We start from the raw sequence: 57,671 nt of genomic DNA, 5'->3' as shown, positions 1-57,671 counted from the left end.
CGACAGCCATGCGCATTCCGGCGAAGACCGGCACGGAGGGCGGCATCCACTGGACGACGCAGTTCTGCGAGAAGGGCCAGGGCTATGCGTTCGCCTGCGGCACGAAAAAACTGAGCAGCGGGCGCTATCTCTGCGCCTATAGCATCGACGCGCTCGCCAAGGGAGACGACCGCCACGACACCGTGGTGCAACGGGTTAACGAAGCCTTGCAACAGGGCTACGAAACGATTGCCAAAGAGCATTACCAATGGTGGGATGCCTACTACCAACGTACCTTCGTCTCTTTTCCCGACAACAAGATCGCCCGCTACTACTGGATCCAATTGTATAAAATCGCCTGTGCCACCCGCCCCGACGGCGTGGTGCTCGATGAAATGGGCCCGTGGGTGCGCCCGACCATGTGGGACCGCGTGTGGTGGAACCTCAATATCCAGATTGCCTACAACAGCATTATCTCCTGCAACCGACTGGATTATTGCGAACCCTTCATCCGGATTCTTAATGAAAACATGGAAAGCTGGCGCGGCAGCGCGGCCCCGATCACCGATGCCCCGGGCGCGTTGAATGTCGGCCGCACCACCGATATCTATGGCAACACCTCGGCCGCCGCGAAGGAGTTCTCCAACTTCACCTTTGCGATCTACTACTACTGGATGTATTGCCGCTCGCTCGGCGACGATCAGCAGCTCAAGGAAAAGGTCTTTCCGTTCATGAAAGGCGCGGCGACCTACATGATGGAGATGCTGGAAAAGGATTCCGATGGGATCTACCACGTCAAACGGGATATTTCACCCGAATACATGAAGTGCAAAACTGATTACCTCAGCACCAACTATGACCTCGGCCCGCTCGTCTGGAACCTGAATGCGCTGCTCTACCTCAACAAAGAGCATCAGCTCAACGATCCGGACGCCGCCGTCTGGCAGGAGGTGCTCGATAATTTGATCCCCTTCCCCGCAGACGAAACCGGCCTGCTGCTCGGCGAAGGAAGCCGCTTCGAGGAATCGCACCGCCACTATTCGCATCTGCTTCCGTTCTACCCCTTCCGCGTGATCGATATGAGCACGCAGGAAAACTTTGATCTCTGTAAAAAATCCTTCGAGCGGTGGGCGGCCCCGAAACCCGATGGAAAGCGGTCATGGAATGCCTTTGCTTTTTTTGGCGCGGCGCCGATGTCGGCCTGGCTGGGCGATGGCGACAAGGCGGTGGAATACCTTCACGGCGGTATAGACTGGACGGCGGAAAACACCTTTTTCAAACCGGCTCCGCCGGCGATTGAAAGCGTGCTCTGCCAGACCATCGGCGTGCATGAAATGTTCCTGCAGAGCAAAACCACCCATCCGGAAGACACCCTGTTGCGCATTTTCCCGGCGATGCCATCCACCTGGAAAAACGCCTCATTCAATCGGCTGCTCGCAGAAGGCGCCTTTGAAGTGGCCGGCAAATGGAAAGATGGAAAAATCGTCTTTGCGGAGATCACCAGCAAGGCCGGGAAACCCTGCCATGTAATCGCCCCCTTCGACCAGAAGCCCCAGGCACTCGGCAAGCGCGACTTCACCGTCACCGAAAGCAAAAACCCCAAAGGCGAAACCATCTATGCGATCGACCTGAAAAAGGGCGAAAGCGTCTTGCTGGTTCCTTTGAAATCCGCGCCTGTCGCGACCTACCGTATTGCGAACGACTCGTGAAATAATTTAAGCAATAAGGCAATTCAAACGGAGACGACCCCACATGAAAAAAAAATTATCCCTCACCATCATCGCCCTGCTGTTGCTCGGCAGTCTAGTTGTTCGGGCTAGAAAACAGCCGAACATTGTTTTTCTCCTCGCCGACGATCTCGGCTGGCCCAATCTCGGATGCTTCGGCAGCGAATTCTACGAAACGCCGAACATTGACAAATTAGCCGGCCAGGGGATGCGCTTCGTCAACGGCTATGCCACGGCGGTCAACTGCGCCCCCTCGCGCGCCTGCATCATGAGCGGTCAGTATGTCGGCCGGCACGGCATCTACAGCGTCAGCCACTATCAGGACAAGCAGCTGAAAGCCAAAGGAAATCTGGACCGCTTTCAACTCTTGCAGCCAAAGCTTCCCCATACACTGAACAACGAGGTGCTCACCTTGGCTGAAACGCTCAAAAAGGCGGGCTACACCACCGGCATGTTCGGAAAATGGCACTTGGGCAAAGCCGATCAGAGCCCATCGAATCGCGGATTTGACCAGGCCATTGAGAGCGCCGGCAAACACTACAACTTCACAACCACCCCGCCCATGGAACACGACCCCGATCAATACCTCAGCGACTTCCTTTGCGACAACGCCGTCAAATTCATCAAAGAAAGCCACCGGTCCGGGAAACCCTTTTTCCTCTACTATCCCGACTTCCTCGTCCACGGCCCGTTTGAAACCAAACCTGAATACCTGAAATATTTCCAAAACAAGCCCAAGGGAGAGCACCAGAAAAGCCCCATCGCGGCGGCGATGACGAAAGCGCTCGACGACTCCATCGGCCGCATCTTGGACACCCTTGAAAAACTGGGCATCGAAGACGAAACCTTTGTGGTCTTCACCTCCGACAACGGAGGTCTCGGCTATCCCGAGGACGGCAAGCGCGATGAAAACACCAGCAACTATCCGCTGCGAGGCACCAAGGGCATGGAGTTTGAAGGCGGCATGCGCGTGCCCTACATCTTCCGCTGGCCGGGCAAAATTCCGGCAAACACCGTCAGCAAGCAGAACATTATCAACGTCGATCTCTACGAAACCTTACGCGCGCTGGCCGGCGCGCCGAAGCCCCCGCAGCCGCTCGACGGCCTTAATCTCCTGCCGCTGCTTGAAAAGCCCTCCGACGACGCCGGCGAGCGCGACCTCTTCTGGTATCTGCCGTTTTACTCCGCCTTTAACCGCCCCTGTGTCGTGACCCGTCGCGGCGACTGGAAGTTTATCTACCTGATCGAAACCGAAACCAGCGAGCTCTACAACACCGCCGACGATATCGGCGAACGCAAGGATCTGGCGGCACAGCATCCGGAGATGGTTCAGGATTTCACCGTCCGCGCCCTCAAATGGCTCGACGACACCGATGCCCCCCGCATGATCCCCAATCCGGATTATGATCCAACGTCCGCCAGAAAAAAGAAATAGTCCCCAAAAGGGAAAAACACACGCACCGGAAACGGCCTCGTGCGCGCGCTCAAAACCATACGAACCACCATTAGGAGTAAAATATGAATCCATTTCGATATCACCTTATCCTCGCACTGACCACCCTGTTGTTCGGATTCCAACGTGGAGCCGAAGCAAAAGGATATGAACTCATTATTGTGGCCGGCCAGTCCAACGCACAGGGATGGAAAGGCAATGCGGCAGAGCTCGTCGCCAACCCGAAGGTCGATTCCAACATTCCGTTTTATTATGTCTACCCCGAAGGCAAAGGTGAGAATGCCATAGAAAATAAATCGAACGACTGGGAAACCCTCGGCCCGCAAAAGGGCCGCTTCCCCGCCGGCCACTTTGGTCCGGAAATCCAGCTTGCTCGCGAGGTCTATAAAGCCAAGCATCACCCCGCAGTCTTCAAATATAGCAGAGGCGCCACCAGCCTGTGCGGCGCCTGGCAGAGCGAAGGCGACGGCAAACTGACCGATGGAATGCTAAAGCACCTGGGTCGCGCCCTTCAGCTGATGAAAGACAACGGCGACACCGTGCACGTCGGCGCCTTTGTCTGGATTCAAGGCGAGTCCGATTCCCGCAACGGCGACCGGGGGAAATATGCCGCAGCGTTTAATGCCCTAATTAAATCTGTTGAAAAGGCGACCGGCGAAACCGGCTTCCCGATCATTCTCGGCATCGATGAACAACATAAGGCAACGGCGGCAAACACGGCCATTCTTGAACATCACAAGGACTATGCCGCCACCCATGCCAACGCAGAATTCACCTCGATGCTCGGACTCGAAAAAGCGGACGCCACCCACCTGACGCCCCCCGCCCTGCTCGAGCACGGCAAGGTTTTATTCGTCGCGTACCAAAAGCTGAACCCATAAAAGCGTGCTCCGACCCGCAGCGAATCAGACAGGATAATTTGGTGGCAGACACGAATGTGAGGCTGGCGTGTACTGGAGGAGCTGTGCTTGGGCCTGACAGTCGATTCATCCGCCCATCATTGCCCCAAAACCAAAAAAGGCTCCTGACCAACAAGTAATCAAAAGCCTTAAAAATGGAGCCGGCGGTCAGAGTCGAACTGACGACCAACGGATTACAAACCCAGATATATTCTTACGTTAATCATTAACTGTCAATCTTTTACAGGGGTTTCACAATGTGCTGTTACAGGCAGATACATAAAGAGACAAAGGGAGACGCAACAAAAACCGTAACAAAATATGGTTGAGCCAGTAGAAGTTCGGAAAACATTCTACAATTTAAAATAACTTCTTTTCTCGGAGGCATACCAGCCGATTATTCTGCAACAGGAATCAGTATCTTCTGCCGCCTAATATCAGTTCTCCCTCCCCTAGACCATTTAGTTTCCGAATGCTTTCAACCAACATACCATTACTGTCGGGAGCGCCGTCCCTGTTTGGCCAAATGCAGCAAGCATTGCCCCAAGGCGATTGACTTGCCATGCCCGTTATAGTCGTGAACAATCGTCAACTCGCTCGAACGCAAACGAAATTTGCCAATCGGCCACGGCAACTCGTCGCCGGCAAGCTCCTGGCCGTCCGGCGGATAAAACCGCTCCCACACGTGATCCCTGAATTCGCCGGCCCGCCGTAATTCTTCCGGATCAAGTTTCCGGGCATGCTCGATGCACCAGTCCAGTCCGTGGCCGTTCAGCATGCAGTCGTTGGCATCCTTGCATCCGGCGGGACAATCAACCGCATACACCCGTTCTCTGCCTAGGCGTGGAACCAAGAGCCGGCTGGCAGCCTCTCCCGGTTCATCGGCATCCATCGCCTGGAACACCGAAACAAATTGCTGCAACCAATCATAATCATTTCGGATATTCTCCTTTCCAAAGTGACAACCTATATCAGTACCGGACTGCACTCCCTGCTTTCGCACCCCTCTGCCCGGCTTCGGGATTTCAACCCGCTGCACCGGTTGCGGCTGATACATCCCATCCAGCAGACGCTTTTTGATCTCTTTCCAATGTTGCTGGAGCAGGCTTGCCGTTTCGTCGATGGTTCAACCATCCACTCCCGGCGTATGTTGTCATGGGTTGCCTCATATGCGATTTCTGTTCGTCAGGCCAGTGCTTTGCCTGCATCTTCCTCCCCACGCAACCTCGCGATTACGCAGTTGATGTTAAGCTAACGGTTCCCCCTGTCGGGTCCGTAAGGGACTTTCACCCCCAAATGAATGCGCCCTGCCGGGCGCACCAAAGAAAAAGGCTCCCCCGCAGGAGAGCCTTTGAACAACAACTGCTGGTGAATGATCAGCTGTCGCTTACTGTGCCTTGATAGAACTCTACACCGCGATAGCTGACGGCATAGCTTGAGCCCGTGCGAATCACGTCGAACGTGGCGGAATCGCCATTTTCGAAATCAATGTAGAGATTCGCAGTGGTATCGGTCAGGCGTTCAACCCGTGCACAATCCACCTGATGGAGTCCCAGCTTTTGGACTTCCGACTTCGGCATATCAACAACCGGGCTTTTGCCGTTCAAGTTGTTTTCCCCCGACCAGAATTCGATCGAGTTAAAGACAAGCAGGTCGAGAACAGCGCAGACCGGATAAACCAGCGTAATCCACAAGCCAACGAAGATTCCTTCCCGGCCCCAGCGGCTTTCCGCGGTCTCAAGGTTCCACTTAATCACTTTTTGGGTCAGCGCATTATGCCCCATGCAGCCACTGAACATCATTGCAGCCAACACTCCTGATATCGTTTTAATTTTCATGGTTTACACCTCTTCCTTTACCAAACCGGCGGCATCGTTGATTTGACCCGTATAGAACTCCCGTCCCTGATAGCTCACGGTGTATACGGCATCCGAACGGACAACATCAAACGTCATCTTGTCGCCATTGGAGAAAGCCATGTACATTTTCGCCTCGGTCTCGTTGATGCGCTCAATCTGGGCCATGTCGACCGACTTTTCTCCAAACACCTTATCCAGCGTTTCTTGTGAGATGTTCACCAGTGCGGGCTGGTCAGTCAGCGGGTTATCCCCCGACCAGAACTCGATCGAGTTGAAGACGATCAAGTCAAGCAGCGTGGAAACTCGGTAAACCCAGAATATCTGGAAACCGAGAAAGACACCTTCGCGTCCCCACCGGTTTTCCGTGACGCTCAAGTTTCCCTTTTTCACCTTTTGAGTGAGGCCCATATGGCCCATGCAACCCGTACTCATAAGAATACTGGCCGTCACCGCCGCCATCACTGGGACGGTAAAACGTTTCAGTCGGTCATTATTATTCATGTATCTGATCTCCTTTCAGAAGCCACTGCTTCCGGGTTTTTCATTTCCATGCTCATCCTTCATTTACCTGCACATCATCCTCTAAAATTCTTTTTGATGCCCAAATGACGCGTTCAACCTGAATACATCGAACAAAAGCAGTCTTAACATGAGATCAATGATGCAGCGCTTCGATCATATCGCCTTCGCAATCGGACAGAATATTCACCAGCGCCTTGTTGTAGGCGCGGATCAAATCCCCCGCAGCGCCTTCGCCAACCGTGACCTGCTGAATATATTCCTTCGAAAACAGTACCCGCAGGCCTTTCGCTTCTTCGTCGAACAAGGTGGCTTTGATAGCCAGCACGGCTTTTTCATCTGCTATCGACCGGTCTGAATAAAACTTCACCACCGAGACCGTCAGGCGATGGGTCATGCCGCTTCGGTTCACGATGGAAACATTCTCGAACACGCCGCTATCCGAAAACCACAGAAACAAAGCGTTGCGGAAATTTTCAGAGGGCGAAAGCAGCAGCTCGCTGTAATAGCTGTGGCCAAACTGCACATCACTCTCCCGCAGCACAAAATTGCGCACATTGTACGGAGGCAGCACACTGACGGAATCAATCCACAACTTGCCGGCCAGCGGCTTTTCCTGAAGTTGCAGCTCGCGCGGCGCTTCGAGCATATAGGTTTTCACATCGATCGACTTCTGCCACAGCTTCATGCACCCGGATGTGGCCAGCATGGCCCCGAAGGCGACCACCAAAACAACTCTGTTTCCTGTCTTCATACGTCTACCCTCTTAGTGGTTGAATTTATCTTCCGGCGGTTTGGTGAACAGCATGCCCGGCGAGCGCTTAAGCATGCGGATCAACTCACGGGTTTCTTCGGTGATGTAGCGCACATTGGCCATGATCTGCTCAACCTCGCCCCCCGAACCCTCCACAACTTTCTGCATATCAGAAACCATGGCCGTAAGATTTGAAGCGGCTACTGGGAGCTGTGACGAGGCGGCTCGGGCATTTTCCATCACTTCATCAGAGACCCCCGCCACATCGAGGGCCACGCGTCCAATGTGCTCGACGGCCAAATTCAGGTTGCTGGTAATTGTTTCAACATTATCGCCGATCCCAACGATATCGAGCGAGTTAATCTGCGCGGTTATACGCTCCAGCGATCGGCTGATCAGGGACATCATCGAAGGCACAGAAGGAATGTAGGTATACTGAGGCGTCCAATCGACGGGCAACGTATCAGCCAGTCCCTCTTCAACAAAATCAGCCTCAAGAAAAGAGAGTCCGGTGATCCCTTGAGGCACCAGCTTGACCCGGAGGCCCTGTGTCACCTGCATGGCTATTCCGTCAACCAATATCTGCGGATCGCTTCTCACCGCCGCCTCATCGATTGCAACGCGGATCATTACATACAAATGCTCAGTCTCATACACCTCGGACGTCAGCTTAATCTCGTGGACATTGCCGATCTTCACCCCGCGAAACTTAAACGGGGTACCCACGTCAACCCCCTGAATCGATTCGTCCAGGTAGGTTTCCAGAAAACAGGTCGGTGCCCGAAGTGCGTCCGAGCTGAATGCAACGATGCCCAGAACGCCCAGTGCCAAACCGGCTAGAACGAAAAGCCCGATTGCAAAATAATGCGGTTTGCTACTCATAGTTTTCTCCCATCAGCGATGCAGAAGGTGCATGTCTCATTCATCCGTCCCCGCCGCTTGGCCCTTCCGGTTAAAAAAATTGCGCACCCAGGGATTGTCCGAGGTGTCTCTCAGCTCCGCCGGTTTCCCGTCGGCAATGATCTTCTTGGTCTTCGCATCCAGCATAATTACGCGGTCGGCGATTTTATAGATGCTCGGAAGCTCATGCGTAACGATGACAAAAGTAATATTCAAGGTACGCGAGAGATCGATGATCAGCTCATCGAGTTCGTCCGCGGTGATCGGATCGAGCCCCGCCGACGGCTCGTCCAAAAACAGGATTTGCGGTTCCAGCGCCATGGCCCGTGCAATCGCCGCGCGCTTCATCATGCCCCCGCTGATTTCAGCCGGCATGTGGTGCGTGTAATCGGCCAACCCCACCAGGCTCAGCTTCATGCGGGCAATCAATTCGCGGGCATCTTCCTTGAGATCGGTGAACTCCTCCAAAGGCAGGCAGACGTTTTCCAGCAAGTTCATCGAACCAAACAACGCCCCGCTCTGGTACATAACGCCGAAACGGCGAATCACCTCGTCGCGCTCTGCGCCATGCGAATTCACTACGCTGGAACCGCCGATCTTAATGTCGCCGGACGCCGGAGGGTAAAGCCCGATCATATGTTTCAGCAACGTCGATTTCCCGCAGCCGGATCCGCCCAGAATCACAAAAATCTCGCCGCGCTCCACGTTGAAAGTAAGCGAATCAAGCACCAGCCGATCGCCATAGCGCGCCGTCATGTTTTCAACTTTAATGATGGGATCGGATTCAGACATTTAAATTCCAAGAAAGTAAAAGAGCACGGCAAACAGACCGTCCGCCAAAATAATCAGAAGAATCGAACTGACCACCGCGCGGGTGGCCGAGTTGCCGACCGCACTGGCCCCCTGCCCGGTTCGGAGCCCGCACAAGCACCCCGACGCCGCCACGATCAATCCGAATGCGAGCGACTTGGCCAGCCCCCCAATAACATCCATCGAGGTCACCACGCTGGTCAGGCGGTTCACATACGTCACCAACGGATAGCCGATGCCCGTCATCACGATGGCCCCGCCCGCGATGCCGGCCAGATTCGCGTAGATCGTCAGCAGCGGCGTCATCAACGTTGCGGCAATAACGCGCGGCACCACGAGGAAGCGAACGGGGTCGAGCCCCATGGTCGTAAACGCATCAATCTCTTCGTTGACTTTCATCGTGCCCAATTCCGCTGCAAATGCGGAACCGGTGCGGCCCGCCACAAGGATCGCCGTAATCAAAGGCCCCAGCTCGCGGGTCACCGACTTACCCACAAAATCGGCGATGTAGATTTCAGCACCGAACTGCGCCATCAGCACCGCGCCCTGAAAGGCCATGATCAGCCCCACCAGCACCCCCATGATTCCAATGATCGGAAGCGCACGCACGCCGCTGGCGTCGGCGGTGATCAGCAGATCCTTGATCCGCAGGGTTTTCGGATGCAGGAGCGTCTTGAATAAAACGAAGCTCAGTTCGCCAATGAAAGCAATCTGGTCGCGAAGCATCCCAAAAAAATTCGAGGTCGCCTTGCCGACCTCTTCCACAAAGACGCGGCTACTTTTAGGAAGGGCAGGTTCTGCATCGGCCAGCTTTTCCAACGGATAGAGCGCCAGCAGTTTTTCATAGTCGCGGGCCAAACCGGCCAACTCAAAATGAATATTTAAACGGGCAGCCACACGCTTGAGGTTGAGTAGAATCGAAATGCCCGCCCCGTCGCAATAGGACAGGCCTTCTGCATCAATCTTAATGGAACGAGGCGCAGCGGATTTAAACACCGCATTGGTTTTTTTCCAGACACCCGGCGCCGATGCCAGATCCAGGCGCCCACACAGCACAACGTCAACCTGCCCGGCGGTCTGAGCAATGGAAACATCAGCTGGCTGTTCGGAGTCGCCCCTTTTCATACTGGGGATTCTAAGATGTCGCGACTCTTTCACAAGCGAAAAAGGCAAAAGATCGCGATGGGTTTCTTCAAGCCAGACTTTGCGCTCTTTGCGCTCTTCTGTTCAAAATCTGTGTTAAGAACACCAATTTCCTGATTGAGTATTAGGTATGTTCGTGGCTGGAAATGTGCTTTTCGCAGAAGCATTGGGCGCAAGTGGAGCAGTAGCGGAAGTCTAAGGCCGGATCGCTCTTGTCGGTTGCGCCGCACTCGGCGCAAACATGGCGGGGCTGATCCGCCTCCACCGCCTGCTCGCTCTGAAAGGCTTTGCGCCGTTTCCCGGCCTTGAAGCTGTTGACAAGGGCCTTGCCGAAGAAGAGGCCATAGTTAATGAAAGCCGCCAACACGCATAAACGGCTTCCCGCATCCCCCGAAAAGAGAGTCAAAACATAAGCCCCTACCGTCAACCACCCCAGCCACTTCACTTTGACAGGGAGAATAAAAAAGAGGCGGAACTCCACATTTGGAAAAAGCGTGGCAAAGGCCATAAAAACGCAACCGAGGAAATAGGTGTTGGTGATGATGGCTCCAGGACTGATGAAGGCCATGAGAACGGTCAGCAGATAGCCGCACAAAATGAACAGGTTGAAGTGGAAGGCGCCCCAGCGCTCTTCCAATGCATGGCCCATGAGATAAAAAATATAAAAAGCGAAAAACAGCCAGATCGGACTCAGCGTTTTGGGCATCATCATGAATGACAGCAACCGCCACCATTCGCCGCGGTCCACCACCGAGCTTCCATGAAGAATGAGATCGACCTCCTTGGCATAGCCCCCCATCAGCAGCACGACGCCGATCGCCTGAATGGCAATTAGATAGATGGCTAGGTTCGGGATCGCCCAAGAGCCGAAGCGTTTTTCAAGTTTATCGATAATGTTCATGGGAGCAGAAGGTAGTCCAAACGTCCAAGAGTTGGAAGGTTGGAATCCTTCAAATCAACAATTCACCGAAACGATCACTTGCAACCGCACGCTTCCGATCCGCATCCGGCCGTTTCGGGCCCCTTGGCCAGCTCGCGGATGGTGGAGTACGGGAAGAAGCCGGTGTTGTGCCCGTCCGACCAATCAACCATGATCGCATAGTTGCCGATGATGCCGACCTTTTCCGCATGGATGTCCATCGGTATGCTCTTCGGATCGAGGAGCGGCGCACGGGTCATTTCGTCCACGCACAGCGCGCAGCTGCAGGCGCGGCGAAGCGCCGTGTTGGAAACGGTCGAGGTTTCGCCGTCCGGCCAAGTCAGCGTGATGGTCTTGGCATCATGCACAACCTCCGGCCGTTCTACCTTTTCGAGCACCTTTTTGCCGAGCGTGCGGATAATGATGTCAGTCGTCTCGTTGGCAATTTCGCTGCCATCCAACGCGTCCAACGAGCCGCTCAGGCTTCCCGTCATCGGAAGTTCCGCGATCGTCTCCAGCCCGAAACGTTCTTCCAGCGTCTTTCCACCGGCCTCGCCGAAGATGTAGTGCTTCTTGTCGCATCCGTCGCAAATAAAGTAGGCCATGTTTTCCACGACGCCGAGGACGGGCACATTCACCTTGTCGAACATCATGATGCCCTTGCGCACATCCGTCAGCGAAAGCTGGTGCGGCGTGGTCACAATAACGGAAGCGTCGATCTGCACCGACTGGGAAATGGTCAACTGAATATCGCCCGTGCCGGGAGGCATGTCGATGATCAGATAGTCCAGCTCGCCCCAAACGACGCCGTGCAACAGCTGCTGCGTGTATTGCGCAACCATCGGTCCGCGCAGCACCGCCGGGCCATCGCCCATCAGAAACCCGAACGACATCAGCTTTACGCCTTCGGCTTCCTGGGGAATAAATTGGTTCTCAGCGGTCGCACGCACGCCCGGTTCATGGAGATTGAACAGCGTGGGGATCGACGGGCCGTAGATGTCCGCGTCCAGCAGACCCACCTTGACGCCGCGTGCGCCTAGCGTCTTGGCCAGCATGGCCGCTACAGTGGACTTGCCCACCCCGCCCTTGCACGAGCTGACTGCCAAAATATATTTTACATCCTTCAGTCCGCTGTCCTCGGCCGTCAGCTGGCGGTCTTCGCGCTTGCGGGCGGTCATATTGACCAGCACCGTTTCAACGCCGTCAATATCGCCGACCAGATCAATCGCCTGCTTTTGAAAAACCGGGCTCAGCGGGCAGGCCGGCGTGGTGAGCTCGATCGTGAACGAAACCGTTGCGCCATCGATGACCATGTCCTGCACAAACCCGAGCGAGACAATGTCTCGCTGAAAGTCGGGGTCGATGATTTTGCTTAGTTCTTTTAAAATAATTTCTTCAGTAACCATGTTTTCCTCTCAAACCTATTTGTTGGGCAGAATGATTTTCGTGCCGACTGGATGGAAAAATCATTCTGCCACTCAATTATTCTGCCTAAATCAATCCCAGCGCCAACAGCGCGGCGGTGGACATGCTTTCGCGACTCCAAGGCGGATCAAAAACGAGTTCGATATCAACATCCTCAACGCCTTCGGTTTCCTGCACAGCGCGCTGGATGTTGCCCGGAATCCGCTCGGCCTCAGGACAGTTCGGCGTGGTCAACGTGATTTGCAGATAGACCTTGTTGTCTTCGTCGATCTCAATTTTATAGATCAAGCCGAGGTCGTAGACATTCACCGGAATCTCCGGGTCGAACACCATCCGCAGCGAACGGACCACCTTCAAAAACAGTTCTTCATTCGCTTCTTTCAGCGGGGTGCGTTCTTTTTTCTTTTTTCCAAACATAGGTCGTGATCCGTTAGTCGTGAGTCGTGAAAATTATTCTGCCACTAAATTATTCTGCCTATATCATTCCGTAGAAATGTTGCCTTGCAGTTTTTTCAGTGCGGCGTCGAAGGTGTGCCAGGCGAGGGTCGCGCATTTGACGCGCACCGGATAATCCTTCACACCGGCGAGCACCTTCAACTTACCCAGCGGGACGTCTTCCGGGTACGGCTTGTCTTCGGTCAACGCATGGTGGAAGCTGTCAAACAGCGCAGTGGCCTCTGCCTCAGTCTTGCCCTTGAGCGCGATGGTCATCATCGAAGCCGAGGCAGTGCAGATGGCGCAGCCGTTTCCGTCGAACGACACATCGTCCACCACTCCGTCTTTCACAACCAGATAGACATCGATCTGGTCGCCGCACAGCGGGTTGTCGCCGTGGGCAAACCCGTCGGGGGCTTCCATCTTCCGGAAGTTGCGGGGGTTTTTGTTATGGTCGAGAATGACCTCTTGATACAGCTCGCGTAGATTTTCCATTAAGCAAACATTCCTATGGTTTTATCGATGGCCTTGGCCAACACGTCGATTTCCTGAAAAGTATTGTACATCCCAAACGAGGCGCGTGCAGTGGCCGGAATCTTGTAGCGCTCCATGACCGGCTGCGCGCAGTGGTGTCCGGTGCGGATGGCGACGCCTTCGGCATCGAGCATCGTGCCGATGTCGTGCGGATGCACCGTATCAAGGACGAACGAAACCAGACCGGCCTTTTGGTCGGCCTCGCCGATGATCCGCAAGCCGTCAATTTGCTTCAGCTCCATTGTTGCATATTCAAGCAAGCCGTGCTCATGCGCCGCAATGGCGCTGAGCCCGATCTTCTGCACATATTCAATGGCGGCGCCGAGTCCGATTGCTCCGGCAATGTTCGGCGTGCCTGCTTCAAACTTATACGGCAGCGTGTTGTAGGTTGTGCCCTCGAAGCTGACCGACAGAATCATGTCGCCCCCGCCCCGGTAAGGCGGCATGGCATTGAGCAATTTTTCTTTCCCGTAAAGCACGCCGATGCCGGTCGGGCCATAAAGTTTGTGGCCAGAAAAAGCATAGAAGTCGCAATCCAATGCCTGGACGTCAACCGGAATGTGCGGCACGGACTGCGCGCCGTCAACCAGCACAGGAACGCCCTTGGCGTGCGCGGCATCAATGATCGTCTTGATCGGATTCACCGAACCGAGCGCATTGGAAACATGCACCACCGAAACCAGCTTGGTGCGCTCGCTCAGCAGTTCGGCAAAGCGGTCCATCTCCAACTCGCCCTTGTCCGAGATCGGAACCACCTTCAACTCGGCGCCGGTCTGCTCGCAAACCATCTGCCACGGAACGATGTTGGAGTGGTGCTCCATGTGGGTGATTAAAATTTCATCGCCCTTTTGCAGCAACGGCCGTGCATAGCTCTGCGCCACGAGGTTGATCGCGTCGGTGGTGCCGCTGGTAAAGAGCACTTCATGCATGCAGTCGGCATTGATGAAGCCGCGCACGGAAGCGCGCGCGTCCTCATAAGCCTTGGTTGCATCCTGGCTCAACTGATGCACACCCCGGTGAATGTTGGAGTAGCCCGATTCGTAGAGCTCTTTTATGGCATCAATCACTTGAACCGGATGCTGGCTCGAGGCCGCATTGTCCAGATAAACGAGCGGCTTTCCATGAATCTGCTTTCCCAGAATGGGAAAGTCGTTCCGGATCGACACTACGTCATACTGTGCAGTGTTGTTCATGCAGAAACTTTCTCCAGCCAGGCATGCACCAAATCCTCGATCTTGATCTTGACCACTTTGCACTTCACTTCATCAAGCACCTCGTTGGCAAAAGCAAAGGTCAGCATGGCGTGGCCCTTCACAGGGTCGATGCCGCGCGTCTGCAAATAATACAGCTCAACGTCATCCAGCTCGCCAATCGTAGCGCCGTGGGTGCATTTAACATCGTCGGCATAAATTTCGAGCTGCGGCAGCGTATTCACCTTCGCTCCGCGGCTCAGCAGCAGGTTGCCGTTAAACTGGATGGCATCCGTTTCCTGCGCATCCTTCTGAACCAGAATGCGACCGCAGAACACCGCGCGCGCCTTGTCGTCGAGAATGCCTTTATACATCTCGTGGCTGTTGCACTTCGGCACAGCATGATCCATGAACATGTGCGTATCAAAATGCTGCTTGTCCTTGAGCAAGTAGATGCCGTTGCAGATGGCTTCGCCGCCCTCGCCCGTCAGCTTGCCGCGAATATCGTTGCGCCCCAGCGCGGAGCCAAACGTCACCGCATGGTTGCTGAACACGGCATCGGCGCCGACATGCGCTTCCAAGGTTTGGAAATGAAACGAGGCCGCGCTCTCGCGCTGCACCTTGTAGTGGTCGACCGAACCGCGGTCCGCCACAAACACTTCCGTGACCGCATTGGTCCAATAGTTTTTTTCAGTCTCGCCGATGTATTCCTCCACCACAGTGACCTTTGAACCCACGCCAGCAGAAATAAAGTTGCGCATATGGAACGCCGCGCCATCGGCGTCGGCCAGATAAACCAGGTGAATCGGCGTATCCACTTCAACGCCGTCAGTCACTTCGATAAATGCCCCGTCAGTAAAGTACGCGGTGTTCGCCGAAACAAACGCGCTTTGCGCATCCGCCAAACTTCCAATCCTTGGATCAACCAGATCCATGATGGAGCCGATGCAAACGCCCTTCGGCAAATCGCCAAAATTTGATTTTTCGCGCGACAGCTTTCCGTTTTCAAAAACCACCACGATTTTATCCAGCGGCTGGAAGTCGACCGAAGCCTCTTTCCACTCATTGGAAAACTCGGCATTCGCCACCCGCGAAACATCGGTGAAGCGCCACAGCTCTTCCTTGGTGCTCGGAAAGCCGTTCGCCTTAAAGTCGGCTTCGGCCTTTTTTCTCAATTCCTTCAGCATTCGGATTTCCTTGTTCGATATTCGAAATTCACTAGGGACCTTATTCGCTATCCCAAGAGGTGTAGCCTTCGTCTTCGAGTTCAAGCGCCAGTTCTTTCCCACCGGACTTAACGATCTGCCCGTCAACCAGCACATGAACATGGTCGGGAACAATATAGTCGAGCAGGCGCTGATAGTGCGTGATCACCAGGAAACCGCGCTCTTCGTTGCGCAGCGCATTCACGCCGTCTGCAACAACCCGCAATGCGTCGATGTCGAGGCCGGAGTCGGTTTCGTCGAGAATGCCCAGCTTCGGCTCCAGCATCGCCATCTGGAAAATTTCGTTGCGCTTTTTTTCGCCGCCCGAAAAACCGGAGTTAACCGCACGCTCCAAGAGGTCGTCGCGAATGGTGACCACCTTTTTCTTTTCCTCAATCAGATCGAGGAAATCCATAGCATCCAGCTGATCCCTGCCTTGGTATTTGCGGACGGCGTTGACCGCCGCCTTCAGGAAATACATGTTGCTGATGCCGGCGATTTCCACCGGATACTGGAACGCAAGGAACATGCCGGCGCAAGCGCGCTCATGTGCGGCTAGATCGTCGATGTCCACTCCGTTGAACAGCACCTGCCCCCTCGTCTTCACGTAGGCTTCGTTGCCTGCCAAAACATTGGAAAGCGTGCTCTTGCCGGAACCGTTGGGACCCATGAGGGCATGCACTTCGCCGGGTTTGATGGTCAGGTTGATCCCCTTCAGGATCGGCTTATCCGCCACACTCGCGTGCAGGTCTTTGATTTCTAGTAATGCCATATTTTTTCTCCAAATTCATTTTACAGAATAATTAGGACAGAATGATTGCTTCCACTATCCGCATGATCAGAAAATTATTCTGTCATAATCATTCTGTTACTTCATTATCCAACCGATCCTTCCAGACTGATTCCGAGCAGCTTTTGCGCTTCCACCGCAAACTCCATCGGCAACTCGCGGAAGACTTCCTTGCAGAAGCCGTTCACGATCATCGTGACCGCCTCTTCCGTATCCAGCCCGCGCTGGTTGCAGTAAAAAATCTGGTCCTCGCCAATCTTCGTGGTGGTCGCTTCGTGCTCCACCTGTGCGGTCGGGTTGCTGACGTCGATGTACGGGAACGTATGCGCTCCGCATTGATCGCCGATGAGCATCGAGTCGCACTGCGAAAAGTTGCGCGCGTTTTCGGCGGTCTCCACCACCTTCACCATCCCGCGGTAGCTGTTCTGCGCCTTGCCGGCCGAAATGCCCTTGCTGATGATCGTGCTCGAGGTGTTTTTCCCGATGTGAATCATCTTGGTGCCGGTGTCGGCCTGCTGCATGTTGTTGGTGACGGCCACGGAATAAAACTCGCCGACCGAGTTGTCGCCCTTGAGGATGCAGCTCGGATATTTCCAGGTGATCGCGGAGCCGGTCTCAACCTGCGTCCACGAAATCTTGGAGTTGTCGCCGCGGCAATGTCCGCGCTTGGTCACAAAGTTGTAGATGCCGCCCTTGCCGTCCTTGTCGCCGGGATACCAGTTTTGGACGGTGGAATACTTGATCTGCGCATCCTTATGCGCCACCAGCTCGACCACCGCGGCATGCAGCTGGTTTTCATCGCGTTGCGGAGCGGTGCAGCCTTCGAGGTAGCTGACGTAGGCGCCCTCGTCGGCAATCAGCAGCGTGCGCTCGAACTGGCCGGTGTTGGCCGCGTTGATGCGGAAATAAGTGGAAAGCTCCATCGGGCAGCGGACGCCCGGCGGGACATAGCAGAACGAGCCGTCGGAAAAGACCGCCGAGTTGAGCGTGGCATAATAGTTGTCCTTATAAGGAACCACCGAGCCAAGATATTTTTTCACCAGCTCGGGATGCTCCTTCACCGCGTCGGAGAAGGAGCCGAAAATGATGCCCATCTCTTCCAGCTTGCCCTTGAAGGTTGTCGCCACCGAAACCGAGTCAAACACGGCATCAACGGCAACCACGCCGGCAAACACCTCTTGCTCATGCAGCGGTATGCCCAGCTTCTTGTAGGTTTCGAGCAGCTCCGGATCAATTTCGTCGAGACTCTTTGGAGCGTCGATTTTTTGCTTCGGTGCGGAATAGTAGCTCAGCGCCTGGTAGTCGATCGGCGGAAACTCCACCTTGGCCCACGTCGGCTCTTCGAGCGTCGTCCAATGGTGATAGGCCTTGACCCGCCAATCCGTCAGCCATTCCGGCTCGTCCTTGCGCTTGGAAATGGCGCGGACAATATCTTCGTTCAATCCCGGAGGGAGGCTGTCGGATTCAATATCGGTCACAAAACCGTACTTGTATTCCTTGTCCCCCAGCTCATCGAAGGATTTTTCGTCTTCAATTTTCATATAAACCCTATATTGGTACTATTTAAAGATGGATTAAAACTGCGTTTGTGAAAGGAAATGGAATACTAGGAGTTCGACATGTCGGCCAAGGTCAATCCCTGCAGGGTATTGATCACCGCGCTGTTGACCTGCTGCCAGCTTGGGCTGACCGGACAGTTTCGCTCGCAACCCTCGGCGCTGGAGCAATCAGTGATGGCCACCGGCCCTTCAACCGCTTCGATGATCGAAGCCGCCGTGATATCCTTGGCCGGGCGCGATAGCGAATAACCGCCCTTGCTGCCTTGATGCGATTTAAGAATGCCGCCTTGGGTTAAAATTTTAAGCACCTTGCTTACGGTCGGGAGTGGAATGCCGATGGCCGCAGAAAGATCCTTCGCGTTATGAAGCAAATTCTTCTCTTGATTGGCCATGTGCGACAACAGGATAAACCCGTAGTCCGTAATTTTAGTGATCCGTAGCATGCTAACCTTCCTTAGATACCAGACCTATTTGGTCTTAATTAGTAGTCACCGTATCAGAAGGCCGGACGTGCGCAATCCTTTTTTAACAAAATTAGTACTATTTGACTTTGAAACTGGAAACTTGAAATTTGAAACCTGAAATCGAAAGGATCAGTAGGGCACCATTTTTCAGATTTCCCGTTTCAAGTTTCAGGTTTCCTCCCGCTTCGCCTCGTCCCAGAACGCATCCAACTCTTCGAGGGTGAATTGCTTGAATTCCTTGCCGGTGGCATGAACCTGGTCTTCCACCCGATGGAAACGACGGACAAACTTTTTAATGTTGTGGTTCAGCAGCTCTTCCGGATTATGGCCGAGGAATCGGCTGACATTGACCACGGAAAACAAAAGATCGCCTATTTCGTCGCGGATATCCTCTTCGTGATTGCGTCCGATCGCCTCTTTTACTTCTTCAATCTCCTCGTGGAGCTTGTCGAACACATCGTCAATGTGCGCCCAGTCAAATCCGGCGCGGGCGGCGCGCTTCTGGATTTGATGCGCTTTCTGCAGTGCGGGCAAATGCTTCGGAATGCCGGCAACAATCGAGGCAGGCGCTTCGCCCTCCCCCTGCTTCTCGACCTTCTTGATCGCGTCCCAGTTTTGGAGCACCTCGCCCGAGTCGGCCACCTGCACTTCGCCGAACACATGCGGATGGCGGCGCACCAGCTTGTCGGAAATCCCGTTGGCCACCTGATGGAATTCAAACTCGCCTGCCTCCGCTGAAATCTGGCTATGGAACACGACCTGCAGCAGCAAATCGCCCAGCTCCTCCTCCAAATGGGAAGCATTACCGCTTTCGATCGCGTCGATCACCTCATACGCCTCTTCAATCAGGTCCGACTTCAGCGACTCATGCGACTGCTCCCGGTCCCACGGACACCCGTCCGGCGCCCGCAGCTTCCGCATAACCCCCAACAACCGTTCCATCGCCTCGCCATCTTTAGCCATTTCCATTCCTCCAAGTAGTACGGGCATCCTGCCCGTGAAACATGGGCAGGATGCCCATGCCACATTTCTAAACAGAATAACACGCCATGAGCGTAGGCGATTGATAATTTTCGAAGAAAATAGTGAGCGTAGAGAAGGGTTCATGAATGGATGGGAAACCCTGAACCGAAAAAAAAGAATCGGCCTGCAGGCTTTATTCAAACGCCGGGGAAGTTGCGCCGGAAAATCCAGAAACCACCACCGAAAACAACCATTAAGCTAAGAGCTCCCGGCTCTGGAATCACGCTAAGCTCGCCTGTAGTATAGAGCTCGGAAGTATCCCAAAACAATCCTCCAGACAAAGCGGAACTGTCGATTCTTGCAAACTCGCCACTGACCCTGCCATCCCAGTTGAACATATTAAAAGTGGCACAGTTGCCGCATAAGTTGTCAAATCCGCAAAAACGAAGAAGGCTCCCTAATCCTTCCGCGCCGGGCGGGTGCTGAAGGTTTCGCAGTCTTCGGGGTTGAAGAAGTCGCGGTCGTCGGATTCGACGTAGTGGATCTCGACATCTTCGGGCGCATAGAACTGGATGTGGCCCGCCAGCTCGCGGCCTTGCTGGTTGAAGGCGTCCCAGTCGAATTCGTAGGGACTCTTGCGGAACTGGGCGTTGTAGGATTCCTGCCAATCGGTGATTTCTTTTTCCAAGGAGGCTTCTCGGAATCCAAGGACTGCGCTTAATGAAATTTGTTTATGCCTATCCCAGAGTCCGGTGGAGCGGTGAAAGGCCATTACTTTATACTTCGACGGCATCCCCGACCTCTCTTTCAATTGGATATGCAGCAATGGGTGCCTCCCCGCCTTTTTTACGAAGCACGATCGTATCTAAATCCTTGTTAAAGTCCATATCGGCGGTATAGCGCGTGATGATTTTATCGGCATAACCCGGCATGGAGAAGCGCCAGAACACCGCCTCTCCCATTTGATAGAAAATGGAAGAGGATTGAATGTAGTTTTCCCGGCACTCAGCCCCGCTTTGGCTGTTCCCGCAGGAAACCCAGTCGGAGTCCCCCACCCGGTAGCTTATCAGCACATTACTCAGCGGGTTTCCGGCCTGATCCGTGATCCAGAAAACGCCCTTGCATTCGCAGTAGCCGCGCGCAACCGCGTCCAATCTGTTCAAAACCCGCTTAACCGTTCTCCATGCCATCTTCTCTATCCCACCTTTCAAAAACATAGTACGGGCGCCAAAACGGAATCTTATTCGTTGCGGGAACTTTTTTAAAAAAATCTGTCGGAAGAGGGATCCGGTGAGAGTGAAACCTGAAACTTGAAAGTTGAAACCAGAAAGAAGAGAGGAGCCATGGTGCCAGGGGGATCGACGATCCCACAACTGTAGACGGGGTCGGCGACCCCGTTTTGCAACATCCGGGATCGACGATCCCAGCTACAGAAAACACGGAAACGAGCCCCGCCCAAAAGGGAGAGGCTCTTGCTAAAAAAGAGGGCTAAGGCAACGAAAGAACCAGATAAAACTTGCTCTGCTGGTTGGCGGGTTCCGAGTCGTACCAGACGTCGTTGTCGGCCCCGGCCTCAAAGTTGGTTATCACCATCCAGTTCGTGTTCATCAACGAATTCACATACTGAATGGAATAGGTCGTGCCAACGTTGAGGTTGGTCATGTGCAGCCCAGCATGCATCGCAATATCCAACCCAATCTCCGTCACCCGAAGGTTGGCAAGGGAGCTGTTGACCACGTCATACACATTCGACACCGCGCAATAATAGTTGCCCGCATCCACAAAACCGACATCGTCTAAGTTCAGCACAGAATTGGTATCAGCGTCTGTCGCTCTGGGACCAAACCACTTGTAATAGAGCTCGTATCCGACCGCTTCTACCGCAAAGGTCACATCCTGCCCAAGGAACACCGTTGTGCTTTGTGGTTGCGCAACAATCACCGGTGGTGATGGCTCTACGCCAGCCCCCGGCTCTTCGCCGCCAAACGCTCCCATGTCCGAAGTTTCTCCGCCCAGGATTGGATCATAATAATCAATAATCGAAGGATCGCCCGCATCGATGCACGGCGAAGAAGCGCTCAGTTCAAAGCTCCCCGGATCAAACTCCGGATCCATGAAAATGTTGTAGAGAAGGTCACAGGGATCGCCGTTGTCGTTGCTCCATATGACATTGCCGTATGGCGGATTTGCGTAACCCACAAAATCATCTATGTTATTAAAAAAACAATTGCGCTTAACATCATCACTTGATGTTCCAACTCGGGAAACAGCATTTGAGCAGCCAATCAAAATATTATTAAGAACATCGGCATCAACATTACTTTGAATATCGATGCCACGTACACAGTTTATAATAACATTGTTAATCGATTTCGGAGACCCACCACCACTATATGACCCAGATGTATAACTAATTGCAGAACCTGTCAGGTCGCTGAAAATATTACCCGAGTTTTCAGAATCCACATATCCATATCCAGCATAATAATTTTTTCTCCCTTCTCCGCGGAATGTGCAACCATTGTTAATTCCCTGAAATACACAGTTCTTGACCATCGCATTCAAGTGCACTCGTCCATCGTCTTGTGTTCCGTATGCCAGACCATAAATTGCATGGTCAATGATATTGCTGAATGAACAATTATAGATATTTACTTCCATTGTTTTGGCTCGATTAGAGGTTACATAAATATAGACTCCCGTCTTCGCATCGTTAAAGTTGCAATATCCAAATTCATTTCCGTTATTCTGGTAAAGGTATATTCTTTCCCAATAGCTTGTTGGGTTGACTCCCATAAATTCAACAGGATTCTCATGCGTCCCTACGGCCTGTATTGTGCCATTCACCCTCAATTCCACATCCGGCCCCATGACTACCTCAACTCCTGGCTCAATCACCAAACTACTTCCGGATGGAACTTCGGTATAATCGCTAACTAAATATGGATTCCCGGCAGGCGTCCATGTACCTGACGTGGTTCCATAGATTAAGGTCACAGCCTGAACGAACATGGGCGATGCAAAGACCGCCAGCATTGCGGCAACCAGAGCCACCACTGCTTTGTTTCTGTTATTGATCCTATACATGACTTTCTCCCTGTAGCTTACTTTTTTCCGGGCGGGGGAGGCGGTTCTCCCGCCATTGCATACCAGCTACCCTATATAACACGTATACGCGCGTCCTTTATGTTTCTTACACGCGAAAGGGATTTTTTTTGGAAAAAGTTTCCTAGAAGAGAAAAGAACCGCTAATGAACGCGGATAGATGCGAATGCTGGAGCGTGGACAGGGTATACATCCAGTTGTGGCAACTGGACGGAACGCGGAGTCCCGAAACAATGGCTTTTGTGGGCGTTGGATCGCGCGCTTGTAGACGGGGCAGAGGTGCTGCTCCAACTGCGTCTGGCACCCGTAGAGGGCCGATTCAATCAGCTAATCTCACACCCATTATTGCTGGTCGCGCACCGGCCACGCGTAATACAGGGAAGACTTGAAGAAGCGGTAAACGGAGCCGGAATACATACTCACGCGCCACGCTGTGCTGGTATAGCTCGCAACTGAAGTGCTCGACCAATATTCGTCATTTAAAATGCCAGTAAACGGGTGTCCACTCGGCAAGGCCGGGCTATATCGACCCGCGTCCGCCAAACTCATCAACTCCCTTCTGGAGGGTAATCGCCAGTCCGAATGACCGGCAAACTCCACATCGTTGCATAAATCAATGGCATCCTCCCAAGCCATCCCCGCAGAGTTGCCATTCAGATCATGTGGTGCCTTTATCCACTCCAGTCCGGTCAGGTTATCGGCAATCGTTCCGTCAAGGTTGTCCTCAAAACGCGGTTCAGGCCAATCTTGGCCTTTTTCCAAGTCGCCGTCATCGCCAGTGAGGCAGCAGTAGGTTTGACCGGTTTTCGGCAACGGCGCAGGCACGGCCTCCCCATCCGATCCACCCCGAACCGGCCACACATAGCAAGAGTAGGTTTTCGGATCCCCACTGTATGCACTTCCCAGATACATGCTTAATATCCACGCAGAATTCGAGCATCTTGCACTGGTTGTGCTGGACCAATAGTCGAACCAGATCGTGCCCGAAAAGGGCGTAGCATCGCTGAGCAGCCACACATAGGCAAAGCATCCCCATTCCCCTTTCCCACTATGCACCAGGCTTTCCATCTCCCTGATGTTTGGCAACCGCCAATCGTCATGCCCGTCATAGACCAGGTCGTTGCAAAAATTAAGAGCACTGCTCCAGACCATCCCTTCAGCATTTCCACTCAACCCATGCGGATCCTTGATCCATTGCAAACCGGTCAGGTTATCAATTACGGTATTCCCATTGTCCGCAAAACGTGGATCGGGCCAGACAACGCCGGATTGATACTCGCCGTCATCGCCTGTTCTATAGCTGGTCACCTGACCGGTTTTCGGCACAGAGCATGGAAACGACATCTCCATGAATGTCCGGAAAAACATTCCGTTGTCAGTTGGACTAAGAATCCATGGACTGGTTGGTTGCGGAGCAACTTCAGACCACGGCCCCGACACAAGATTGGTGGAGGATTCAAGAATGCCGCTGAATTCCAGTTGCACCTGTGCCGCCCCGTCACTATTGAGTTTCACAAATGGCTCATCTGTTCCAAACGCAACCAATGCAATAGTTCCGCTACTGACAACCGTGATTAAGATGCTCTTTGCAAGACGATACCCAAACATGACTACCTCCGTTCTGTTCGTTTCCTTCAGCATCGCTCCAATGCATTCAACCGCTCACTACCAACAGATACGATTGGACGGGGAGTTTCTTACACGGGATATGTGTCTTTTGGGGAAAGTTTTCGGAGCGCTGGCTCGACAGCGCGTTCAAACACCCGCGCCCAACAACAACCCGCTTTGTCGCTGCGCCTTCGGTTCATCTTGAAAGCGGCGTCAAGCCGTCGCACTCCAATAGATGCGCCGTATATTCAAACTACGAGCTCCTGAAAAGGCCTGGAGGGCGAGGCTCAGTCCGAGCCAGCGCGCCCGCAAATGGGCTCCGACGAAGCGTCGCCCTCCAGCAATATTCACGGTTCGAAGGTGCAGCCGATCAGCTTGGCGCCGACAACATCCTTGCCCTTGCCAGAGCTGTTTCCGGAAAAGACCGTGTTGCTGACGGTGCAGCCCCCTGCGCGGCCGGCCGCCAAAACGGCGCCGCCCGTTTTTTGGGCTTTGTTTCCGATGATGCGACATCCAGCCACATCCACCTGATCGCCGGCGCTTGGGTTGCCAATCCCCGCTCCTCCGCCGGAACTGCCGGACACATTGCCGGAAATATCCGAATCGATGATCAAAAGGCGGCCGTTGACGTGTTCTTTTCCATCAAAATTGATTCCACCGCCGCTACCCACCGAGCAGTTGCTTTGCACCAAGCAATTCGAAACAACGATCAGGCCGAAATCCTTTGGAACGGCCTTGCCATCCGCCCGCAGGCTGTTGTCCGAAATCCCGGTTTTCAGGGCGTATTCCCGAACCACATTGATTCCCCCTCCGGTTGAACCAGCATTGTTGGAAATCACGCAATCGCTAATCACGACATTGCGGCAATCGCGGCAAACAATGCCGCCGCCCCATCCGTTGCCTCCCGTCAGAGTGATGCCGTCAATCCGGCACGGATCGGTAACGCTTCTTAATTCAACAACGGTCGAGCTTCCCCCGGCATCGATTACGGTGGAATCCGCCCCGTAGCGGCCGCGCAATGCGATGGCCTCGCGGATGGACACCGATTTGTTTATCTGGAACAAGCCCCGGTCCAGCACCACTTCATCGCCGGCAATGGCAACATCCACCGCTGTTTGAATTTGACGGGCGGCGGTCGTCCAAGATGAATAGGGCCACAAGCCCAATCCGTTTTGAGAAACGTAGTGTTTTTTGGACTCTTCCATTGGCCGTGGAGAGAGCGGGCCACGCAGATTCATGAGCGCCAGCCCGCCTGCGTATTTCATAAGCGCCATGGAAGCATCGGAATTATAGACCGCCTTCCCTGCCTTCCGAGCCATTGAACGCGAGTCGAACAGCGGATACAGATCCGATTTAAGAATCATTTCGAGCTGCCCGGTTCCAAGAGGAAGCAGGGCATGAGCGCCGCCTTCGTTGAACACCGGAGCGCCGATCTCTTTCCGCTTCCAATATTCCTGGACCCCGGCATCGTATTTCCCATTGGAGGCATCGAACACCTCGAAACCGTCGTACCAGTCCTGGTTCCAAAAACTTTTCTGGCCCGAAACGGGATCGGTAAAAGGCATGACAGATAACGACGAACAGCCAGAGGAAGCCTTCCAGAGCAGATTGGTTTGCCCCATGAGCCGGGACCTTAAACCGTACTTCTTGTTTTCAATAATTCTTCCTTGGTGAATCACCACTTGCGCTCTGCCGCCATCCGTTTGGTCGGCCACCTTCCAATTTCCGGTTTTGAAGGTTCTCGTTCCGTAGCTCCAGTCGCCGCCGCAGATGAGGTATTCGCCGGCCGCATCGAATGCAACCGGGCAAATCGATCCTATTCCAGGCTTTAAGGCTGCCGCAACATGGCCCGTTTTCAGATCCAGCACTTGGCACTCCTGCGTTCCTAAAACAGCCAGCCAACGCCCTTTTGGATCGCAGGAAACCCTGGCGAAATCACAGTTGGACGCCATCACCCTCGCCTGCGGCGCAGCCGACCTGATCCCAGTAATCTCCACGACGTCGTTCTTTCCATGCGGTTTTTCAATGATGGCGAAGCAATGATCCGGATGATGGCCCCCACACACATCGACCACAGCGCCCCCTAGCTCCAGCACGGCAATCGCATGCCGGTGAAGGTTGTAGGCGTGCAGCCGCCCGTCATCCGACAACGCGAGGCCATGGCCGTCCTGCCCGGTCTCGCAATCCACCCACTCTCTATTTTCGATCTTCATGCGCAAATCGAAGCCTGTTCCTTCGAGGGTCGATCCAGCGAACAGGAAATCCTCGTCATCGATCACGAAACATTCCGAACCATCCGGAGAAAGAGCCGCCGCCTTCCAGTTTCCAGATGGCAGCCTCCGTTTGCCGTAGTCATCCGACACGCTCCATTGAATCGGCTCCCAAGGATAGTACTCCCCCCAATACCTGAACAACGCCGACGTGGTCGGCGAAAAGACCAAGCGCCCATGGTCGAGCAACCCCCAGCAACGCTGTTCCGTCGGGAAAGCCAGATCCATGCAAGGACGCAGGCTGCATACAAAATATTTTTTCCGGCTGAACACGGGGAGTTCAAATGCATATACAACGGTTTGCAACCCCCCCTCGCAGAACAACAACCATTTTTCTTCTGGAGAAAAAAGCAATAACGGTTCGGTTCGTTTCCGAAAAAGCTGGCTGGATTCCCATCCCTCCAACGGAAAGTCCATGTCCGCATAATACCACCCCACACACTTCTTATTGATGACGTCAATCCAACACAATGTACCCGCACCAAGAACCGCGGCAACCCGGTCTTGATTGCGATTTGCAATAATTCCTGTGATAGGGAGTCCGCGCCCTTCAAGCTCCATCCACGTTTGAAATTCATCGCGTTTTAAATTATCCACTTCGAAATCGGCAGCAAGCGGAGGAATATCCAACAGCGCGACATCCAGCACCTCTTCCCAGCCCTTGGCCGTTCGATGGCAAACCAGAGAGCCGCTGCCCGCCCAGAGTGTGCCGTCGGGGCTTTCGTGGACGGCTTCCCCGCTGGCGAGCTCAAAAGGCATGGAAACAGTTTCAACAATTTTGCCGGGAGGGAGGCGCTTGCCAAACTTGAAATCGTGGATGGAGGCCACGGTTGCTGAATCGAATCCAGCATCGGGATCCAGTCGCACCTTCTTCATTTCTTTTTTGCCGACCACCCAGACGCAACCGTCTTCAACGCCCGGCATAATTTTAAGGGGATTTTCGATGTCGGTTTCGATTGCTCCGCACCACGGATTCATATGCGCGGCAACGCGGACATCGAGCAGCGTGTCGTGGCTGAGATCATCCATGCTGTAGCGGTCGTGAAATTCCCAGAAAGCGGCAATCGTGGCTTCGTGGTTTTGCTCGCCATAGTGAGCGGCAATCAGGTTGGCGAGGTTTTTTCTGTGCTCTCCCCGAATCAGGAAATAGGCCACGGCAAAAACGAGCAGCAGTAAAACGATGAGAAGGCGGGCGGTAAAAAGCAACCGGCGGCTGCGCCGTTTGTGGGCGTCTCGTTCGCGCAACGCTTTGGCAATTATTTCCAACAGTTCGCAGTGGACTGGATCGGCGGGATCGAGCAGGGATTGGGCGAGTTCGTAGTCGCTGTTGCCGAAGGCGCAGCGGGCATATTCGAGCGCTGCCTCGATCCGCAGGCGTTCTGCGTCGGGATTTTCCGGCCAAAGCGCTTTCGCTTCGCGGAAGCCGAAGACGGCCTGGCTGAACAGGTCGTAGTCATGCTCCTGCTTAGCTTGGAAAAGGTTGGCCTTGGCGTTTTCGAGCACGCGCAGGCTTTCGGAGTGCGAGCGGTAGTCGCGGATGGCCTGCTGGAACCCCTTTGCATCGGGATGGCGGTCGGCGGGAATTGAAGCCATGGCCTGGAGGGCGATGCGGAGGAGTTCGCCGTCGCCTTCGACCGGCTCGATAAAATTTTCCGAGGCGAGGGAAATGCAGTGTACGGGATCCTTTTCGCGGCGCGGCGGATGGCCGGCAACGATCTGGTAGAGGATGGCGCCGAGCAGGTAGACATCGCTGGCTTGGCCCTGCCGGTTGGCATCGCCCCGCGCCATTTCGGGCGACATGTAGGCGGGGGTTCCGCAAAAGGAAGACCCGGCTCTCATGGCGCCAGTTTCCTGCGCCCCGCCAAAGGCGCACGACGCACCCCAGTCCATCACCATTGTTTCACCGAACTCGCCGAGCATGATGTTGTGCGGCTTGAGGTCGCGATGAAGGATGCCGCGCGCATGGGCGAAGGAGACGGTGTCGGACACGCGCAGCAGGATATCGAGGTTTTCATCGAGTGTCTTTTTGGCCATTAGCTTCGACCACGGGAGCCCCTGCACCTCCTTCATGGCATAGAAGAGGTTGCCGTCGGCATCGACGCCGAGATCGTAGACCGGCACCACGTTGGGGTGTTCCAGATGTCCGGTCACCACGGCCTCGGCCATCAATGCATCGGCGGCTGTGGCGGAGCCCTTCCGGGCTGGCTTGACCATTTTGACGGCCACTTCGCGGTTGAATGCGGTTTGGTTGGCCGAGTAGATCACGCCCATGCCGCCGGAGCCGAGCTGCTTGCCCAGCTCAAAGTCGGGAACCGAACCGGCGGCGGGCTCCAAGGTTCGAAAATGCGGATTGGTGCTGCAGGTCGGTGGAAAGGTGTCGTGCGCCGCGCGGATCGAATCCTCGGCAGTGCCTCCGTCGGGAATCGATTGCCGCCAGAGCGTTAGCGTGGCATCCCATTCCCCTGCGCCAGCCTGTCTCGATTCGTTCATAAACAAAGGGTAAGAAAATCAAGCAACAAATAAACGTAAATAAACGATAAAAAAATCAAACACGCTTCACGCACAAGGAAACCGTTCCCAGCTGGATGACGTCGCGGTCGCACAACTCCTCGGAATTAATCTTTTTTCCGTTGAGCCTAGTGCCGTTCTTGGATTCTGCATCGCAAAGGCGCACAAGGCTTCCGACCCGCTCGAGGCGGCAGTGCAGGCGCGAAATCCCCTCGAATTCCAGCTGGAAGTCCGCTTTTTCGCCACGACCGATTGTGGCTGGCAGGTCGCACATGCAGAGGCGCAGCACTTCCTCGCCGTCCAGCTCTAAGGCAATCGCGCCTTTCCGGTCGAAACAGTCGCCGCGGGAAGCGACGGACTGGCGCATCTTTTCCATGCTCCATGCGCGGGTGGCCGCAAAAACATCGTCGCTTTCCGCCGCCGCCTTCAGCCGCTGGATAATTTGGGCATCCGAAAGATCCGGAGGTGATTCGTTGTAGAATTGCGCATTCATATGTGCCTTTCATTCCCCTTCAAGAATTGTTGCGATCTCTTCGCGGATAAATTTCAGCACGCGGTGTTTCACGGCATAAACGGCGTTCGCATCCAGCGTGGTTTCATCGGAAACCTCCGTCGCCGAATGACCATCGAGCACATAACGCTGGAAAATGCGGAATGTTTTTTCTCCCACCCGCTTGCGCACCTGCTCCAGCGCGGCTTCGTAGATGGCCTTTTCCCACTCCAAATGCCAAGTCTCATCATCAGCCGCCGATTCGGCTTCCAAATCCCGCAGCTGCTGATCGCGAAACTCCTCGTCAACATGCCGCCGGTTTTGCTTGCGACGGAGATAGTCGATCACGGCATTGCGCGTAATCGTCTTCAGCCAGCCTCGAAACCGGCCGCGTTCCGGGGAGTAGTCGAAGCGGACAATCTGCCGGAACACCTTGACGCAGACCTCCTGCACAATATCCTCGGCCTCGGCATAGTTGATGTCAAAATGCAGCGAATAGCCAAAGATCAGCCGCCCGTAGGTGTTGTGGAAGTCCTGCCAAGCCCGTTCATCCTCCCGGCCATCCTTCAGCCGAAGCAAAAGGCTTTCGCGGGTATGGCAGGCCGACAACGTTGCGCTGGAATCATGGTTGCTCATAGCATTCTATAAACACTATACGTTGCCGGTTGAACAATCTTACATAAAAAAAGCGCCGACCTTCAGTAGTCAGCGCTTTTCTTATAATTGGCATGGTCTGGCAACTACATGCGCAGGGTGAGATTCAGAATCGCGTCCGGCTTTTCGTCGGAGAGCGAGTCGAGCACCATCTTGGCGCCGCTGAAGTCTTGGAACACGGTGTATTCGTCGGGAACAACAATACAGGCGGCGCCGGCGGTCAGCGCGCCCTTGCAGGCGATCTGCGAGGACACAACCGCGACGAGGGTGGCGCTTTCCTTATTGCATTGCTTGAGCATTTTCAACCAGTCGTCTGCGCGCGGGAAGGATTCCTTCACCTCTTCAGGAATGATCAGTTCAACCCCCAATGCATCAAGCCCGAGTTTGGCCATCAGCTTCTTGGCAATGGCTTCGGGCAGCGCGGTAAAGGTAAGCACCGGAATGTCGCGATCCTGAGTGGCTTTAATGAGTTTAGCCAGCCCCTTGTCGAGTTCGGCCTCGTTTTCGCAATAGTTGGCAACGGTTTTGTCCACTTCGGCAACGGCCTTTTCAATGGCGTCGGTCTTTTTGCCGGCCCGCTTAAGCACGTCGGTTACGGCCGCTCTGTGCAACGGAGACATTCCTGAACGGGAAAACAGAACCGGTGTTATCTCAACCCCTTTGGTCTTGGCCGCACTCTGGATGGATGCGAATTCAACCGCGCGCGTCTTGGCGGCAACATATTCAAGTTCGAAGATCAAGGCATGCGTGTTACTGACCTGCTGGCCTTCTGCTTTCGCGTCTTTGCTCATAAAAAACTCCGTTTTCGTTATTCGTTAGTCGGCCGACAGCTATCCGTCATGGGTTATCGGTTCTTGCGCCCGAGCAACAAACAACCTCATCTGTCAACTGGCTCCTCAAGGGAGCTTTCCTAAAAATGAGGGCGTAGTGTATGGAGCTTAACCGATTAGGTCAAGTCCTGTATTTTCAGCCTCAAAACCGCCGCCCTAAGGGGCTGAAAACATTTCGTGTCCATAAAGGGTTGCAAGGCGGGCGCGGGACATGGATGATACTCCGAATTTTGAAAAAACCATGTCCTTCAACGGTGGGATATTACGGAAAAAACTATGAAAAAAGCGATTATTGCACTCGAAGACGGAACCTGCTTTGAAGGACACGCCTTTGCCGGCGCCGGCGAATTCTACGGAGAGCTGGTTTTCAACACCTCAATGACCGGCTATCAAGAGATCCTCACCGACCCCTCCTACCACGGACAGATCGTCACCATGACCTATCCGCTCATTGGGAACTACGGCATCAACGACGAAGATGTGGAGTCCCGCGGAATCTTCGCACAAGGGCTTGTGGTCAGCGAATGCTCGCGCATCTACAGCAACTGGCGTGCAACCAAGTCGCTGGCCGAATATCTGGAGGAAAACGGCAAAATCGGCATCGATGACGTCGACACCCGCGCCATCACCCTCCACATTCGCGACAAAGGCGCGATGAAATGCGTGATCTCCACCGAAGACCTCGACAAAGCCAGCCTGGTTGAAAAGGCCAAGGCTTCCGAAGGGCTCGTTGGCCGCGACCTCGCCACCGAAGTCACCATCGACGAGAAATATGTCTGGCCCGAGGGCGGCAAAGCCGACGCCTCTTACAGGGCGGCAGTGATCGACTGCGGTATTAAGCTCAACCAACTGCGCATCTTCGACGACCTTGGGTGCGAATGCACCGTTTACCCGAACACCACCGACGCCGCCGAAATACTAGCATCCAGCCCCGACGGCATCTTTGTTTCCAACGGCCCCGGCGACCCGGCCGGCGCGCCCCAGGTCACCGAACTCGTCAGCAAGCTGATCGAGTCCAAAATTCCCATGTTTGGAATCTGCTTCGGCCACCAGATGCTCGGCCGCGCCCTCGGCGCGACAACCTTCAAGCTCAAGTTCGGCCACCGCGGTGGCAACCAGCCTATTCAGGACCTGCGCACCACCAAGGTGGAGATCGCCTCGCACAACCACGGCTTCTGCATCGACGCCGACTCTGTGAACAGCGACATCGCCGAAATCACCCACATTAACCTGAACGACAACACTGTGGCTGGGCTGAAACATAAGCACCAGCCGCTCTTCTGCGTTCAATACCACCCCGAAGCGGCCCCAGGCCCCCACGACCCGTTCTACCTCTTCGAGGAGTTCATCGACTTAATGAAGGCGGACAAAAAATAATGCCAACCGTGTTGCTCATATTTGGATGGCGAGTGTTTTTCTACTCCAACGAAGCTGGAGAACCGCCTCATGTCCACTGCACCAAAGCAGAGTGTGACGCTAAATATTGGCTTAACTTTGAAACATACGACATCCGTCCGGCATATGAATACAATCTCAAGCCAACTGACCGGCGCATGATTAGGAAAATTATCTTTAACCATTTCGACTACATCATGAATGAATGGCAACGTGTAGAGAAGGAGCGTGGAAATGAATAAGATCCACGAAATAGAAACGAAAGGTTTGAACGAACGGATCCTTGAGCTGGTTATCGATGGTCACTCGTACTCCATTGATTTAGCGAAGGAATCAAAAAAACTGGCACAGGCAACTCAGGCACAATTAGAGGATTTTACTATATCGCCGTCCGGATATGGCATCCATTGGCCCCAAGTCGACGAGGACTTGGCCATTGATCCAATCATTGGAGCGCAACACGCAATGCCAGCTTGGAAAGTGGCAGAAGACGCACCCGAATATAACACGAAGAAAGACGAACTATGAAACATCCCGAATGGATTGCAATTTTAGACTACGGCTCACAAGTCACCCAGCTGATCGCCCGCCGCATCCGCGAGCAGAAGGTGTACTGCGAAATCATCCGCTTCGACACCACCGCCGAAGAGTTGATGAAACGCGCCCCGAAAGGCATCATTCTTTCCGGCGGCCCGTGCAGCGTGCCGGACGACGATTCGCCCAAATGCGACCCGGCCCTGTTTGACCTCGGCATTCCAATCCTTGGAATCTGCTACGGCATGCAGCTTGCCGCCCAAACGCTCGGCGGCTCGGTGAAGCCCGGCCTCAAGCGCGAATACGGCAAGGCCATGATGACCATCACCAAGGACTCGCCCCTCTTTAAGGGCCTGGCTCCCGACATTCAGGTTTGGATGAGCCACGGCGATAAAGTGGAAAGCATGCCGGAAGGTTTTGAAGCCATTGCTGAATCCGACAACTGCCCGTTTGCGACCATCCAGAATCTCGACCGCCAAATTTTCGGCGTCCAGTTCCACCCGGAAGTCGTCCACACGCCGCAGGGGAAGGAAATGTTCTGGAACTTTGCGTTCAACATCTGCAAATGCTCCGGCGACTGGGAAATGTCCAAATTTGTTGAAGACACGGTGAATCAGGTTCGCGCACAGGTTGGCAACGGCCATGTGCTGCTCGGCCTTTCCGGCGGTGTTGATTCTTCCGTTGTGGCCGCCCTGCTCCATAAAGCCATTGGCAAGCAGCTCCACTGCGTCTATGTCGACAACGGGCTGATGCGCTACAAGGAAACCGAAGAAATTGAAGATCTGTTCGGCCGGGCATTTGGCATCGACCTGACGGTTGCCCACTCCGGAGATCTCTTCCTCGGCAAACTTGCCGGCATCTCCGATCCGGAAGAAAAACGTAAAGTCATCGGCGGCACTTTTATTGAAGTGTTTGCCGACAAAGCACGTGGCTTTGGCGACACCGTAAAATTCCTCGCCCAGGGCACGCTCTATCCCGATGTCATTGAATCGGTCTCCCCCATCGGCGGACCGTCCGCAACGATCAAGTCGCACCACAACGTGGGCGGGCTGCCCGAAGACCTCCAGTTTGATCTGGTGGAGCCGCTGCGCGAACTCTTCAAGGACGAAGTCCGCGAAGTAGGCCGCGAATTGGGACTCCCAAGCTACGTCGTCGACCGCCAGCCCTTCCCCGGCCCCGGGCTGGCCGTGCGCATCATCGGCGACATCACCCCCGAGCGCATTGAAGTGCTGCAACAGGCCGACCTGCGCGTCCGCGAAGAAATCATGAAAATGCCGAACCACCTCGATGTGTGGCAATACTTCGCCGTCCTGCTGCCGATCCAAACCGTTGGCGTGATGGGCGACAACCGCACCTACGAAAGCGTAGTCGCAGTCCGCGCCGTTGAAAGCCGCGACGGCATGACGGCGGACTGGTACAAACTGCCTTACGAAGTGATGGATTCGATTTCGAACCGGATCATCAACGAAGTACCCGGTGTCAACCGAGTCTGCTACGACATCAGCTCCAAGCCGCCAAGCACCATCGAGTGGGAGTAGGCGGAAACCTGAAACTGGAAACTTGAAACCTGAAACTTGAAATTTATGAGCAGTGAATTCAACAGATGCGATTTGAGGGACCGAACCACAGCGTTCGCGATTCAGGTTGTTCATCTTTACGGTTCGCTTCCAATAAAAGACCGGTATGACATTCAGGTTGCAGGAAAACAGATTATCCGGTCCGGAACCTCGGTTGCCGCGAATTATCGGAAAGCGTCACGAGCGAGAAGCAAAGCTGACTTCATTTCAAAAATAGATATATGCACGCAGGAAGCGGATGAAACGCTCTTGTGGTTAGAAGTGTTAAGCAAGGGTTGTAAATTAGATTTAAAGGAAATTAAACCACTGAAACAGGAAGCCAACGAACTCATCGCGATTTTTGTCACGATGTCGAAAAAGAGCAAAGACTAACTCTATTTCAAGTTTCAGGTTTCAGGTTTCAAGTTTCAGGAGCGAACCATGCCTAAAAGAGACGATATTAAGCACATCCTAATCATTGGCTCCGGCCCGATCGTGATCGGCCAGGCCTGCGAGTTCGACTATTCCGGAACACAGGCGTGCAAAGCGCTGCGTGAGGAGGGATATAAAGTCTCGCTGATCAACTCCAATCCGGCGACGATCATGACCGATCCGGCCACGGCCGACCGCACCTACATCGAACCAATCACGCCCGAAGCGGTTGAAAAGATCATCATCAAGGAAAAGCCCGACGCCATCCTGTCGACTCTCGGCGGGCAGACCGCGCTCAACACCGCCATGAAGCTGGTCGAAAACGGCACCCTCGAAAAACATGGCGTGGAAATGATCGGCGCCACCTACGATGCCATTATGCGGGGCGAAGAACGCGACCTTTTCAAGCAGGTCATGGCCGAAGCCGGCATCGAAACCCTGCGCAGCTACGAAGTCCACGATCTCGACGAAGCCCGGCGCATTGCACTGGAAAAACTCGACTTCCCGATCATCGTACGCCCGTCCTTTACCCTTGGCGGAACCGGCGGCGGCATTGCCGACAACATGACCGAGCTGATGGAGATCGCCGAAGGCGGGCTTAAGGCCAGCCTGACCACCGAAATCCTGCTCGAAGAATCCGTATTCGGCTGGAAAGAGTTCGAGATGGAAGTGATGCGCGACAAGAAAGACAACGCCGTCATCATCTGCGCCATAGAAAACATGGATCCGATGGGCATCCACACCGGCGACTCCATCACCGTTGCCCCGGCCCAAACCCTGACCGACCGCGAATACCAGATCATGCGCGATGCCTCGCTCAAAGTGCTGCGCGTCATCGGCGTCGAGACCGGCGGCTCCAACGTCCAGTTCTGCATCCATCCCGAAACCGGCCGTCTGGCCATCATCGAAATGAACCCGCGCGTATCGCGCTCCTCCGCGCTCGCCTCCAAGGCTACCGGATTCCCGATCGCCAAGCTCGCGGCCAAGCTCGCGGCGGGCTACACGCTCGACGAGCTGCCCAACGATATAACCCAAGAAACCCCGGCCTGTTTCGAGCCCTCCATCGACTATGTCGTCACCAAGCTGCCGCGCTTCACCTTCGAGAAGTTCCCGTCGGCCAACCCGAAGCTCGGCGTCAGCATGAAGTCCGTCGGTGAAACCATGGCGATCGGCCGCAACTTTAAAGAGTCGCTGCAAAAAGCTTTCCGATCATTGGAAATCGGAGTGGACGGCCTCGACCTCAAGGCGGAAGCCAAAGTGAATGCCGACAAGCTCGACAACTATCTGCTGACCACTTGCACCGAGCGCACAATCGCCATCAAGATGGCGCTCAAAAAGGGATATTCCATTGAGAAGGTTCATGAAATGACCCATCTCGATCCGTGGTTCATCGACCAGATCCTGCAGATCGTTGAAATTGAAAAGCAGATCGTTGACGCCACCGAGCTGGATTATGACCTGCTCAAATATGCCAAAAAGAACGGATTCTCCGACGAACAGATCGGCGTGCTTCGCGGCTGCGCCGGAAACGATATCCGGGCACTCCGCAAAGAGCTGGGCATCATTCCGGTATTTAGCCTGGTCGACACCTGTGCCGGCGAGTTCGCGGCCGCCACTCCTTACTTTTACTCCTGCTATGGCGACCTCGATGAAACGCGCGAAACTGAAAAACAGAGCGTGATCGTTTTGGGCTCCGGCCCCAACCGCATCGGCCAGGGCATCGAGTTCGACTATTCCTGCGTGCATACCGTCAAGGCGTTGCGCGAGATGGACTACGAAGCCATCATGGTCAACTCCAACCCGGAAACCGTCTCCACCGACTACGACACCTCCGACAAGCTCTTCTTCGAGCCGCTCACCTTCGAAGACGTGATGAACATCTACGAAGCGGAAAAGCCGATTGGCATGATTGTCCAGATGGGCGGGCAGACCCCGCTCAACCTGGCCGACCGCCTGCTCGCCGCCGGCGTTCCAATCCTTGGAACTTCGCCGAAGAGCATCGCCGCGGCCGAAGACCGCGAACAGTTCCGCGTGCTGCTGGACAAGCTTGAACTCAAGCAGCCGGAAAGCGCAACGGCCCGGACGCTGGAAGAAGCTGACGTCATTGCCCATCGCATCGGCTTCCCGGTCATGATCCGCCCGTCGTTCGTTCTCGGTGGCCGCGCCATGATGGTGGCCTACGAAGAAGAAGAACTCGAACCCTTTGTTAATGCGGCCTTCGCCGCCAGCCCGGACCACCCGGTGCTGATCGACCGCTTTCTGGAACACGCCATCGAAGTCGATGTGGACCTTGTCTGCGACGGCAAGGATGTCTATGTCGGCGGCGTAATGGAACACGTCGAAGAAGCCGGCATCCACTCCGGCGATTCGGCTTGCTCGATTCCTCCCTACACCCTCTCCGAAGAGATGGTTGGGCGCATCAAGACCGCCTGCACCGCCATGGCGATGGAGATCGGCGTGAAAGGCCTGATGAATGCGCAGATCGCGGTGAAAGAAGACGAATTTTACATCATCGAAGTCAACCCCCGCGCCTCGCGCACGGTTCCCTACGTATCCAAGGCGACCAACGTGCCGCTGGCCAATATCGCCACGCAGGTCGCCATGGGCAAGACGCTTGAAGAACTTGGCATGGTGGGCTTTGAACCTAAAATTGAATGGTTTGCCGTCAAGGAAGCCGTTTTCCCGTTCAACCGCTTTGCGGGCGTTGATCCGATCCTCGGGCCGGAAATGAAATCCACCGGCGAAGTGATGGGCATCGATACCTGCTTCGAACTGGCCTTCTGGAAGGCCGAATTGGCCGCGGGTCAGGTGCTGCCAACCGAAGGAGCGGTTTTCCTCAGCGCGAAGGACCGCGACAAGGATTGGATCGTTCAAGTCGGCAAAGAATTCGTCGAACTCGGCTTCACTCTAGTCGCCACCGAAGGCACGGCACAGGCGCTGCACAATGCCGGGCTGCAGGTTACGCTGACCCACAAGCTTTCTGAAGACGGCCACAACGTGATCGACCTTATGAAGGAACACGGCGTGCAGCTGCTGGTTAACACCCCCAGCGGCCCCGTGGCCCGCGTGGACGAAATCAAGATACGCTCTGAAGCCATCCTGCGCGGCTTGCCGATCGTTACTACCCAATCCGGTGCAGAAGCATCCGTCAAAGCGATCAAGTACATCAGTGAAAACGACTGGGACGTGAAACCCATCCAAGACTATCACGCCTAAAGGCGCTTTTCCTTGGAAAAGCACAAGGCGTCCGCAATGCGGGCGCCTTTTTCGGGCTAAAAATGAACGGAATGGCAGACGGCCCGTCTAATCCTTCAAACCTGTGAATAAGCGGAGGGTTTTACTTTCTCCTTTTCCCTCTGCAAAATGGCGGCCGCCTCAACGGCCGCCTTTTTTTTTGCCTTAGCCTGATCGGGCTTAATGCTGGGCGACTTAAAGCAGATGCGGGAGATCCAGTCCATGAACTCGTCTTCGCCGCTGAGCATCTCGATCTCCACCCGCATGTAAATCACCGGAATGTCGCGGCGGTCGACGAACGGGAAGCGAACGGCATCCTTTTCCGTCGTTAAAATGGCCTCAGCACCCCGCTTAATGCTCAAGTTAATCGTATTAATGACCTCTTGCTGCGTGAAACGATGATGATCGGCAAAGCGGCGGGTGTATACAATTTCGGCGCCAAAGGCGCGCAGGGCCTTCTCAAAGCTTTCCGGCACGGCAATGGCCGAAACCGCGGCAATCTTCATGCCCTTCAAAATATCCATATCATAGGTCTTGTCGCCGAAGACATCTTTGAGGAACTTGGCGGCGTGACGGCATTCCGAGATTTCCGCATGCGGATTCATCCGGCGCAGCTGCTCTTTGAGCTCGGGCTCGCCCTGTTCGCCGCACTTGGTGATAAAAATGAAGCCGGCGCGCTTAATGTTGCGCATCGGCTCGCGCAAAAGACCGCGCGGCAACAGGTGCCCTCCTCCAAATGGATTGGTACGGTCGACCAAGGCTATATCAAGGCGGTGGCCGAGCTTCAAATACTGAAAGCCGTCGTCAAGAATCAGCGTATCGCAACCGAGCTCCTTGATGGCGTACTTGCCGGCCTTCACGCGGTCCTTATCCACCACAACCGCCACATTGAGCAAATTCGACGCCAACATGTAGGGCTCGTCGCCCGCGGTCCAGGAATCGAGCAAAAGGCGCTGCCCGTCGGACACCACGCGAGGCGGCGTCTCAATCTTTCCGGTGGTGATACGCTGAATCATTTTTTCAAGGAACGGCAGTTCCTTGCTCTTGTAGCCGCGACTCAGAATGGCCACCTTGCGGCCCTGCTCCTGCAGGTTGCGCGCAAACACCTCCACCACCGGGGTTTTTCCGGTGCCCCCGACCGTCAGGTTGCCAACGCTGATGACTTGGCAACCCAGCGTGCTCGGCCGGATGATGCGGTGCTTGTACAGCCACAGGCGAAGCTGAACAATAACCGCAAATATCCATGAAAGCCCTTGCATGAAAACGCGAAGCGTAGAGGGAAGCTTCCCTTTTTCGGTGCCGTCCAGAACGGACAACAAATAGGTCTCGAGGTTCTCAATTCTCTGTTTGTTCGTCATAGGCCAATCAATGTTAAAAATGCGTTAGGGCACTATACCCGCTGCGAATGAATCTTCAAGGCAGGAAGTGGGACACAAAAAAAAAGACGCGCTTTGGATAAAACGCGTCTGTCCAGTGGTTGTAAGGCCGGCTACAGGTTGATGGCCTTGAGCAACGCATCGACCTTGTCGGTCTTTTCCCACGGAAACTGCGGACGGCCAAAGTGGCCGTAGGCTGCGGAATCGCGGTAGCTCCAGCCGTTCGGCGTCAGAAGCTCCAAATCAGCAATCAGCGCACTCGGGCGGAAGTCAAAGATTTCGCCGGCCTTCAGCACTTCTTCAATCCGGTGGTCATCCACCCGGCCGGTGCCGTAGGTGTCCACGTTGATGCTCAGCGGCTTCGGAACGCCAATGGCGTAGGCCACTTGGATTTCGCACTTGTCGGCCAAACCTGCCGCCACAATGTTTTTGGCCGCATAGCGGGAATAGTAGGCCGCAGAACGGTCAACCTTCGAGGGATCCTTGCCGGAAAACGCGCCGCCGCCGTGGCTGCCGACGCCGCCGTAGGTGTCGACGATAATTTTGCGTCCGGTCAGGCCGGCGTCGCCGTGGGGGCCGCCGATTACAAACTTGCCGGTCGGGTTAATGAAATATTCGGTTTCGTCCTTCAGCAGGCCAGTCGGAGCCAGCACATCCTTGCAGACCTTGATCAGGTCTTCGCGGATCTGTTCGAGCGACACATCGTCGGTTTGGTGCGAAACCACAACCGTATCGATTGCAACCGGCTTTCCTTCAACATGCTGAACGGAAACCTGCGATTTGGAGTCGGGACGCAGATAAGAAAGGGTTCCGGCCTTGCGGATCTTCTGCAACTCGTCAAGCAGACGATGGCTATAGGCAATCGGGGCAGGCATCAGCTCTTCGGTGGCGTTACTGGCATAGCCGAACATCATGCCCTGGTCGCCGGCGCCCTGCTCTGCAAAAAGGCCTTCGCCCTCGGTCACGCCCTGCGAAATATCGGGCGACTGCCCGTGCAGACGGTTGATGTATTCAAACGTTTCGGAACAGAACTCCAGCTCTTCGCGGTCATAGCCGATATCCCGGCAGACTTCGCGGGCAATCGCTTCGGGATCGACATTGTCCCAGCCAGCGCAGGTGATTTCGCCGGCATTGACCACCAGATTGGTGGTCGTCAGCGTTTCGCACGCCACGCGGCTCTTGGAATCCTGCGCTAGACAGGCGTCGAGAATCGCGTCGGAAATTTGGTCGCACACTTTGTCGGGATGCCCTTCAGACACCGACTCGGACGTAAAAACATGGTCTACTCGAATTTTGCTCATCTTGATCCCTCTATTCGTTTATGCGGATTAATGGATATAGATGCAGAATTTAGCGGACGGTTTTTGAGAGTTCTACAAAATTCGATGAGAAAAATGCCCTTTTAAGCCAAGAAGCTTGACCCCCTGCATCACGGCAACCTACTGTTTCCAACCATTGGAACCCAATTTATGAGAGAATTCACTAAAGACGACCTGATTAACTTCCTCCCAGAGTTTGATACCTTCGTCGGCATCGACTCCGACGGCTGCATTTTCGATACGATGGAAACGAAGCAAAAAGGCCACTTCCACCCGGCCATCATTCGCCACTGGAAGCTCGAAGCCATCGAACCGCAGGTGCGCGCCGCGGCGGAGTTCACTTATCTCTACTCCACCTTCCGCGGGCTTAACCGCTTTCTCGGCCTCTGCAAAACCTTCGAACTGCTCAACGACTGGCCGGAAGCGCACGACAACGCCGCCCTGCCCGACCCCGCTGATCTGCACGTCTACTGCGATTCCGGCCTCCCGCTCAGCAATGCCACCATCAAGGCCGAAGCCGAACGCACCGGCAGCGCCCTGCTAGCCGAAGCCCACGCCTGGAGCGTAGAGCTCAACGAAGACATTGACCAAAACATGCCCGATCCGCCCCCGTTCCAGGGCACCGAACAGGCCCTTCAGCGCATACAGCAAAACTCCGACGCCATCGTGATTTCCCAAACGCAGGCCGTCGCCCTGCTCAAAGATTGGTACCGCGACGATCTGGCCAAATATGTCTCCGTCATCGCCGGTCCGGAACTCGGCAGCAAAATCGACCACTTTACCATGGCCTCCGTCGACCGCTATCCGGCCAACGCCATCCTCATGATCGGCGACGCCCCCGGCGACATGGCCGCCGCACAGGCCATCGGCTGCAACTTTTTCCCGATCGATCCCGGACACGAGGTCGAAAGCTGGCAGCGCTTCATGGACGAAGCCTACGCCGCTTTCCTCGCCGGCGGTTTTTCAGACGAATACCAAAAACAACTCATCCATGAATTCAAAGCATTGCTGCCCGGGACGCCACCATGGAAATTGACAAACTAGTACACTTGCTAACCCAATTCAAAAACGGCGAGGCCGACCTCCCGGAAACCCTTTCAACGCTCAAACAGCTGCCCTTCGAGGATCTGGGGTTTGCGAAGGTCGACCACCACCGCGCCTTACGCACCGGCTACCCCGAAGTCGTATTCTGCCAAGGAAAGACCCACGAACAGTGCGAAAAGATTTTCCAGGCGCTGGAAAAGCACAACGACAATATTCTGATGACCCGCGCCGAGCCGGACCTTTTTGCGAGGTTGCAGAAAATCGACGACCGGCTTGTCTACAGCGAGCTCGGCCGTACCATCACCCTCGAAGCAAAGCCGCGCGAAAAAACCGGAAGCGTGCTCATCATTTCCGCCGGAACGGCCGACATACCCGTTGCCGAAGAAGCCGCGGTCACCGCCGCCATTTCCGGCGCGAACGTCGAGCGGTTGTACGACTGCGGCGTGGCCGGCATCCACCGCCTGCTGGCGCAGAACGAAAAGATCCAAAAGGCGCGCTGCATTGTTGCCGTCGCCGGCATGGAAGGCGCGCTGCCCTCGGTGGTGGGTGGCCTCGCGCCCTGCCCCGTTATTGCGGTTCCGACCTCGGTGGGCTACGGCTCGCACCTCAACGGCCTCGCCCCGCTCTTCACCATGCTGAACTCCTGCGCCCCCAACATTACCGTCGTCAACATCGACAACGGTTTCGGCGCCGGCTTCTCCAGTGCCATGATCAACAAGGGCGTGAACCATGAGGCGTGAGCCGTGATCTAGTCACGTTTCAATCGTCACTCATCACGGTCCTAAATGCTTGATTCTTCAGCAAAGTTTGGGGATATTCCGCGATTCCCAAACGAAGGAGAATTTTATGATCAAAGCCTGTGAGTTGAAAAAATCGTCCGTCATCGACATTGACGGCACCCCGCACATTATCCAGAACATCACGCAGCAGTCGCCCACGGCGCGCGGTGGAGGAACGATCTATAAAGTTCGTTTCCGCAACGTTTCAACCAACCAAAAGGTCGATCAAACCTACCGCAGCGAAGATCCTTTGCAGGAAGCCACCTACGACAAAAGCGAGGTCCAGTATCTCTACAAGGACGGCGATCGCTACGCGTTCATGGATCTCGAAAGCTATGAACAGTTTGAGCTGATGGCAGAGGACATTGAAGATTGCCTGCCCTTCCTGATCGAAGATATGGAAGGCATCACCGCCCTCGTCTCGGAAGGCCGCGTGCTGACCCTGCAGATGCCCGACACCATCGAGCTCGAAATCGTTGAATGCCCGCCGGCCATGAAAGGGGCCTCGGCCACCTCCCGCACCAAACCTGCCACGCTCACCACGGGACTGATTGTTCAGGTGCCGGAATACATCGCGCCGGGCGAAGTCGTGAAGGTCGACACCCGCGAGCGCAAATTCCTCTCGCGTGCGTAGCCCATCGTCCTCGTTCTCGCCCCTCCTCCTCGTTCTCGACAACCGAGGACGAGGACGAGTTTGGAGGACGAAGACGAAGAATGCCTGATTCCAATCCAACCCTCATACTTGCCCCCATGCGCGGCATCACGACGATGTTCTACCGTCAGGCCTTCGTCCGCCACTTCCAAGGGCTCGATGTTGAGATGGCTCCGTTCATCTCGACCGTCAGCGCCGAACGCATCAATCCCAAGCTGCTCAAGGATGTGCTTCCGGAAAATAATTCCGGCCTCCCGCTCATTCCGCAGGTCATTGGCAACAAAGCCGACGACTTTGTGCAGATGAACATTGCGTTGCACGGTCTCGGCTATGACGAGGTCAACTGGAACATGGGCTGTCCGCACAAGCCGATCCGCAAAAAACGCCGGGGCTCCGGCCTGCTGCCCTATCCCGACACCGTCGATGCCATTCTCGACCAAGTGTGCGAGCGCAGCCCGTGCAGGATTTCCGTTAAAGTCCGGTTGGGCGTTTCCGACAAGTCGGAGCTGATGAAGCTCATTCCCGTGCTGAATAAATATCCGCTCAGCGAAGTCATCGTCCATCCCCGTACAGCCGAGCAAATGTACGATGGAACCGTCGATCTCGACGCCTTTGAAGAGGCCTACAGCGCCTTGGAGCGCCCCGTCTGCTACAACGGCGACATCAACAGCCTTGCCTTCTACCAAACCGTTAAAACGCGCTTTCCAGCCATTGACCGGTTCATGCTCGGCCGAGGCCTGCTGGCCAACCCCTTTCTTTGCGAGGTAATTAAGGCGGGAAACCCCAAAACCGACAATGCTGTTCAGCGCATTGCCGACTTTCACGAAGACGTTCTTTCAAGCTATGCGGGCTATCTCGACGGCGACCATCCCGTTCTGGGGAAAATGAAGGAATTCTGGACCTATCAGGCCACCTATCTGTCTAATGGCCGGAAAATGTTTAAAAAGCTGAAGAAAACGGAACGACTCAACACCTACAAGGCGATCGTTTCCGAGTTTCTCGCCGAAGCGGAATGGACAGCATAGTTTTTCCTTCATTTCCAAGAATGGACAACTATACTGCCGAGCATGAAATGCGTATTTGCTTTAGATCAGGGCACAACAAGTTCTCGGTCGATCCTGTTCGATCGCGCGGGCAAGGTGCGTGCGGCTGCCCAACGGGAGCTTAAGCAGATCTACCCCCAACCCGGCTGGGTCGAACATGATCCGATCGCCATATGGGAAGCGCAGCAGTCCACCGCCCATAAAGCGATGCATCAAGCCGGGGTGCATTCCGAAGACATTGTGGCCATCGGCATCACCAACCAGCGCGAAACCACCGTAGTCTGGAACCGGAAGACCGGCAAACCAATCCATAATGCCATTGTATGGCAGGACCGGCGTACGGCAGATCTTTGCGCACGCCTCAAGGCCGACGGCGCAGAAACGCTCTTTTACGAAAAAACCGGACTGCTGCTCGACCCCTATTTTTCCGGAACCAAAATCAAATGGCTGCTCGACCACATCGACGGAGCGCGCGCTAAGGCAGAGCGTGGCGAACTGGCCTTCGGCACCATGGACTCCTGGCTGGTCTGGAACCTGACCCGTGGCCGGCACCACATCACCGACGTCAGCAATGCTTCCCGCACGCTGCTCTTCAACATTCATACGCTGGAGTGGGACAAAGAGTTGCTGGAGCTGCTGAAGATCCCGAGAAGCATGATGCCCGACGTCCACTCATCGAGCGAAGCCTACGGCTCCGTCGACAAACTGCTCTGCGAATGCGGCTGCACCATCGCGGGAATCGTCGGCGACCAACAGGCCGCGCTATTCGGCCAAGCGTGTTTCGAACCGGGAGACGCTAAGAACACCTACGGCACGGGATGCTTCCTGCTGAAGAATACCGGAGCCGAAGCCGTCGCATCGAACAACAAGCTGTTGACGACCATCGCTTGGAAGCGCGGCGACGAGATCAACTATGCCCTGGAAGGCAGCGTTTTCATTGGCGGCGCCGTAGTGCAGTGGCTGCGCGACGAGTTGGGCATCATTAAATCGTCCTCGGACATCCAGCAGCTTGCGGCGCAAGTGCCCGATAGCGGCGGTGTCTATTTTGTTCCTGCCTTTGCCGGCCTCGGCGCCCCCCACTGGGATCCGAATGCGCGCGGTGCGATCATCGGTCTGACACGAGGCAGCGGCAAGGCGCACCTTGCCCGCGCAGCACAGGAGGCGATCTGCTTTCAATCAATGGAGCTCATCCAGGCCATGGAAAAAGTTTCGGGCGCACCGATGGACCTGCTCCGGGTGGACGGGGGTGCGTGTGCCGACGACTTGCTAATGCAGATCCAGGCCAACCTGCTGCAGGTTCCGGTCGAGCGGCCGAAGTTGATTGAAACCACCGCCTTTGGGGCGGCTGCGCTGGCTGGACTCGCTGTCGGCTTCTGGCAGAATCTCGATGAAATTGCGGCGCACCGCGAGATTGACCGAATCTTCGAACCGCAAATCACTTCCGATGAAGCCGGAGCCCGATATGCGCTTTGGATGAAAGCGGTCGAGCGAAGCAAAGCGTGGGCATAAAAAAAGAAGCGCCCTTTTGAGGCGCTTCTCACGTGCGGCGTCTTTCAGCCTAATTCAATAGAATTAGAGCGGAATGACGTTAGTTGCACATGGGCCTTTCTGACCCTGTCCAACTTCGTAGGAGACCTTCTGGCCTTCGTCAAGCGTGGCATAGCCAGAAACTTGAACTTCAGAGTGGTGAACGAACAAATCAGTTCCGCCGGCGTCGGGGGTAATGAAGCCGAAGCCTTTTTCAGAACTGAACCATTTTACTGTGCCTTTATCCATACTGTGTACTTCCTATATTTTGAATGAGCCGTCTGTTTATACTGTCCGGCGGAACAATGCCACAAAAAACTTCAAAAAAAAATTCAGCCCAGAAAATCCAAAAGGGCGGCGAAACAATTTAAGCCCCCGCATTGCGCTGCTCCGACTAGCGATCCGCTCCATTTTTTCCTGGGACGGACGCATTGGTTCAACAATCCGTTCGACACCGCCGGCATTGCCTGATATGGATACGCGCCTTTGTTGATCAGTAATTAAGGAATTTTATGTTGGATAAGAAAAAACATGTAGTGGTGGTTGGTAATGGAATGTCCAGCATTCGCTTCTGCGAAAAGCTGCAGGAATACGACGCGCATCACCAATATCAACTGACAATCATAGGCGATGAGCTCCTGCCGGCCTATGACCGCGTTGCCCTCTCTTCGATATTCAGAGGCAAAACCGACCGCGATCTAATCTTTGCTGAGGCCCGGTGGTACGAATACCACAAAATACAGCTGATGCTTGGCACACGGATCGTATCCATCGACCGTGAAGCACAAACCGTTGCGACCGGCAACGGAAAACAGATTCACTACGACCGCTTGGTGCTGGCCACCGGTGCGCGGGCACACATCCCCAACATTAAAGGAACCGATCTCGATGGCGTTCATGTATACCGGACGTCGGACGACGCCTACGCCATCTGCAACAATGCCGAACAGGCCAGGCATGCCGTCGTTATCGGCGGAGGCCTGCTGGGGCTTGAAGCGGCGGAAGCCTGCAAGGAGCACGGAGCGCAGACCACCCTCATTGAACGCGCGCCGCACCTGATGGCCTGCCAGCTCGACGCCGCAGGCGGACAGATGCTGCGCAGCAAGGTCGAAGCGCTGGGGTTGACCGTACGCACCGGCGAACATGTGGCAGCGCTGACAGGCGAACATAGCATCAACGCAGTTACGCTGGAGGGTGGCGAATCCATACCGGCCGCCTTGGTGGTGCTCGCGACCGGCATTCAGCCGAACGACGAGCTCGGACGCGACGCCGGACTGGCCGTCGGCGCCAAGGGCGGCATTGCCATCGATGAAACAACGCGCTCTTCCGATCCCAACATATACGCCATTGGCGAATGCGCTTCGTTCAACGACGCCACATACGGTCTGGTCGCCCCCGGCTATGCCATGGCCGAGGCCGTCGCCGCGCACTTGGGCGGAATCAGCAAAACCTTTCAGTCTTCGGAACCGGCCTCGCAGCTCAAACTGCTCGATCTGCAGGTGGCCAGCATCGGAAACCCGCTGCTTGAACCGCCCCTCGCCCAACACATCGTCGATCAGAACACCGGCAAAGGTGTCTACAAAAAGCTCGTCATCGACCCCGACGGCAAGCATCTGCTCGGCGCCATCCTCATGGGAGAAACGTCGGAGTTTGGCCGGCTTCAAAAACGGATCGAAGAAAAAACCGAACTGCCGGAAAATCCCGCCGAATGGCTCGCTCCGATCGGGAAGCCCTTCGAACCGGAACTGGATATGGAGGACGACGACGTGGTCTGCTTCTGCAACTATGTCACAAAAGGCGATATCTGCCGAGCGATAGACCGCGACAACCTGAAAACCACCGGCGACGTGATGGGCGTAACTTACGCAGCCGGTCTTTGCGGCAGCTGCCTCGACATGGTTGACGCCGTCACCAAGCACCACGTCGCCCTGCGCGACGGCTAGGGTTCCTCGGTCAGCAGTTCGGCGCCTTTAATCAAGCGGCAGAACTCTTTCTTTGTGACTAGATGCGTGAACCCCTCTCCTTCGATCGGATCAGTCATCACTTTATACTTCACAGACAGGCGCTCCCGCTCCACAACGCGGTAGTACTCTTCGCCCTTCTTCCAGATTTGGCCTTGCAGTATTTTCATAAACTCTATTTCTCCTCGGGGTCGGGGTAGCGATATTCTATACCCTCATAATTTGTAAAGACGATATCATCACCTTCTCTTCTGATTTGCTCCACTCCCAATATCGGAACTTTTCCGCCGCCGCCGGGGGCGTCGATGACGTATTGCGGGACGGCGAGGCCGGATATGCGGCCGTGCAGCGACTGGATCAGCTCGATCCCTTTCGCAACCGGAGTCCGGAAGTGCGCGGATCCGCGGACGGGATCGCACTGCAACAGGTAGTAGGGTTTCACGTTGATTTCGAGCAATCCGTAAAAAAGGTCGATGAGCGCCTCTGTGTCATCGTTGACGCCTTTCAACAAAACCGTTTGGCTGACCATGCCTATGCCATGGTTCGACAGTTTTTGGCAGGCGCCCTGGGTTTCGGGCGAAAGCTCGTCGGCGTGGATAAAATGCAGGCTGAGCCAAACGCGATGCTTCCGAAAAACCGAACAAAGCTCATCGGTTATGCGCATGGGCAGCACAACCGGCACCTTGGAGCCGATGCGGATCATGCGCACATGCGGAATGCTCCGAAGCCTGGAAAGAATGTCGTCGAGCACGGAATCGGTCAGGGTCAGCGGATCCCCGCCGGAAAGGAGTACGTCGCGGATTTCGGAGTGTTTTTCTATATAGAGGAAGCTTTCTTCCAGAGCATGGAAATCGGCAGGACCTTTGCCTACAATGCGCGAACGGGTGCAATAGCGACAATAAGTTGAGCAAAAGGTGGTGACAAGAAACAGCACTTTGTCGGGATAGGTGTGGATGAGGTGCGGCGTGGCGCGGTGGCCCTCCTCGCCCAGCGGATCGGCCAGCTCACCGGTGCCTAGCGCGTTTTCATGGTTCGTCGGAATGACGGTGCGGCGCAGCGCATCGGACTGCAGCAGGCCGGCATAGTGCGGGGTCACGGCAAACGAAAGTGGAACATCCCCCTCAAACGCGGCGCGCTCTTCGGCCGTCAGCTCAATAACTTCTTCAAGCTGCTCCCGCGTGGAGATACGGTTGGCGATCTGCCACTTCCAATCATTGCAAGAATCTGTTTCGCTCATAACTTCCAGTATTTGGACAAAATAATTAGAGCAGAATAATTTAGCGGCAGAACCATTTTTCCCAACGGATCGGAATTATTCTGCAAAAAATCATTCTGCCATTCTCTTTAAACAAAGTCCGGTGCTTCGGATTATTGACATGAGAAATATGACCGGCATTATACGTGGATGTCTACGTATAAAAACCAAATTGAAAAGCAACTGAAGAAGGTGCGGGCCGCCATGGACGGCACATTGAGCGGCACCAACCTTTCCAAACTCCTCCCGGGCAACAAAAACCTGCTGGGCAACGGCAAGATGCTGCGCTCCCGCCTGGTGCTCTCCATCGGCGCGGCCAACAGCATTGAGGAGCAGGTGCTGATCAATGCCGGCGCGGCGGTGGACATCATCCACGGCGCGAGCCTGCTGCACGACGATGTGATCGACGGCGGCATTCTGCGGCGCGGCGCACCCACCTTTTGGAAAAAATACGGAACGAACGGCGCCATCCTTTTTGGGGACCTGCTGGTGTTCAAGGCACTCAGCCTCCTGAGCGAGGTGAACCGCAGCGACCTGCTGAAGGAGCTGATCGAAATGTCCGGAGAGGTTTGCCGGTCGGAGGTTGAGCAGGAACTGGTGCTGCGGGGCGCACCGGGCACTTGGGAAGAGTGCGAACAAGTGGCCCGCTTCAAGACCGGCTCGCTTTTCGCCTTCGCCGCCATAGCCGGCGGCACCGATGAACCGGGGCAGACGGAAGCTCTGCGCGAAGCCGGCTTTATCCTCGGAACCGCCTATCAGCTCGCCGACGACGTGCTCGACGCCTCGGGCAACGAGGCCGTTTCTGGAAAAACCCTTGGAACCGACAACCAGCGCGGCAAAACAACGGCGATCACCGCCACCAAAAACGCGCCAGCAGCACCGTTGGACTACATTTTTTCCCTGCTCGACGCCTCTTCCGTCCAGCTGGCGGCCTGGCCGGAAATACAGGGAGCGTGGGATACGTTTTTAAACGTGACAATGAAACCCGTGTTGAGTAAACATTTGACCGCGGGCTGAGGCGGAAGAGGTTCCATGGTTGCTCAACGCTCATACATGAGCAACTTTATAATATTTTCTGCTTTTAACGATGCAAATGAATCGGTATAGAGATACCCATTAAGCAGTTCACGGCTTTCCATGAACGATGCGTACTGCACGGTTGAATGTTTAAATTGTACAATTTTGCAACTATTAACTACAAGACAAGATGGCTTGGAAACAATAGAATCGCCGGCTTTTAATGCATTTAAAACAAGCGGTTTTGTACAAGGAATCGAGGAGTGAAAACAGAGTGGCTAACTTCAAAATAAACAAAGGCTTCGATATAAAGGTTTTAGGAAAACCCAAAGCCAACATCGAAGACTATTCGAACCAGCAGCTGTTTGCGGTTTATCCTTCCGAATTCGAAGGATTGAAGCCCCGCCTTAAAGTTAAGGCGGGCGATTCCGTGAAGCGTGGCGACGTTCTGTTTGAAAACAAAAAGAACGTGAAGATGCTCTTCCGTTCCCCCTGTTGCGGCACGGTTACAGCGGTCAACCTCGGCGCTCGGCGCTTCCCGGTTGAAATCCTGATTGAACCGGAGGCTCAGGAAGAGAGCGTGGCCTTCACGGCCTATGCCCGCGACAGCATCGGGCAGCTTTCCCGCGAACAGGTGGTTGACCATCTGCTGAACGCCGGCCTTTGGCCGCTGATCAAGCAGCGCCCGTTCAACAAGATCGCCGATCCGGAAGCGGCGCCTAAAGCGGTATTCATCAACGCCGCCGGCTCAGCCCCCTTCCAGGCGGATTTCAGCGCAGTGCTGAAAGGCGACGAAGAGGCCTTCCAAACCGGCATCAATGCGCTGGCCAAGCTGACCGAAGGCAAAGTCCACCTTTGCAAGTCGGCCGGATCCGACATTCCAGACTTTGGAAACTCTGAAAGCCACACCTTTTCCGGCAAGCATCCTTCGGGCAACACCAGCGTACACATCAACCGCATCAGCCCGATCCTGCCGCAAGACACGGTCTACACCATCGCGGCGCAGGACGTCATCCTGATCGGCAAGCTGCTGAACACCGGCGAGCTTCCCCGCACTAAGGTAGTGGCCCTTGGCGGTCCAGCCGTTAAAGAAGAATTCCGCAAACACTACCGCGTGCCGGTCGGCTCCAGCCTGAAGCCCCTTTTTGAAAAGGCGCTCGAAGGCGAGGAAGTCCGCGTCATCCAAGGCAACGTGCTCTGGGGCGACATTGTGAAATCCGACACCTGCATACGCTACTATGGGTCGGAATTTTTCGTGCTCGAAGAAGACCGCTCCCGCCACCTGATGGGCTGGACGATGCCGGGCCTGTTTCAGTACAGCTCCCACCGCGTCAACCTTTCTTCCGTCATAGGCTTGGCTCACGACTGGAAACTGGGCACCAGCTTGCACGGAAGCCGCCGCGCAATGGTGGTGACCGGCTGGATGGACAAATACCAGCCTTTGAATATTATGACGGACTTTCTCGTACGTGCGGCGCTTGCGCATGACACCGACGAAATGATCCAGCTCGGCATCCTCGAAACGGATCCGGAAGACTTTGCCTTGGCGGCCTTTGTTGACCCGCACAAGACCGACGTCTGCGCAATCATCAAGCGCGGCCTTGAGGAAATCGAGGAGGAAGGCATATGATCAGATTTTTGATTCCCGATTTTAAATTGCTGATTTTCGGGTCTGCGACAGCTTCTCTTACAGGGAAATACACAGTACGCAATACGCAGCACGAATCACGTACGACGGAGAAGACTGCATGAAATTTTTATTCGACTTTATGGATAAGAACATTGCCCCGCTTTTTGAAAAGGGTGGCAAGTTCGAGCGGCTTCATCCGTTGTTCGAGGCGGGCGACACGTTTGCCCGCACGCCGGGCGATGTAACCCCGAGCGCACCGCACGTTCGCGACTCCATCGACCAGAAGCGATTGATGATCTTCGTGATCTATGCGTTGATCCCCTGCATTCTGTTCGGGATCTGGAACGCGGGCAGCCAATTCAACTTGAGCAACAATGTTGAAGACGCCACCCTGATGACCGACCTGATCCGCGGTTCGGCCATGGTGCTTCCGATTATCCTTGTTTCGTACATGGTCGGCGGCGTCTGGGAAGTGTTGTTCGCGCTGGTCCGCCGGCACGAAATCAACGAAGGCTTTCTGGTGACCGGCATGCTGTTCCCGCTGGTGCTGCCCCCCACCCTTCCCCTGTGGCAGGTGGCGGTCGGCGTATCCTTCGGCATCGTGATCGGCAAAGAAATCTTCGGGGGGGTTGGCTACAACATCCTCAACCCGGCGCTCACCGCGCGGGCGTTCCTCTTCTTCGCCTATCCGGCGCAGATTTCGGGCGACAAGGTCTGGGTCGGCACCGCGCACACCGCGTTCGACAACAGTATTTTCTTCGGCACCGTTGCTGAAAACGTCGATGGCGTAACGATGGCCACTCCGCTGGCCGTTGCGGCCGCGGTTGAAAAAGGAGGCGATGCAATCGGCGCGCTGAACGAAGCGGGCTTCAGCCTCTTTAATATGACCATGGGCAACATACCGGGTTGCATCGGCTCCACTTCGGCGGTCGCGATTGTGCTCGGCGCACTCTTCCTGCTGGCCACCGGCATTGCCTCCTGGCGCGTGATGCTCTCGGGTGTTATCGGCTGTGCGGCGATGGGCTGGCTGTTTAATGTACTGCCGCTCGACAATGCGTTTGCCGCGTTGCCCTTTATCTACCATCTGGTGATGGGCGGCTTCCTGTTCGGCATCGTCTTTATGGCAACCGATCCGGTCTCCTGCTCCGCCACGAACACTGGCAAATTGATCTACGGATTCCTGATCGGCGCGCTCACCGTGCTGATTCGCGTCGCCAACCCGGCCTATCCGGAAGGCGCGATGCTCGCCATCCTGTTTATGAACGTCATGGCGCCGCTGATCGACCACTTCGTGGTTCAGGGACACATCAAGAAACGTACAGCTTATGCGAGGGCTTTGAACAATGCGTGAAGATACTAGAACACTCGTTTTCGCAGGAGTTACCTGTATCGTAGTCAGCCTGCTGCTCTCCGTTACGGCCTCGGTTCTGAAGCCGGCCCAGCAGGCGAACGAAGCATTCGACGTGAAACGGAACATCGTTAAAGCCTTCGGCATCGACATCAGCTCGTTGGACCGGCCAGGCATTGAAGCCTCCTTCGAAAAGCACGTGGCTAAAGATAAAGCCGGCGATCTGCCGATCTTTACTTGGACCGACGAAGGGGCTGACAAAGCCTCCAAGTACGCGTTTCCAATCTCAGGAAAGGGGCTATGGAGCATGCTCTACGGCTACCTCTCACTCGAAGCGGATCTGGAAACCATTGCCGGCATCAGTTTTTACAAGCACGGGGAAACCCCGGGTCTTGGCGCTGAAATCGAAAAGCCATGGTTCCTGTCCCAATTCACCGGCAAGAAGCTCTACAATGAAGGAACAGCCGTGGATTTCCTGGTTGTTAAACCGGGCACACCGCCAACCGAAACTTCGGTCGATGGAATCTCTGGCGCAACGCTTACCGGTAAAGGCGTTCAGGCGCTGATCCAGAAAGATGCCGCTGCGTATGCTGAATACTTTAAATCAATTAAGGGAAACTGATCATGACTTCTGCTGCTAAGAAACTATTGATGGATCCGTTTTCGGATAACAACCCGGTTACCATTCAGGTACTTGGCATCTGCTCCGCCCTCGCGGTTACGGTGAAAGTGGATACGGCCATTGTAATGACGCTCGCGCTGACCTCAGTGGTTACCCTTTCCAACGTTGTAATCTCGCTGTTGCGGAATGTAATTCCGCCGGGAATCCGGATGATCGTGGAAATGGCCATTATTGCCTCACTGGTAATTATCGCCGACCAGTTGCTCCGGGCATTCCTGTTCGATATCAGCAAGCAACTCTCCGTATTTGTGGGTCTGATTATTACCAACTGTATCGTGATGGGGCGTGCGGAAGCCTTTGCCCTCCAGAACCCGCCGAAGGACTCGCTCCTCGACGGCCTCGGAAATGGACTGGGCTACGGCATCGTGCTGATTACGGTTGCTACCATCCGTGAGCTTCTCGGATTCGGTACGTTCCTTAATTTCAAAATCATGCCGGAAAGCTTCGTGGGCAATGGTTTGGTACTGCTCGCCCCGGGCGCATTCATCATTCTCGGACTGCTGATCTGGGCTCAGCGCACCGTTAGCAAGTACGTGGAGGAATAAAGAATGAAGAATCTCGACCAAGGAATGAAGAATTCCGAATTTGCAACCGCAACCCTTGAACAAGCCGCACTCCCTTCGACATTCGGAGTTCCTTGTTCACTATTCGATATTGGGGAGTGAAACGACCATGGATCTGTTAAGTCTAGCCATTAAGGCGATCTTCGTTGAAAACATCCTGCTGGCCTTCTTTCTGGGCATGTGCTCCTTCTTGGCGTGTTCCAAGAAGATCGACACAGCCATCGGCCTTGGATTCGCTGTAATCTTCGTATTGACGATTACCCTGCCGGCCAACTGGGCCATCCACCATTTCCTGCTCCGTGAAGGCGCGCTAACGTGGTTGAACCCTAAGTTTGCTTCATTGGACCTAAGCTTCCTGAACTTTATCTGCTTCATTGCGACCATCGCTTCGATGGTGCAGCTCGTGGAGATGATCCTCGACAAGTTTTTCCCGGCGCTCTACCACGCGCTCGGCATCTTCCTGCCGCTGATCACCGTAAACTGCGCTATCCTCGGCGGCTCGCTCTTCATGGTGGAACGTGAATACGGCGCGCTTGAATCAACCGTGTTCGGCTTCAGCTCCGGCATCGGCTGGCTACTGGCGATTGCCGCCATGGCGGCCATTCGTAAGAAGCTGCGCTATTCACACCTGCCGGACGGTCTCAAGGGACTAGGCATCACGATGATCATGACCGGCCTGATGGCCATGGCCTTCATGTGCTTCTCGGGAATCAATCTGTAAGGGCGAGAGGCATCCCGCCCCTACCAAGGGACTGAAAAATGGAAAACGTAATCTACATTGTATCGAGCGTCGTTGTTTTCACCGGAGTGATCATGCTGCTGGTGATCATGCTGATGGTCGCGGCCAAAAAGCTGGTTCCCCAGGGAATGGCCAAACTGAGCATCAACGAAGGCAGCCGGGAGCTGGAAGTCAAACCCGGCTCGTCGCTGCTGACCGCGCTCTCTACCCAGAAGATTTTCCTGCCGTCCGCCTGCGGCGGCGGCGGCACCTGCGCCATGTGCAAATGCAAGGTGCTCGAAGGCGGCGGCACGCTGCTTCCGACCGAAGCCGGACAGGTTACCAAAGCCGAAGCCAAGGAAGGCGTTCGCCTGGCCTGCCAGCTAAAAGTGAAGGAAGACATGGTGCTGGATATCGAGCCCGAAATCCTCGACATCAAAAAGTACGAGTGCACCGTTCGTTCCAACGACAACGTCGCCACCTTTATTAAAGAGCTCGTGGTTGAGCTGCCCGACGGCGAAAAGCTCGACTTCAAGGCCGGCGGCTACATCCAGATCGACGTTCCCGCCTATAAGGATCTTTCCTACAAGACCTTTGATGTGGCCGAAGAATACCGCGGCGACTGGGACAAGTTCAACATCTGGGACTGCGTCGCTAATAACGATGAGCCGTGCTTCCGCGCCTACTCCATGGCCAGCTTCCCGCTGGAAGACGACATCATCATGCTCAACATCCGCATCGCCTCCCCGCCTCCCGGCACCAGCTATCCGCCGGGCGTGTGCTCCAGCTATGTATTTGACCTCAAGCCGGGCGACAAGATTACGATCTCCGGCCCGTACGGCGAATTCTTTGCTCAGGAAACCGACCGCGAAATGTGCTTTATCGGCGGCGGCGCCGGCATGGCGCCGATGCGCTCGCACATCTACGACCAGCTCAAACGCATCGGCACCGACCGCAAGATTACCTTCTGGTACGGTGGCCGCTCCAAGCGCGAGCTGTTCTACATGGAAGAGTTCCAAGAGCTGGAAAAACAGTTCCCCAACTTCAAGATGTATGTCGCCCTCAGCGATCCGTTGCCGGAAGACAACTGGGAAGGCTTGACCGGCTTCATCCATCAGGTATGTCAGGATGAATACCTCCTCAAGCACGAAGATCCAGCCGAGATTGAATACTACCTCTGCGGACCGCCCATCATGCTCAAGTGCGTGAACGACATGACCTATAACCTCGGCGTTGAACCCGAGATGATCCGGGCCGACGACTTCGGCATCTAAACGCTTCCGATATTTGGAAGAGCAAAGCCCGGCACCCGCCGGGCTTTTTTTGTATCAATCCTCCTCGTACGTCGTTCTCGTACGTCGTTCTCGTTCTCGGTCAGTCGAGCACGAGTGACAAGGAGGAAGGACGAAGACGATTTGTGTTCTGGAGGGACGCTGTCCTCATCGGGCGCGCGACGGAACGGTGCGGGCGGACGGTGCGCTCTTCCGGTATATGGAAGAGCAAAGCCTGGCATCTGCCGGGCTTTTTTAATGCACAAACTCTGCGCAGAACTTGATTTACCGAAACCCTCTCTGCTAACCTCCATGCTTATGTTTTGCATTCGTTCCCATAATCGGAATACCTGCTCGCTCCGCGCGGCAGCACTTTCGCTGCTGTGGCTGGCAGGCGCCTGTTCCGCGCAGGAGCTGGAGCCTCGGCGCTGGAACCATTTGCCTACTGGAATCCATGTGGCGGGAGCCGGCTATGCCTATACCCATGCAACCATTAATTTCAGCCCAGTCCTCCAGATTAAAGATGTCGATGCAGACATCCACACCGCGCTTGCGAAATACATCCAAACCTTTTCAGTATTAGGCCACTCCGCCCGCATCGGCGTGGCGCAGGGCTATCAACACGGGCGATGGTCGGGTGACGTGGGGGGCGAACCGACGACGATCCACCGCGACGGTTTTACCGACTCGATTATCCGCTTTTCCGTTTCGCTCTATGGAGCGCCGCCCATGGAGGGAAAAGAGTTTGCCGCGTATCGCGCCGAGAAAGCAAAATCCGAAACCATTATGGGCGCCGGCCTGATTGTCCAACTTCCCACGGGAGAATACTACAGCAACAAACTGATCAACCTAGGGAGCAACCGCTACACGTTCCGCCCCCAACTCGGCGTGCTGCACTCCCGGGGCAAGTTTTCCATGGAACTCACCAGCTCGGTCTGGCTCTACACCGATAACGACGATTTTTATGGAGACACGCGGCTGGAGAACGATCCGTTATATGTCCTTCAGGGACACCTCACCTACTCCTTCCGGCCCGGCCTTTGGCTGGGCACCGGGATTGGCTACGGCTATGGCGCCGAATCGACGCTGGACGGAAAAAACAAAGGCGACAAACGGAAGAATCTGGCTTGGGGCGGAAGCATATCCTACCCCATCACTCGCAAAGTCGGAACCAAGCTCACCTATGTTGGCACAAAGTCCCAAACCTCCCTCGGCGCCGACACCCACACCATCGCCCTCGCCGCTTCGGTGCTCTGGTAGCGCTGTCGACCTACACCACGCCGATCCATGGGGCCGTGCATCCAAGTTTGTTGCTTGTTGCAGGAGGGGGGGGGGGGCTAATG

53 protein-coding genes (1 of these 53 running past the window's edge) are annotated in these 57,671 nt (G+C 55.1%); 23 read left to right on the top strand and 30 right to left on the bottom strand.

Annotated features, from left to right (window positions below; genetic code table 11):
• The 3 genes from SCARR_RS00270 to SCARR_RS00260 form a co-directional block, all read left to right on the top strand.
• Positions 1-1,688, top strand: partial view of a glycosyl hydrolase family 95 catalytic domain-containing protein gene (locus SCARR_RS00270; protein WP_136059546.1) — the 3' portion only. Its footprint begins 619 nt before the window's first position; only the last 1,688 of its 2,307 coding nucleotides appear in the window; its start codon lies beyond the left edge, outside the window; its stop codon occupies positions 1,686-1,688.
• Positions 1,689-1,731: 43 nt separating this feature from the next.
• Positions 1,732-3,141: a sulfatase gene (locus SCARR_RS00265; RefSeq protein ID WP_136059545.1), complete on the top strand. Its 1,410-nt coding sequence runs from the start codon at positions 1,732-1,734 to the stop codon at positions 3,139-3,141.
• An 83-nt stretch (positions 3,142-3,224) separates the two neighbouring features.
• The gene (locus SCARR_RS00260) at positions 3,225-4,040 is read left to right on the top strand and encodes a sialate O-acetylesterase (RefSeq protein ID WP_136059544.1); all 816 of its coding nucleotides are present in this window, start codon (positions 3,225-3,227) and stop codon (positions 4,038-4,040) included.
• 511 nt (positions 4,041-4,551) lie between these two features.
• Here the strand turns inward: SCARR_RS00260 and SCARR_RS00255 are convergent.
• The 25 genes from SCARR_RS00255 to SCARR_RS00130 form a co-directional block, all read right to left on the bottom strand.
• Positions 4,552-5,115 carry a hypothetical protein gene (locus tag SCARR_RS00255; protein ID WP_136059543.1) on the bottom strand — a complete coding sequence of 188 codons (564 nt, stop codon included), beginning with the start codon at positions 5,113-5,115 and terminating at the stop codon, positions 4,552-4,554.
• Between the two features lie 319 nt (positions 5,116-5,434).
• Positions 5,435-5,896 carry a DUF3332 family protein gene (locus SCARR_RS00245; protein WP_136059542.1) on the bottom strand — a complete coding sequence of 154 codons (462 nt, stop codon included), beginning with the start codon at positions 5,894-5,896 and terminating at the stop codon, positions 5,435-5,437.
• A gap of 3 nt (positions 5,897-5,899) precedes the next feature.
• Entirely contained in the window at positions 5,900-6,418 is a 519-nt protein-coding gene (locus SCARR_RS00240) for a DUF3332 family protein (RefSeq protein ID WP_222846107.1), read from the bottom strand.
• 154 nt (positions 6,419-6,572) lie between these two features.
• The gene (locus tag SCARR_RS00235; RefSeq protein WP_136059541.1) at positions 6,573-7,190 is read right to left on the bottom strand and encodes an ABC-type transport auxiliary lipoprotein family protein; all 618 of its coding nucleotides are present in this window, start codon (positions 7,188-7,190) and stop codon (positions 6,573-6,575) included.
• A 12-nt stretch (positions 7,191-7,202) separates the two neighbouring features.
• Positions 7,203-8,072: an MlaD family protein gene (locus tag SCARR_RS00230; RefSeq protein WP_136059540.1), complete on the bottom strand. Its 870-nt coding sequence runs from the start codon at positions 8,070-8,072 to the stop codon at positions 7,203-7,205.
• Positions 8,073-8,108: 36 nt separating this feature from the next.
• Positions 8,109-8,882 (bottom strand): ABC transporter ATP-binding protein, encoded by a 774-nt coding sequence (locus SCARR_RS00225; protein WP_136059539.1) that lies wholly within the window; start codon positions 8,880-8,882, stop codon positions 8,109-8,111.
• The gene (locus SCARR_RS00220; RefSeq protein WP_136059538.1) at positions 8,883-10,025 is read right to left on the bottom strand and encodes an ABC transporter permease; all 1,143 of its coding nucleotides are present in this window, start codon (positions 10,023-10,025) and stop codon (positions 8,883-8,885) included. It lies immediately after the preceding gene.
• Between the two features lie 142 nt (positions 10,026-10,167).
• Positions 10,168-10,944: a hypothetical protein gene (locus tag SCARR_RS00215; protein ID WP_136059537.1), complete on the bottom strand. Its 777-nt coding sequence runs from the start codon at positions 10,942-10,944 to the stop codon at positions 10,168-10,170.
• A gap of 74 nt (positions 10,945-11,018) precedes the next feature.
• Positions 11,019-12,368, bottom strand: a complete 1,350-nt coding sequence (locus tag SCARR_RS00210; RefSeq protein WP_136059536.1) for a P-loop NTPase — start codon at positions 12,366-12,368, stop codon at positions 11,019-11,021.
• 85 nt (positions 12,369-12,453) lie between these two features.
• On the bottom strand, positions 12,454-12,804 hold the full coding sequence (locus SCARR_RS00205) for an iron-sulfur cluster assembly protein (RefSeq protein ID WP_136059535.1): 351 nt from the start codon (positions 12,802-12,804) through the stop codon (positions 12,454-12,456).
• Between the two features lie 63 nt (positions 12,805-12,867).
• The gene (gene sufU, locus SCARR_RS00200; protein ID WP_136059534.1) at positions 12,868-13,317 is read right to left on the bottom strand and encodes a Fe-S cluster assembly sulfur transfer protein SufU; all 450 of its coding nucleotides are present in this window, start codon (positions 13,315-13,317) and stop codon (positions 12,868-12,870) included.
• Positions 13,317-14,549 (bottom strand): aminotransferase class V-fold PLP-dependent enzyme, encoded by a 1,233-nt coding sequence (locus tag SCARR_RS00195; RefSeq protein WP_136059533.1) that lies wholly within the window; start codon positions 14,547-14,549, stop codon positions 13,317-13,319. The genes sufU and SCARR_RS00195 overlap by 1 nt, the downstream gene beginning before the upstream one ends.
• On the bottom strand, positions 14,546-15,868 hold the full coding sequence (gene sufD, locus SCARR_RS00190; protein WP_281281075.1) for a Fe-S cluster assembly protein SufD: 1,323 nt from the start codon (positions 15,866-15,868) through the stop codon (positions 14,546-14,548). Before sufD ends, SCARR_RS00195 begins: the two co-directional genes overlap by 4 nt.
• Positions 15,774-16,523 carry a Fe-S cluster assembly ATPase SufC gene (gene sufC, locus SCARR_RS00185; RefSeq protein WP_136059531.1) on the bottom strand — a complete coding sequence of 250 codons (750 nt, stop codon included), beginning with the start codon at positions 16,521-16,523 and terminating at the stop codon, positions 15,774-15,776. The genes sufD and sufC overlap by 95 nt, the downstream gene beginning before the upstream one ends.
• A gap of 104 nt (positions 16,524-16,627) precedes the next feature.
• A complete protein-coding gene (gene sufB, locus SCARR_RS00180) occupies positions 16,628-18,082 on the bottom strand; it encodes a Fe-S cluster assembly protein SufB (RefSeq protein WP_136059530.1) in 1,455 nt (484 codons plus the stop codon).
• A gap of 65 nt (positions 18,083-18,147) precedes the next feature.
• Positions 18,148-18,543 (bottom strand): SUF system Fe-S cluster assembly regulator, encoded by a 396-nt coding sequence (locus SCARR_RS00175; protein WP_136059529.1) that lies wholly within the window; start codon positions 18,541-18,543, stop codon positions 18,148-18,150.
• Positions 18,544-18,732: 189 nt separating this feature from the next.
• Positions 18,733-19,527 (bottom strand): nucleoside triphosphate pyrophosphohydrolase, encoded by a 795-nt coding sequence (mazG, locus tag SCARR_RS00170; RefSeq protein WP_136059528.1) that lies wholly within the window; start codon positions 19,525-19,527, stop codon positions 18,733-18,735.
• A 457-nt stretch (positions 19,528-19,984) separates the two neighbouring features.
• Positions 19,985-20,215 carry a hypothetical protein gene (locus SCARR_RS00165; protein WP_136059527.1) on the bottom strand — a complete coding sequence of 77 codons (231 nt, stop codon included), beginning with the start codon at positions 20,213-20,215 and terminating at the stop codon, positions 19,985-19,987.
• An 88-nt stretch (positions 20,216-20,303) separates the two neighbouring features.
• The gene (locus SCARR_RS00160) at positions 20,304-20,717 is read right to left on the bottom strand and encodes a hypothetical protein (RefSeq protein WP_168432851.1); all 414 of its coding nucleotides are present in this window, start codon (positions 20,715-20,717) and stop codon (positions 20,304-20,306) included.
• Between the two features lie 298 nt (positions 20,718-21,015).
• The gene (locus SCARR_RS00155) at positions 21,016-22,614 is read right to left on the bottom strand and encodes an immunoglobulin domain-containing protein (RefSeq protein WP_136059525.1); all 1,599 of its coding nucleotides are present in this window, start codon (positions 22,612-22,614) and stop codon (positions 21,016-21,018) included.
• 360 nt (positions 22,615-22,974) lie between these two features.
• The gene (locus SCARR_RS00150; RefSeq protein ID WP_168432850.1) at positions 22,975-24,147 is read right to left on the bottom strand and encodes an Lcl C-terminal domain-containing protein; all 1,173 of its coding nucleotides are present in this window, start codon (positions 24,145-24,147) and stop codon (positions 22,975-22,977) included.
• A 440-nt stretch (positions 24,148-24,587) separates the two neighbouring features.
• Positions 24,588-29,000, bottom strand: a complete 4,413-nt coding sequence (locus tag SCARR_RS00145; protein WP_136059523.1) for a serine/threonine-protein kinase — start codon at positions 28,998-29,000, stop codon at positions 24,588-24,590.
• A 55-nt stretch (positions 29,001-29,055) separates the two neighbouring features.
• A complete protein-coding gene (locus tag SCARR_RS00140) occupies positions 29,056-29,511 on the bottom strand; it encodes an FHA domain-containing protein (protein ID WP_136059522.1) in 456 nt (151 codons plus the stop codon).
• A 9-nt stretch (positions 29,512-29,520) separates the two neighbouring features.
• Positions 29,521-30,144, bottom strand: coding sequence for an RNA polymerase sigma factor (locus tag SCARR_RS00135; RefSeq protein ID WP_136059521.1), 624 nt, complete (start codon positions 30,142-30,144; stop codon positions 29,521-29,523).
• Between the two features lie 104 nt (positions 30,145-30,248).
• Entirely contained in the window at positions 30,249-30,953 is a 705-nt protein-coding gene (locus SCARR_RS00130; RefSeq protein ID WP_136059520.1) for an HAD family hydrolase, read from the bottom strand.
• Between the two features lie 315 nt (positions 30,954-31,268).
• Here SCARR_RS00130 and carA point away from each other — a divergent pair, with 315 nt between their 5' ends.
• The 6 genes from carA to carB are packed head-to-tail and all read left to right on the top strand — an operon-like array spanning position 31,269 to position 38,125.
• Positions 31,269-32,369, top strand: a complete 1,101-nt coding sequence (carA, locus tag SCARR_RS00125; protein WP_136059519.1) for a glutamine-hydrolyzing carbamoyl-phosphate synthase small subunit — start codon at positions 31,269-31,271, stop codon at positions 32,367-32,369.
• Positions 32,369-32,629, top strand: coding sequence for a DUF4160 domain-containing protein (locus tag SCARR_RS00120; protein ID WP_136059518.1), 261 nt, complete (start codon positions 32,369-32,371; stop codon positions 32,627-32,629). Before carA ends, SCARR_RS00120 begins: the two co-directional genes overlap by 1 nt.
• Positions 32,622-32,915, top strand: a complete 294-nt coding sequence (locus tag SCARR_RS00115) for a DUF2442 domain-containing protein (protein WP_136059517.1) — start codon at positions 32,622-32,624, stop codon at positions 32,913-32,915. Before SCARR_RS00120 ends, SCARR_RS00115 begins: the two co-directional genes overlap by 8 nt.
• Complete coding sequence (gene guaA / locus SCARR_RS00110) at positions 32,912-34,459, top strand: glutamine-hydrolyzing GMP synthase (RefSeq protein WP_136059516.1); 1,548 nt, start codon at positions 32,912-32,914, stop codon at positions 34,457-34,459. The genes SCARR_RS00115 and guaA overlap by 4 nt, the downstream gene beginning before the upstream one ends.
• 45 nt (positions 34,460-34,504) lie before the next feature.
• The gene (locus SCARR_RS00105) at positions 34,505-34,870 is read left to right on the top strand and encodes a four helix bundle protein (RefSeq protein ID WP_136059515.1); all 366 of its coding nucleotides are present in this window, start codon (positions 34,505-34,507) and stop codon (positions 34,868-34,870) included.
• Positions 34,871-34,918: 48 nt separating this feature from the next.
• A complete protein-coding gene (gene carB, locus SCARR_RS00100; protein WP_136059514.1) occupies positions 34,919-38,125 on the top strand; it encodes a carbamoyl-phosphate synthase large subunit in 3,207 nt (1,068 codons plus the stop codon).
• 95 nt (positions 38,126-38,220) lie between these two features.
• Here the strand turns inward: carB and lpxK are convergent, their stop codons facing one another.
• Together lpxK and metK are read right to left on the bottom strand one after the other, a co-directional pair.
• Positions 38,221-39,501: a tetraacyldisaccharide 4'-kinase gene (lpxK, locus tag SCARR_RS00095; protein WP_136059513.1), complete on the bottom strand. Its 1,281-nt coding sequence runs from the start codon at positions 39,499-39,501 to the stop codon at positions 38,221-38,223.
• A 131-nt stretch (positions 39,502-39,632) separates the two neighbouring features.
• Positions 39,633-40,820, bottom strand: coding sequence for a methionine adenosyltransferase (metK, locus tag SCARR_RS00090; protein ID WP_136059512.1), 1,188 nt, complete (start codon positions 40,818-40,820; stop codon positions 39,633-39,635).
• 168 nt (positions 40,821-40,988) lie between these two features.
• Between metK and SCARR_RS00085 the strand changes: the two genes are divergently transcribed.
• The 5 genes from SCARR_RS00085 (at position 40,989) to glpK (ending at position 45,865) form a co-directional block, all read left to right on the top strand.
• Complete coding sequence (locus tag SCARR_RS00085; RefSeq protein ID WP_136059511.1) at positions 40,989-41,882, top strand: HAD family hydrolase; 894 nt, start codon at positions 40,989-40,991, stop codon at positions 41,880-41,882.
• On the top strand, positions 41,864-42,622 hold the full coding sequence (larB, locus tag SCARR_RS00080; RefSeq protein WP_136059510.1) for a nickel pincer cofactor biosynthesis protein LarB: 759 nt from the start codon (positions 41,864-41,866) through the stop codon (positions 42,620-42,622). Before SCARR_RS00085 ends, larB begins: the two co-directional genes overlap by 19 nt.
• Before the next feature lie 106 nt (positions 42,623-42,728).
• Complete coding sequence (gene efpL / locus SCARR_RS00075; protein WP_136059509.1) at positions 42,729-43,295, top strand: elongation factor P-like protein EfpL; 567 nt, start codon at positions 42,729-42,731, stop codon at positions 43,293-43,295.
• A gap of 80 nt (positions 43,296-43,375) precedes the next feature.
• Positions 43,376-44,338 (top strand): tRNA dihydrouridine synthase, encoded by a 963-nt coding sequence (locus SCARR_RS00070; protein ID WP_136059508.1) that lies wholly within the window; start codon positions 43,376-43,378, stop codon positions 44,336-44,338.
• A 42-nt stretch (positions 44,339-44,380) separates the two neighbouring features.
• Entirely contained in the window at positions 44,381-45,865 is a 1,485-nt protein-coding gene (glpK, locus tag SCARR_RS00065; protein ID WP_136059507.1) for a glycerol kinase GlpK, read from the top strand.
• Between the two features lie 63 nt (positions 45,866-45,928).
• Here glpK and SCARR_RS00060 read toward each other — a convergent pair whose 3' ends face one another.
• Positions 45,929-46,132: a cold-shock protein gene (locus SCARR_RS00060; protein ID WP_136059506.1), complete on the bottom strand. Its 204-nt coding sequence runs from the start codon at positions 46,130-46,132 to the stop codon at positions 45,929-45,931.
• 263 nt (positions 46,133-46,395) lie between these two features.
• Between SCARR_RS00060 and SCARR_RS00055 the strand changes: the two genes are divergently transcribed.
• Positions 46,396-47,826, top strand: coding sequence for an FAD-dependent oxidoreductase (locus tag SCARR_RS00055; protein ID WP_136059505.1), 1,431 nt, complete (start codon positions 46,396-46,398; stop codon positions 47,824-47,826).
• Here SCARR_RS00055 and SCARR_RS00050 read toward each other — a convergent pair.
• Together SCARR_RS00050 and SCARR_RS00045 are read right to left on the bottom strand one after the other, a co-directional pair.
• Positions 47,823-48,014 (bottom strand): hypothetical protein, encoded by a 192-nt coding sequence (locus SCARR_RS00050; RefSeq protein WP_136059504.1) that lies wholly within the window; start codon positions 48,012-48,014, stop codon positions 47,823-47,825. The genes SCARR_RS00055 and SCARR_RS00050 overlap by 4 nt on opposite strands.
• Before the next feature lie 5 nt (positions 48,015-48,019).
• Positions 48,020-49,081 carry a KamA family radical SAM protein gene (locus tag SCARR_RS00045; RefSeq protein ID WP_136059503.1) on the bottom strand — a complete coding sequence of 354 codons (1,062 nt, stop codon included), beginning with the start codon at positions 49,079-49,081 and terminating at the stop codon, positions 48,020-48,022.
• 168 nt (positions 49,082-49,249) lie between these two features.
• On the opposite strand from SCARR_RS00045, the gene SCARR_RS00040 reads away from it, so the two are divergent.
• From SCARR_RS00040 to SCARR_RS00005, 8 genes are all read left to right on the top strand, one after another.
• On the top strand, positions 49,250-50,116 hold the full coding sequence (locus SCARR_RS00040) for a polyprenyl synthetase family protein (protein ID WP_136059502.1): 867 nt from the start codon (positions 49,250-49,252) through the stop codon (positions 50,114-50,116).
• A gap of 274 nt (positions 50,117-50,390) precedes the next feature.
• Entirely contained in the window at positions 50,391-51,746 is a 1,356-nt protein-coding gene (locus SCARR_RS00035) for a Na(+)-translocating NADH-quinone reductase subunit A (RefSeq protein WP_168432849.1), read from the top strand.
• 118 nt (positions 51,747-51,864) lie between these two features.
• Positions 51,865-53,097, top strand: a complete 1,233-nt coding sequence (locus SCARR_RS00030) for an NADH:ubiquinone reductase (Na(+)-transporting) subunit B (protein WP_136059500.1) — start codon at positions 51,865-51,867, stop codon at positions 53,095-53,097.
• Positions 53,090-53,716 (top strand): NADH:ubiquinone reductase (Na(+)-transporting) subunit C, encoded by a 627-nt coding sequence (gene nqrC, locus SCARR_RS00025; protein WP_136059499.1) that lies wholly within the window; start codon positions 53,090-53,092, stop codon positions 53,714-53,716. Before SCARR_RS00030 ends, nqrC begins: the two co-directional genes overlap by 8 nt.
• A 2-nt stretch (positions 53,717-53,718) precedes the next feature.
• The gene (locus tag SCARR_RS00020) at positions 53,719-54,321 is read left to right on the top strand and encodes an NADH:ubiquinone reductase (Na(+)-transporting) subunit D (RefSeq protein ID WP_136059498.1); all 603 of its coding nucleotides are present in this window, start codon (positions 53,719-53,721) and stop codon (positions 54,319-54,321) included.
• A 127-nt stretch (positions 54,322-54,448) separates the two neighbouring features.
• Positions 54,449-55,060 (top strand): NADH:ubiquinone reductase (Na(+)-transporting) subunit E, encoded by a 612-nt coding sequence (gene nqrE, locus SCARR_RS00015; protein WP_136059497.1) that lies wholly within the window; start codon positions 54,449-54,451, stop codon positions 55,058-55,060.
• 38 nt (positions 55,061-55,098) lie between these two features.
• A complete protein-coding gene (gene nqrF / locus SCARR_RS00010; protein ID WP_136059496.1) occupies positions 55,099-56,331 on the top strand; it encodes an NADH:ubiquinone reductase (Na(+)-transporting) subunit F in 1,233 nt (410 codons plus the stop codon).
• A gap of 309 nt (positions 56,332-56,640) precedes the next feature.
• On the top strand, positions 56,641-57,588 hold the full coding sequence (locus SCARR_RS00005; protein ID WP_168432848.1) for a transporter: 948 nt from the start codon (positions 56,641-56,643) through the stop codon (positions 57,586-57,588).
• The last annotated feature ends 83 nt before the right edge of the window (positions 57,589-57,671 follow it).

This window comes from Pontiella sulfatireligans, from assembly GCF_900890705.1.
GTDB lineage: Bacteria > Verrucomicrobiota > Kiritimatiellia > Kiritimatiellales > Pontiellaceae > Pontiella > Pontiella sulfatireligans.
The sequence above is the reverse complement of the archived record's forward strand: the minus strand, read 5'-3'. Positions and strand labels throughout refer to the sequence as shown.

Bases quoted from the DNA above. Each gene is read 5' to 3' on its own strand.
- SCARR_RS00215 (WP_136059537.1), bottom strand. From the start codon at position 10,944: ATGAACATTATCGATAAACTTGAAAAACGCTTCGGCTCTTGGGCGATC.
- carB (WP_136059514.1), top strand. From the start codon at position 34,919: ATGCCTAAAAGAGACGATATTAAGCACATCCTAATCATTGGCTCCGGC.
- SCARR_RS00245 (WP_136059542.1), bottom strand. From the start codon at position 5,896: ATGAAAATTAAAACGATATCAGGAGTGTTGGCTGCAATGATGTTCAGT.
- SCARR_RS00050 (WP_136059504.1), bottom strand. From the start codon at position 48,014: ATGAAAATACTGCAAGGCCAAATCTGGAAGAAGGGCGAAGAGTACTAC.
- nqrE (WP_136059497.1), top strand. From the start codon at position 54,449: ATGGATCTGTTAAGTCTAGCCATTAAGGCGATCTTCGTTGAAAACATC.
- SCARR_RS00070 (WP_136059508.1), top strand. From the start codon at position 43,376: ATGCCTGATTCCAATCCAACCCTCATACTTGCCCCCATGCGCGGCATC.
- SCARR_RS00005 (WP_168432848.1), top strand. From the start codon at position 56,641: ATGCTTATGTTTTGCATTCGTTCCCATAATCGGAATACCTGCTCGCTC.
- SCARR_RS00040 (WP_136059502.1), top strand. From the start codon at position 49,250: ATGTCTACGTATAAAAACCAAATTGAAAAGCAACTGAAGAAGGTGCGG.
- SCARR_RS00045 (WP_136059503.1), bottom strand. From the start codon at position 49,081: ATGAGCGAAACAGATTCTTGCAATGATTGGAAGTGGCAGATCGCCAAC.
- SCARR_RS00240 (WP_222846107.1), bottom strand. From the start codon at position 6,418: ATGAATAATAATGACCGACTGAAACGTTTTACCGTCCCAGTGATGGCG.
- SCARR_RS00210 (WP_136059536.1), bottom strand. From the start codon at position 12,368: ATGGTTACTGAAGAAATTATTTTAAAAGAACTAAGCAAAATCATCGAC.
- metK (WP_136059512.1), bottom strand. From the start codon at position 40,820: ATGAGCAAAATTCGAGTAGACCATGTTTTTACGTCCGAGTCGGTGTCT.
- SCARR_RS00130 (WP_136059520.1), bottom strand. From the start codon at position 30,953: ATGAGCAAAGACGCGAAAGCAGAAGGCCAGCAGGTCAGTAACACGCAT.
- sufU (WP_136059534.1), bottom strand. From the start codon at position 13,317: ATGGAAAATCTACGCGAGCTGTATCAAGAGGTCATTCTCGACCATAAC.
- SCARR_RS00135 (WP_136059521.1), bottom strand. From the start codon at position 30,144: ATGAGCAACCATGATTCCAGCGCAACGTTGTCGGCCTGCCATACCCGC.
- sufC (WP_136059531.1), bottom strand. From the start codon at position 16,523: ATGGCATTACTAGAAATCAAAGACCTGCACGCGAGTGTGGCGGATAAG.
- SCARR_RS00120 (WP_136059518.1), top strand. From the start codon at position 32,369: ATGCCAACCGTGTTGCTCATATTTGGATGGCGAGTGTTTTTCTACTCC.
- SCARR_RS00060 (WP_136059506.1), bottom strand. From the start codon at position 46,132: ATGGATAAAGGCACAGTAAAATGGTTCAGTTCTGAAAAAGGCTTCGGC.
- SCARR_RS00195 (WP_136059533.1), bottom strand. From the start codon at position 14,549: ATGAACAACACTGCACAGTATGACGTAGTGTCGATCCGGAACGACTTT.
- SCARR_RS00145 (WP_136059523.1), bottom strand. From the start codon at position 29,000: ATGAACGAATCGAGACAGGCTGGCGCAGGGGAATGGGATGCCACGCTA.
- SCARR_RS00115 (WP_136059517.1), top strand. From the start codon at position 32,622: ATGAATAAGATCCACGAAATAGAAACGAAAGGTTTGAACGAACGGATC.
- SCARR_RS00160 (WP_168432851.1), bottom strand. From the start codon at position 20,717: ATGGCATGGAGAACGGTTAAGCGGGTTTTGAACAGATTGGACGCGGTT.
- SCARR_RS00055 (WP_136059505.1), top strand. From the start codon at position 46,396: ATGTTGGATAAGAAAAAACATGTAGTGGTGGTTGGTAATGGAATGTCC.
- SCARR_RS00105 (WP_136059515.1), top strand. From the start codon at position 34,505: ATGAGCAGTGAATTCAACAGATGCGATTTGAGGGACCGAACCACAGCG.
- sufB (WP_136059530.1), bottom strand. From the start codon at position 18,082: ATGAAAATTGAAGACGAAAAATCCTTCGATGAGCTGGGGGACAAGGAA.
- efpL (WP_136059509.1), top strand. From the start codon at position 42,729: ATGATCAAAGCCTGTGAGTTGAAAAAATCGTCCGTCATCGACATTGAC.
- SCARR_RS00260 (WP_136059544.1), top strand. From the start codon at position 3,225: ATGAATCCATTTCGATATCACCTTATCCTCGCACTGACCACCCTGTTG.
- mazG (WP_136059528.1), bottom strand. From the start codon at position 19,527: ATGGCTAAAGATGGCGAGGCGATGGAACGGTTGTTGGGGGTTATGCGG.
- lpxK (WP_136059513.1), bottom strand. From the start codon at position 39,501: ATGACGAACAAACAGAGAATTGAGAACCTCGAGACCTATTTGTTGTCC.
- nqrF (WP_136059496.1), top strand. From the start codon at position 55,099: ATGGAAAACGTAATCTACATTGTATCGAGCGTCGTTGTTTTCACCGGA.
- larB (WP_136059510.1), top strand. From the start codon at position 41,864: ATGGAAATTGACAAACTAGTACACTTGCTAACCCAATTCAAAAACGGC.
- SCARR_RS00085 (WP_136059511.1), top strand. From the start codon at position 40,989: ATGAGAGAATTCACTAAAGACGACCTGATTAACTTCCTCCCAGAGTTT.
- SCARR_RS00030 (WP_136059500.1), top strand. From the start codon at position 51,865: ATGAAATTTTTATTCGACTTTATGGATAAGAACATTGCCCCGCTTTTT.
- nqrC (WP_136059499.1), top strand. From the start codon at position 53,090: ATGCGTGAAGATACTAGAACACTCGTTTTCGCAGGAGTTACCTGTATC.
- SCARR_RS00255 (WP_136059543.1), bottom strand. From the start codon at position 5,115: ATGTATCAGCCGCAACCGGTGCAGCGGGTTGAAATCCCGAAGCCGGGC.
- carA (WP_136059519.1), top strand. From the start codon at position 31,269: ATGAAAAAAGCGATTATTGCACTCGAAGACGGAACCTGCTTTGAAGGA.
- SCARR_RS00235 (WP_136059541.1), bottom strand. From the start codon at position 7,190: ATGAAGACAGGAAACAGAGTTGTTTTGGTGGTCGCCTTCGGGGCCATG.
- SCARR_RS00265 (WP_136059545.1), top strand. From the start codon at position 1,732: ATGAAAAAAAAATTATCCCTCACCATCATCGCCCTGCTGTTGCTCGGC.
- SCARR_RS00220 (WP_136059538.1), bottom strand. From the start codon at position 10,025: ATGAAAAGGGGCGACTCCGAACAGCCAGCTGATGTTTCCATTGCTCAG.
- guaA (WP_136059516.1), top strand. From the start codon at position 32,912: ATGAAACATCCCGAATGGATTGCAATTTTAGACTACGGCTCACAAGTC.
- SCARR_RS00205 (WP_136059535.1), bottom strand. From the start codon at position 12,804: ATGTTTGGAAAAAAGAAAAAAGAACGCACCCCGCTGAAAGAAGCGAAT.
- SCARR_RS00140 (WP_136059522.1), bottom strand. From the start codon at position 29,511: ATGAATGCGCAATTCTACAACGAATCACCTCCGGATCTTTCGGATGCC.
- SCARR_RS00230 (WP_136059540.1), bottom strand. From the start codon at position 8,072: ATGAGTAGCAAACCGCATTATTTTGCAATCGGGCTTTTCGTTCTAGCC.
- SCARR_RS00155 (WP_136059525.1), bottom strand. From the start codon at position 22,614: ATGTATAGGATCAATAACAGAAACAAAGCAGTGGTGGCTCTGGTTGCC.
- glpK (WP_136059507.1), top strand. From the start codon at position 44,381: ATGAAATGCGTATTTGCTTTAGATCAGGGCACAACAAGTTCTCGGTCG.
- SCARR_RS00225 (WP_136059539.1), bottom strand. From the start codon at position 8,882: ATGTCTGAATCCGATCCCATCATTAAAGTTGAAAACATGACGGCGCGC.
- SCARR_RS00020 (WP_136059498.1), top strand. From the start codon at position 53,719: ATGACTTCTGCTGCTAAGAAACTATTGATGGATCCGTTTTCGGATAAC.
- sufD (WP_281281075.1), bottom strand. From the start codon at position 15,868: ATGTGCTGGTTGACGGGCAGATCGTTAAGTCCGGTGGGAAAGAACTGG.
- SCARR_RS00175 (WP_136059529.1), bottom strand. From the start codon at position 18,543: ATGCTACGGATCACTAAAATTACGGACTACGGGTTTATCCTGTTGTCG.